This is a genomic window from Helicobacter saguini, assembly GCF_000762875.2.
GTDB classification, from domain to species: Bacteria; Campylobacterota; Campylobacteria; order Campylobacterales; family Helicobacteraceae; genus Helicobacter_A; species Helicobacter_A saguini.
The window spans coordinates 115,344-173,014 of sequence record NZ_JRMP02000001.1 but is presented as its reverse complement, the minus strand read 5'-3'; the positions used below and the strand labels follow the sequence as shown (position 1 = coordinate 173,014).

The window sequence follows — 57,671 nt, the reverse complement described above, 5'->3', positions numbered from 1 at the left end:
TAAGAAATCGCTAGATTTTTTTAAAAAAGAGCTAGGGGCGTCTAAGCGTGAGTTTAAAAAGGCGTTAGAAAAGGCTTATGCTTTTAGAGAATCTTGGCTAGATTCTATCGCAGCTGAAGGAGAGCGGATTTTAGATTATATTAAAACGCATAATTTAAAGGCAATAGTGCTAAGTGGTCGCCCATATCACATTGATCCTGAGATAAATCATGGCATTGATAAGCTTATTACATCTTTAGGGCTAGTCGTGTTAAGCGAAGATAGCGTGTCGCATTTGGCAGTGGCGAAAAATTTGCAGATTCTAAATCAGTGGAGCTATCATTCGCGTTTGTATAATGCAGCGCAATTTGTTTTGGAACACGATAATATCGAGCTAGTGCAGCTTGTAAGCTTTGGATGTGGTATAGATTCTATCACAACTGATGAAGTGCGTGAAATCTTAGAATCTAGGGGTAGATTCTATACGCAGCTAAAAATTGATGAGATTAGCAATCTTGGTGCGGTTAAAATTCGCATTCGCTCTCTTTTAGGTGCGATGGAGGAGAAACTAGCCGCCAAAGGCTATATTAGTAATGCTTTAAAGCCTTTAGATTCTAAAGAAACTATGGGCTTTCAATCAAATAATACCGCCACCGCGCAAAAAAGCAAAAGCGTTTTATTCCATAATAAAGCCCTAAATGAAATGCGCCGCCTATTCGCCTTCACAAACTCGGTATGAAATAGACGTTTGATTTATGAGAATAAAAAATGGCGAATATTTTTAATCTTAAGTTTATTATTTCAATATTACTAATTTTTATAATAATTTATTATTATTTTTATAATGATGATTCTAATATTGTTGACGATAAAAATGACTTGGCGTTTTTAAAAGAAAGTAAGAATATAGAACAAAAAGACTTTGTTGCACTTTTAGAATCTATTATGCCAAAAAGGGAACACAAAATAGAATCTGTATCTAAAAATATAGAATCTAAAACATCTAATTCTAAAAAAAACATACAAGAAGATATTAAACAAGAAGAAAAACCTTTGAAGCTTTTGGCAATCTTAAACAATTCAGCGTATATAACTAATGGTTGGTACGAGGTAAATGACACTATTTTACACAATAATACAAAATATAAAGTAGCAAAAATAGAGGGTTTTGAAACCGTGCTAATAGATTCTAAAAATCCTAGAAATCGTATAGTATTAGAAATGTTTGTATTAAGCGATGACATATTTTTTAAAAAAATAAAGTAGCGTTGTATTTACTTTTCTATTGCATTTATATAGAAATTATTGTAATATTGCAGTAGTGAAAAACTGCATCATAGATATTTTAAGGAGTTAGTCTTATGGAAAATACAAGACATTCAGTAGAAACACAAGATATAAACAAGAGCACGTTCAATAGACGTGATATGCTAAAAGCTGGTTCGCTTGCTTTAGGTGGGCTTGCTTTAGGTGGGCTTTTAACCCCTGCGAATGCGGCTAGTAAGCCTTTCAAACTGCCTAGTAGGAGCAATCCACTTTTGCTTAATTTTAATGAGAGTGCGTATGGGTATTCAAGTTTGGTTACAAGAAATTTGACAAAAGAGTTTGACAATTTATCTCGCTATCCTATCAAGGCCGAGGAAGAATTGAAAGTGGCTGTGGCAAAGTTTTATGGTATCAAAGATGATAGAGTGAATATTACAAATGGTTCATCTGCGGCATTACAAAGTTCTATTTATGCTGTTAATGCGTTCGCACAAGAGCAAAATGTATCTTTACGAGTTATTGTAGCTGACCCTACATTTGAGTTTGTAGAATCTTATGCTAAACCTTTGGGAGCGGAAATTATAAAAGTACCTGTGGATTCTAAGTTTAATATTAATACTGATAGAATGAAAACTTTAGAGCGTGAGTTTGATGGTGTTTCATTGGTGTATATTTGTAATCCAAATAATCCTACAGGTAACATTATTAATCCAAATGAGTTGTATTCATGGATTAAAAGTGCAAAATCTACAACTATTTTCTTGATAGATGAGGCTTATGCAGAATATATCACTAGCACAAGCTTTAAAAGTGCGATTGACACACTTAGAGAAGGTGTCAAAAACGTTATTGTAGCTCGTACGTTCTCAAAAGTGTATGGTTTGGCTGCTCTCCGTATTGGTTACACAATCAGTTCTCCTGAATGGCAAAAGAGAATTGCTGACTTTGTAGAGCTAGTGGGGATTAATTTACTAGGAGCTAGGGCTGCGGCTATTTCATTGAGCGACTTTGCGTTTAGACAATATGTTGTAAATACAAATAATAAGTCAAGACAAATTCTAACTAAGGCTTTAGATTCGCTTGAGTTAAAATACTCTCCTTCTTATGGTAACTTTGTTTTCCATGAAATCACAGGCGACTTTGATGACTTTAGCAAAAATATGCAAAATCAAAATATCCTTGTAGGTCGTAAATTTGATAAATTTGATAATTTCTGTCGTGTAACACTAGGTACACCAGATGAAATGCAGCATTATGTCAAGGTGCTTAGGAATTTCAGAGCTAAAAGATTAATATAATCTTTTTCTTTCTTGCGTTTCACTTAAGATTCTATCCACATTTAACCCTTTTAGCTTAATGCTAAGTTAGGCTTTACGTGCGAATATTTAGATTTTCCTTGATTGTTTTTTTTATTTCCTTGCAACTAAAGGCGGCGGATATTATCGTGCCACTGCATGATGAAGCCTTTGATAATGAGAATAATGTCCTTGATAGCGAAGACTTAGATTCTATATTTAATGCGATAAAAAATCTTTTTGGTGGGGATAAAAAGGATTCTATAGAATCTAATGTTAAAGATTCTAAAAATATAGAATCTACGCCTTTAAAAGATTCTATAGAATCTAAGTCGCAAGATTCTAAAATAGATTCTAAAAATATAGAATCTAAAATGCCCTTAAAAGACACAAACATAGAATCTAAAACGCAAAAAAAAGATTCTATAGAATCTAAATTGCAAGATTCCCACACGCAAACGCAAGATAAAACTAAACAAGATTCTATAGAATCTAAAACACATTTAGAAGATTCCAAAGATTCTATAGAATCTAAAAGTCCAAAAGAAAAAGATTCTAGAAAGAAAGATTCCAAAAAACCACATCATATAGAATCTAAACCCCACAAAAAAGATTCCAAAAAACACCACGAAATAGAATCTAAAAAGAAAGACTCCAACAAAACAGAATCCAAAAACGACCAAAACGACCGCGACCGCTCCATTTCGCTCCACTACATAAACGGCTATATGCGACACTCGCACTTTAATATCCTGCTAAATGGCGCGGCACTAGAATATAATAGCCTGCTGCTAAATAAGCCGCACCTTGACATCGTGCTAACTTATCAGCTAAATTTCTCGCACGCTAGCCTAAATCCAGACCGACTAAGCTCGAATAACTGGGCAGATTCTAACAACGGCACGAATAATGGCAGTGAGAGTATCGGCGGCTTAAATACTGAATCTACGCTTAATAAGAGCCTAATTTTTGGCACTTTCGCCACGCTTGATGTGCTTTTTAATCAAAGCCAAAAGGGCTTCCATGCGGCTAGTTTTGATTTTGGCTACTCAGTGGGCTTTGGCGGGCGTAGCAGCGGGGCAAATGGCACGTTAATTGAGTCGCGGGGCGCAAGTCAGTTTGATGAGCACTCACTGCTGCTGAACGCCGAGTATGGCTATGGTTTTGTGTATGGAATCTACACGATTTTGCCCTATATTCGCGTGGAAAGCTACATTTTTTTTCCAAATTTGCGCGCAAGAAGCAATTTCAAACGCCACACGGATGGCGGTATGAATGCGATTTTGGGTGTGAAAAATGTGTGGGATAGCAAGTGGGCGGAGTTTGGCTTGGAGTTTGGCGTGTTAAGCGATTTAAATTTGAGCGGCGATAGCATCGGCATTTTGGGCAACGGGGCGTTGGTGTATGATAGCGATGGGATGAGTAATGGCGTGTTTGGGCAGCTAAGTCTAGGCATTTTACGCTACAAGCACTTTCACCTACTAGCCAGCACAAACATCGGCTATATGCTATCCTATTTTGAACTCAACATCCAAAGCGACCTCTCCCTCATGTGGCGTTTTTGAGAATGCTAGAGCATTACCTAACCACAACAAACCTAAAGCACTCAAGGTAGCTTTGTGAGTTAAGGTTAGAATCTTTCTTGTATGCGATGTCATATCCTGTGCCGTGGTCTGGGCTTACGCGTAAAATGGGCAGATTCAAACTCACATTTATACTATTATCAAAATACAATGCCTTAAGTGGCGCTAGTCCGCTATCATGATACATCGCTACAAATATTTTATACTTCTTGCGATTAGCAGGGATAAAGGCACAATCAGGTGGCAAAGGTCCTACAAATAAGTCAAATTTAAGCCTTGCATTCATAATATCAATGCAATCTTTTATGATAAAATCTTGCGTTCCTAAAACGCCATTATCCCCCGCGTGCGGGTTTAAGCCTAAAATAGCGACTTGCCTAAAATGCGTTTTAGATTCTATATTCACATCCTTTTTAGATTCTATAAAGTCGCTATCAAGTAGCCTGCTTACCATTTTTGGATTTAGTGCGGCTTTTTTTAGCACATTATCACTTTTCTCTTTAGATTCTAAGTGTGATTTTATAGAATCTATATTTGGGTTTTCTTTAGATTCTATGATTTTTATGGGCGTTTCTTGCTTTATATCTTTATAGAATCTAGATAGATAGCACTCATAAAATGTCTGTAAAAAGTCGCTTAGCTTTTCTAAGGTTATCATTTTTGGGACAGATTCTAATGGCACGTGGTCGGTAAATAACGCCACTTGCATATTTTCATTTCCAAGTAGCATTATGGCTTCTTTTTTGAATCTATCACGCAAATATTCCGTGTGTCCGGCGTATTTTATCCCGGCTAGATTCCAAGCGTATTTGTTTATAGGGAGCGTTACTAATGGAGCGTTGTGTTTTTGGCTTAGTGTAGTGGCTAACTCAAAGGATTTGAAACTATACTCGCCACTCTCCTTACTCGCCACACCGGGCGTAATGTCAATGCCTTTAGAATCTAACTCTTCTAAGTGCATATTTGGTATAGGTAGATTGAGTAGTTTTGCAGCCTTATTTAGTATCTCATAGCTTAGACAATATATGGGCTTGCACCATTTTGAGATTTTATCGTGATTTCGCAAGATTAGCTCTAAACTTATGCCATTTATGTCGCCACAAGATATATACACATCTTTTTTATTTTCCACATAAAACTTAGAATCTTTAAAGCTATCAAGCTGCTTTTTACTAGGCGTTTTATGCTTTATTGTTGAAATGCTTTTAGGTGTTATATTTGTGGATTCTATGTTAGATTCTATAGAATCTTTTGTTTCTTTTGTGGAGTTTTTAGAATCTAGATTCTGTGAAATACTTGAAATCTTTTGCAACTTTTCAATATTTTTAATGTGGTTTAGTTTCATTTTTATTTGTCCTGTATTTTAGATTCTATGATTATATAGAAATATTAAAGATTTATAGAATCTAGCTTCTATAAATGATAGAATCTTGTTTTAAAAATATCTAGAATTTGGGCTAATTCTCCCATTCTAAATTTTTTGGCACACCATTTGCTTTAATAGTTTTCAAATGCAAGGTTTGCATATTTTCACAATAAGGATATTACATGAAAACAAAGTTTTTGATTGCGTCAGCCCTTTCGGCTTTATTTTTTACTGCTTGCAGTTTTGATTCTGGTTCTAACTCAGCTCAAAATTCTCAGTTAGTCCCACCAGCAGCAGGCGGTCCAGCTCTAGCTCCATTGTCAGTGCCTACTTACCCACCTGTAGGTTATAATGCTAATCCTAGCCTAGCGGCTTCCGCTCCTGTTGGCAATACAGGCATTATTTCTCAACCTACAGCGCCCGTGCAAGGCACTCCTGTAGCAGGTGGTATGCCTATGGCAGCAGGTCCTATGGTCCCAGCGTCTCAGTATGATTACAATCCTACTCCACGCTATGACAGAGGTGACTATTCGCGTAACCAAAGAAGTGGCAGTGGCGGCTATGAGCAAGGTTTTGAGCGAAATGCGGCTAATAATTTCGATGATATGCGCCGAAATGTAGCAGCAAGTGAAAGCGATGTATCAGTAGGTATTCAAAACTCTCCGCTTTTAACTCCTAATAATGTGATTGAGATTCAAGCGGTAGGTATGGGTGTAGCACCTGAATCTACGATTTCTCCAGCGCAAGCTTTAGCGTTGGCGAAACGAGCGGCGATTGTGGATGCTTACAGGCAAATCGGTGAAAAAATGTATGGTATTAGAATTAACGCGAACGATACAATTAGAGATGCGATAGCGCAAAACTCAACTATTAAAGGTCGCGTCCAAGCGTTGATTAAGAATGCTGAAATCACTGAGACAGCATACAAAGATGGTTTGTGCCAAGTGAATATGGAAGTAAAACTTGATGGTAGAATTTGGCATCGTGTTTTAAATAATGCTTAATTTTATGATAAGATTTTAAGTTTTATTCACTCCTTTTAATAAGGGGTGGTTGGGCGAACATCCATTACTTTAAAAGGGTGGTGGGTGGGCGATTAGGATATTAGAATCTAGATTCTATAACTTTTAACTATTTTATAGAAAATATAGAATCTAGGTTTTATCCATCGCTTTAAATAATGGGCGTTTAGGTTTTAAAATATAGAATCTAGATTCTATGAAATTTCACATTAAAGTGGATAGCTTAGAATAAAAGATTCTATACTTTTTAGCTATTTTATAGAAAATATAAAGTTTAGATTCTATAAATTGTTAGAATCTAGATTCTATCCTATCGCCCACCCACCACCCTATTTTTAGGAATCTTAGAATCTATTAAGCAAGGAAAAGGTCAAAAATGCGTAGAGTGTTTGTTAAAAGTGTTTTAAGTGTATCGCTAGGAATGATTATCGCGGCTTGCTCGTGGAAAAATGACGCGGAATTATCCCATCCGGGCAACCTAGATTCTATCCATTATGGTAATAATGGCATAAATCAGCCGATACCAAATAGTGGCTTAGTAGGGCAGAATGATGACTCTGTCTTTACGCCCGGAGAGCAGGATGCGCAAAATATCATTACTAGCGATTTAAAGCTGCTTTATATCAACACCGCGCCTTTTAAGTTTTATGACTACGCAAGGCTAAATACTTATCAAAGCGGACTTGTAAAAGTCGAGCTATTTAAATACGCGCAAACAATGGGTAGCATTCGCATTAAAAAAGGGCGAATGTGCGTGCTAACTGAGTGTAGCTATAAATGGCCTATTTCTAAAAAGTTCTTTGGTGCGGTAAGCTATGGCGATTTGTTTGAGGATATTTTGTTTGGTCGCGATATTTTCGGTGGCAAGGGCAAACAAATACTTGGTCCAAATGAAGTCGTGCAAAGATTCCAGCAAAGTGGTGAAATGATATATTATGAACGAAAGAAAGGGCATACTTTGTTTAAAAATATGACCACAGGCGTGACAATCGGTGTAGATGACTACGAGCCACTGCAGCCAGATAATGGCATAGTAAATAACCCCGCCATCCCGCAATAACCTTTTGCAATAACCTTTTGCAATAACTTTTTCACAATCTCCTTTTTATAATCTTAGTCTTATTTTTTATTTGATAGAATCTAGATTCTTATGTTTAAATGGAAGTATGTGTGTGTTATGAAAAATGTGTTTTTTATTTTGGCGTTTGTTGTTGTTTTGGTTTCGACGTTTGTAAGGTTAAAATGGCAGGAGTTTGACAAAAATAATTCTGGTTTTGTGTTGGCACAAAATAATATTTTAGATTCTAACTTTGATAGTAAAAAAGTTATTGAATCTGTAACTTTAGATTCTATGAAATCTAATATGTTATCATCCACTCGCAATGTTAAGGAAATGGATTCTATGGAATCTGGTGAGTTGCAAAGGCTTTTAAAATCTAGGGTTTTAAATAATCCGCCTAATTATTCACTTGATTCTAAAGGTGAGATTATTTTACCAGATAGTGAGTTTAAAATCATTCCAAATCTCGAGCTGCAGGTGCATGCAAGTGCAATTGTGGGCTTAAATTCTAAGCTTATGGTTTTGTTTTATGCGGGGACTAGGGAAGGAGATGCTGACGTAAAAATTTATCAAAGTTTTCTACCTTTAGATTATAAACAAAATACTGAATCTACTAATTTAGATTCTAAAAAATTAGCAAATATAGAATTTATAGATTCTAAAATCAATGAAAATTTTCAAACTACTAATAATATAGAATCTAATTTTGAAGATTCTATAAAAAATACAAAATCTACTAATTTAGATTCTAAAAAGTTAGTAAATATAGAATCTAACATTACGCAAAATTCGCATTTGCATTTTTTGTGTCAATCTATTCCCACCCTACCACCCTTTTGTAAGATTAATACAAAAAATGCGAATGCGAATTTTGCTAACATACAAGAATCTAGATTCTATAAAAACACTGAATCTAATAATAAAAATCTAATAAAGTTAGCAAATATAGAATTTATAGATTCTAAAATCAATGAAAATCTGCCCTTTGAATCTGCCCTAGTTTCAAAGTCCCGCCAGCACCCACCCATTGAAAAATTAGGACAGATTCAAAGGGCAAATTTTTCAACAAAACAAGATTCTATCCCAACGATAAATAAAACATGGAGTAAGCCGCGTGCCATACTTACTAAGCAGGACTTAGAAAGGCTGACAGGCAAGTATTTTAGAAAGCTTGGAAATCCTATTGTGTTTAAGGATAAAAGCGGCAAGCTGCACTGCTTTGTAGTCGGCGTAAGTCTTGGCGGCTGGGCGACTAGCAAGGTGTATCAGTTTGAGTTTGACGCATCTTACAATCTTGTCTTTAAGGGCGAGTTGCACCTTAGTCCTTTGGGAAATATGTCCTATCTTGTGCGAACTCCTGCGATAAATCTGCAAAATGGCGGATTTATGCTGCCCTTAGCGCACGAAATGTTTATCAAATATCCGCTTGTTGCCTACTTTGATTCTAATGCAAGGCTAAGATTTACGCAGAAAATCAATGATTTAAAATTCCACTTGCAACCTAGCATTATGCCGCTTAGTAATACCGAGTGTATCGGCATTTTCCGCTCTTATCTCTACGAGGAAAATCCGCCGATGATGACGCAAATTTGCAGTGATTTTGGCAATATTTGGCACAGCCCAAAGGCTAGTAATCTTACAAATCACGATGCTTCTTCTGTGCTGATTGCCTTTGAAAATAATGGACGCCAAGAGATTTTACTCGCACACAACGATACTTCGCGTAAGAATTTGAGCCTTTATTATTTGGTAGATTCTAACTTGCAAGATTCTAAAAATTTACAGAATCTAGATTCTAAAAATTTTACCACGCAAAATATGGAATCTAACCCAACGTTTAAAAAGCTATTTTTAATCGACTTACAAGATGGTGAAATAAGCTACCCAGCGATGTTTGTGGATAATGAGTATCTGCATATCACCTACACTTTTTATCGTAAAAATATTGCATATAAACGCATTAAACTAAGCACGATTGCAAAATTAATTGAATTAGATTCTAAAAATCACAAATAAATATTAAAATTAAGGATTTATTTTGGAAAAATTACAAAACGGCTAGGGTTAAAGTGGCGATAAAAGTTTTATAGAATCTAAATTTGTTTTCCTATCGCCCACCACCACCCTATTAAAGTGGAAGTCGCCCACCATCAAAAAAGCGAGTGAGTATCGCCCACCCTACTAAAATTAAGGAGAAAAAATGAAAAAAATTTGCGTGATTTTTTTGTGTGTTTTTGCGTTATTTACGCAGATTCAAGGCTTTGATTCTAAAGATGGCAAGCCTAGCTTTGATTGCTCTAAGGCTAAAAGCGTGGTCGAGCATTTGGTGTGCAATGATGTAGAGTTGGCGAATTTAGATTCTAAAATGGCAGCGATTTATAGACAAAAAAGCTCACAGCTTAATGCAGATTCTAAGAAAGAATTGCTAATGACACAACGCGAGTGGATAAAATCCTATAATAATTGCAAGACGCGTGAATGTGTAAAACGAGCTTTAGAAAATAGAATTTTTGTCATAGAGCGTTTCGGGATTCCTGTTATTTTTGATGATAGTGGGAATGCGAAGCCTAGCTTTGATTGTAAAAAGGCTACGAGTGTCGTTGAGAGCTTGATTTGCGCGGATTCTAACTTGGCTCAAATGGATTCTAAAATGGCGACTTTGTATAAGCAAAAACGCTCAAACGCAGACGAAGATTCTAAGCAAGAATTGCTAAAAACGCAGCGTGAATATATTAAAAAATCGCAAAATTGCAAGACTAAGAAATGTATAGAGCAACTTCTAGAATCTAGAATTTATTATCTACAAAACTATCAAGATTTGCAACTTTACACAACCCAAAATTATAACAAAGATTTCAACACAACGCCAAAAAATATAGAATCTAAACCCAAAAATATAGAATCTAAACCAACATTTACCCCTAAAAATAGCACCCTAAATATCGAGTATGAGGATACGCAGGATGTGCGGTATAGGCAGGATTCTAAGAGCAATTATAAGTGGAATGAAAGCCAAGAGCTTGAAACTAAAACCACGCAAAAGCTCGATGGATTCTATCTTTTGCGGCAGGATAGCCCGAATAAATATCGCGGTGAAATCAGCATTTCAAACTGCAAAAATGATGTGTGTGCTATTGAGTTTAGCGGGCAGGATAGTGAGAGCGTGTGCGTGCTAAAAAGCAAGGATATGTGGGTGAATGCGCGTGAAGGCGTGATTGAGTTTAGCAAGGCGGAGTTTAGCGGCTGCAAGATTTCTGTGACTTTTAGCAAAAATGGCTTGGTGCTAAATAAGCAAGAGTGGGCGCTAAATTGCAATAAAATCTGCCCTAGCATTGCAAGCGGCTTTAGGTTTAAAGAGGCGTATGATAGGAAACAAGCTAGGTAGAATCTAAAATAGATTCTAAAAGGAATTCTAAAAGTGAGAAAATAAATGTTACATAATCTAAAACTTTTCATTCAAAAAAATCTATTTTTTTGTATTATTTGGAGTGTGCTGCCTGTGTTTTTGGGTAGCCTTGCATATAGCATTTTTTTTCATAGCATTCCTACGAACTTGCCTGTGGGCATCATCGATAACGACCGCACCACGCTTAGCAACGACCTTGCCTTTTATATAGAATCTAGCCCCGCTTTGAGTGTGAAAAAGTATTACAATTCGCTTATGGAGGCAAAACGCGACCTTGATGATGGCGTGATTTTTGGTGTGGCGTTAATCCCGCAAAATTTCCAAGCAAATGTGCGAAAGGGCGTTGGCAGCGATGTTGGAATCTACTATAATGCACAGTTTGTGCTAATCGGTAAGTCGATAAATTCAGCCTTTTTGCAGATTCTAACAACCTTTAATGCCGTTAGCTATGTGGGTAAAAATCTCGCAACTGACGCAAATATGAATATCGCAAAAGCCAAAGCAATGCCCATAATCCCTAAGATTCAAGCGCTTTTTAACCCAAAAAATGATTATGCGCAATTTTTGCTAACGATAATTTTGCCTTGTATGTGGCAGATTTTGGTAGCGATTGGTATGCTAAATTTGCTAAATGAGACGCCTAAATCTTTGAGAGAAATAGCGGCGAAATTCGCCCTAAATATCGCACTTGCTGTGGCGTGGGGCTGCGTTATGATGGGCTTTTTTGGCGCACTTCATTATCCGCATGAGGGCAATATGAGCATTGTCATTTTGGCGATGGCGGTTTATGCGGGGGCGATGAGTTCGCTTGTGATTTGCTTTCAGGCGATTTTGCGAGAGAGTGCTAAAAGTATCAGCGTGATTGCCGCGTATAGTGCGCCTGCACTTGCATTTGCGGGGATTACTTATCCGCAAAATAGTATGGAGATTTTCGCGTCATTTTGGAGTCAGATTCTGCCGATTTCATATTTTATGAAGCTATATTTGCAGCAGGCAAACTACGGCTTAGATTCTATTTATAGCCTTAAAATCATCGCAAATTTATTGCCTTTTTACCTATTTTTAGGACTTGGCCTTTGTGTGTATTACTTGAGGATAGGAAAAGATTCTATGATAAGGATATAAATGCTAAAACAAACAATAAAGATACCTTGTAGTTTAAAAGAAATAATTAAGATTATAGAATCTAATGGATTTCAGGGCTTTATTGTGGGTGGGTGTGTACGTGATATTCTTATTGGGATACAACCAAAAGATTGGGATATTGCTACTAATGCACTGCCATGTCAAATTAAGGAAATTTTTAAGGACAATAAACAATTTAATATTTTTGATATTGGTGAAATATATGGCACATTAGGGCTTTTTGACAGGGTTTATAAAGTAATGTTTGAAATAACCACATATCGCATTGATGATAAATATAATGACTTTAGACGACCAAGTAATGTGAAATTTACCACTTCTTTAAAGCAAGATTTAAATAGGCGTGATTTTACTATAAATGCGTTAGCTGCTAAGATTTGTTAGGTTATTAGATTCTATAAAATTTTACAATCTTACACTTTTTCGAAAAAAAAACATTAATTTCGCTTTTTTTATTGAATATTTAAAAAGAATATTTAAAATATAGAATCTATGCAAGAATTTAGAGCAAGAATTTAAACAAGGACACAAAATGCAAAATAATGTTTTAGAAGTGCAAAGCCTTAGTTTTCCCATATTTGCGACATTTGGGCTGTATGCACTCGTTATGATTGCTATTGGATTTTATTTTTATAGAAAGACTAAGAATCCTGAGGAGTTTTTCCTTGGCGGGCGAAATGTTGGACCAACGGTTAGTGCGTTATCCGCGGGGGCTAGTGATATGAGTAGCTGGCTTTTGATGGGCTTGCCAGGGGCGTTATATGTCGCTGGTTTGCTAAATGCTTGGATAGCTATCGGGCTTAGCTGTGGGATGTTTATAAACTGGCTGCTTGTTGCCAAACGCCTTAGAATCTACACTGAAGTCGTGTCAAATTCGCTTACCATTCCTGATTATTTTGAGACGCGATTTAGCGATGATAAGCACATTTTGCGGCTTATTTCGGCGGTGGTGATTTTGGTTTTTTTCGTGTTTTATATCTCATCTGGGCTAATTGCTGGGGCGAAGCTTTTTGAGCAAACTTTTAATATTGACTATAAACTTTCCCTAATTATCGGTGCTGGAATAATCGTGGTTTATACATTTTTTGGCGGATATTTGGCGGTGTGCTGGACTGATTTGCTCCAAGGGCTTCTTATGATGGCAGCCTTAATTGCCGTCCCTGCCGTGCTTTTGTATCATCTAAATGGTCCTATTAACGCTGAAAATGAAGTGCATAAATACGATGCGAGTTACAATGAAATCGTGGAAAAAACGCAGAAATATGTGGATACTGAGTTTGATTCTATAATGCTGCAAACGCGTGAAAGTGTGGCTAGTGGCGATAAAGATTCTATTGTAAATAACCTTGATATGTTGGTTTTGGGCTTAAATGAGCTAGATTCTATAAGCCATCAAAATACAAAGGATACATTTAGCAAACTTTCAAGTGAAGTGGCAAAAGTTAGAGATTCTATAATTAAAAGCGAAAATATTTCTAAAAATGATAAGGATAGCATTTTGAAAATTCTAGATTCTATAGAATCTAGCAAAGCTAAAGCCTTGGAGATTAAAAATCACTTTTCATTTTTCCATGGCGTGACTTGGATACAGGTGATTTCGGCTGTGGCGTGGGGGTTAGGCTACTTTGGGCAGCCGCATATTATCGTGCGATTTATGTCGATTCGCTCTACGCGTGACATTCCAAAGGCTACTGCAATCGGTATGAGCTGGATGATTATAAGCCTTTGTGGTGCGTGCTTTGTGGGTATGCTGGGCTTGGCGTATGTGACAAAAAATAATCTTACGCTAAATGACCCGGAGACAATTTTTATAATTATGTCGCAGATTCTATTCAACCCTTGGATTACAGGGCTACTTTTATCGGCGTTGTTAGCGGCGATTATGAGCACGGCTAGCTCGCAACTCCTTGTATCCGCTAGCACCGTGGCTGAAGATTTTTACAAAAAGATTCTAAAAACGGATGCTACGCCAAAGCAAGTGATGTTTTTTAGCCGTGCAAGTGTCCTTGTGGTTAGCTTTGTGGCGTTTTTCTTAAGCATTGATGAAAACTCGACTATCCTTAGTATCGTGGCGTATGCGTGGGCTGGGTTTGGCGCGAGTTTTGGCTCGGTGATGATTTTTTCGCTATTTTGGCGGCGGATGACTAGGATGGGCGCGATTTGCGGGATGCTAACGGGGGCTATTGTCGTTGTCGTGTGGAAAAATTTTATTTATCAATATATACCGCTTTATGAGATTGTGCCGGGCTTTGTGTGTGCTAGTATTGTGATTGTGTGCGTTAGCCTACTGCAGCCTGTGCGTCCCGGGACAAAAGAAGCCTTTGATAAAATGATGAGCGAAATGAAAGCGGGGAATATATAGAAGCCAAGTTAATGATTGTCACAATAAACACATACCTTTTATAATTTAGATTCTATAGATGTTTTTTGGATGAAAAACTAAACCTGAAATTGTTTTTATAGAATCTTAAACTATTAACAAGACTTAAGTTTGCTTGTCTATAGTATCAGAATCTAAAGTAGGATTAGGTTCTTGATTAGATTCTTTTGGTGGAGTTTGAGATTCTAAGTTTTCTGTATTATCTTCTACTTTTTCTTCTTTTGGCAATTCTATTGTAATTTCAATTCTTTCACTTGGTTTAGATTCTATATTTAGCTTATCTACACTTAGCACGTAATATGTGTAGGTTACGCCAGGTTTAAGCTCTTTATCCACAAACTTCGTATCCTTTACACTAAAGCGATTCGCCTCGCCATAGCTCGCGCCAACTTTTACTACGACATATTTTTCCACACGCGGACTACTTAGCTTTTCCCACTGAAGCGTCAGCACATTATTATCTAGCACATTTCGCACAATTTTAGGCGTGGGCGGCGGCTCTAAAGTATTCCCCCGCACACCATTTTCGCCCATTTTAGATTCTAATCTAAATCTATCCACCGCCGTCACCTTATAGAATCTAACCGCACCATCAGCGTTAATATTATCCTTATAGCTAGTCCCATTCACAAAAGCAATCTTAGTATATCCCACAGCGCCCTTTGGCACAGCATCCACATTAGAATCCAAAGCCCACACATTATACCCTAGCACATCTTTATCTTCACTCTTATCCCAAGTCACATCGATATATTTTGGCTTATCACTGCTTGTTTTAATATTTGCAATCTGCGGCGGTGGCGCTTTTGTCTTGCCCTTTACCACTTGACTTGGCACTGATTTTGCCCCATCATAGCTCTGTGATAAGATTCTATACTCATACTCTTTATCACTTTCCAAATTATTATCAAAATACTCAACTAGCATTCGATTACTTGTCGAGCCGATGGCCACAAAGCCTTTCGCACCCTTGCGTTCAATAATGTAATTTTTCACCACAGGATTAGGGCTAGGCGACCAAAAAATCTTAATTTGCGAAGCCAAATTATTACTCGCATACACGAAGCTAACAGGGTCAATAAAGCTCGTTTTTACCTTCAAAGGCTCACTTTTGCGGCTCACTTTAGAATCTAGCCCCATAGTCGCAATGGCGTATTCATACTCAGTTTGTTGTTTCAATTTGCTATCATAATAATGCGTAGAAAAGGCATTTGGGATAGCCGCCACACGCGCCCACTCGCCCTTTTCACTCTTGCGATAAATCACATAGCCGCTTACATTTTGCGAGTTTTCAGGCATTTTCCACTCAAAGCCTATGCTTGTCACATCAGGCAGGGCGCGAAAAGTGCTCACACGCGGGAGATTTTCATCTATCTCATCTTTGGTAAAGTTTAATTTAGTAAAAGAACAAGCACTAAAATTTAATGTTATCAGTAACATAATTATGGGTGGAATATATCTTATCATTTTCTTCCTTGTTTTAAATCTTTGATGTTATTTTACAATGAATTTGTGGGATTTATAATTTTCCTTGTGTTCTCAAATTGCTAAAGCAATCTACAAATAAAACTGCTTTTTATCGGCACGTATTTTGCTTATTTTTAGATTTATCATATAGAATCTAACACGCAAAAGAAGTGAAAAATGAAAAATAAATATGTTTTGAAATCAAGTATTAATAACGCCCATCGCATTATTTGCAAGGATAATAGCGAGGTTTTTTTGGAGAAAATAGATTCTATTTTTGCGAAATTGCTCTATCAAAATAATGGCGAGAGCTACGAGTCACAGGGCATTTTATCGCATGTTAAGGGGCTAAATTTAATTAGCAAAAAAAGCCTTTTTATGAATTATAGCGATGATGAGGCGATAAAAAAATACAATCAAAAGGCGAGTTTCGAGTTAGATTCTAAACTAGATTCTAATGACACACAAAAGCTAAATGAACTCGTGCGAAACGCGCAAAAAAGCAAGGCAGACATTATGTTTAAGGCACTTCATAATCCGCAAGGCAAAGTCGATGTCGCACCAAATAACATAAATAGCGAGTTTTTTACGCATATAAGTGATGAAAAGGGCGAGTATGCGGGCTTTGGGGCGCGTGATAATGAGCTAAATTTTAGCGGGATTAAGAATGTTTTAAGCGGCGATTCTAAGGATTTGATAGAATCTAATATTGCAGATTCTAAAGAAACCTTGCAAGATTCAAAACCGCAAGAAACAAAAGAAAACATCCTAGCCCTAGTCAATCCCTACAAGCTACGCGAATACTCATTTGTCGTGCCAGAATACATTAGCATCATCCTAAATGTCACGCCAAAAAGCAAGATTTATGTGTATTGCCCGCTTGATTTAAATAGTCCGCTTGAAAACTCCATTGTGAATTATCTTTTCCCCATAATTTTTAACACAGAAACAAAACTCGCCGCCCAAATCCCCCTATCCATAATGGACTACCCTGACTTCAACCCACAAAGTTTAAGGAAATATTTATAGAATCTAAAAAACTTAGGATAAAATTAGCCATAAACTAAGGATAACAAATGCTAAAACAAATGCTAAATTTAGTAAAAGTCGCCAAGCAAAAACTAGATTCTAAAGAGAGAGAGTTACAAAGAAATCAAATAGCAATTTTACGTAAAAACGAACAAATAGATTCTATAAATTTTGCAATTTCAAACACGCAAATGCCAAATGGTGGCAGTTTTAGCACATATCAAATACAACGAGAAGCAATAAACGCGCACTTATATGAAATAGAAGAAATTAAAGGGCAAATCGCACTTTTAAAACAACAACAAGAGCATATAAAAAATGATATAAAAGTCGCACACATTGAGCATGAAAAAATGAAACATATTTATGAAAAAGCACGTGATGAAGCCACTTTGCAAGCCCAAAAGATAGAATCTAAAAATATAGATGAAGTAACAATAATGCTACACACAAGGCAAAAAATAAGCGAAATCTACAAAGGCAAATAAATGTTACAAAATGAATATCCAAAGCTACTTTTTATTAGTGATTGTTACAAATATACACATGCGGCGATGTATAGAGATGATGTGGAGGAAGTGTATTCGCTCCTTTATTGTCGTAAGCCGCGGATGGACTTAAGCCCGTTAAATGGGCATATTGTGGCATTTGGTATGCGTCAAGCAATTGCCAAACTCCAAAATCTTTACAATGAGTTTATAAACACTGATAAAAATATAGTAAAAAAAGCCCTAGATTTCCTATACAGCGACTTTATGAAGCTTGATAAGGCGCAAAAAGTCTATGATTTTTTGCTGCAAAAATGGCTTGATTTACCGCCAAAAATGCCTGTGATTTTCAAAGTCGTGCCAGAAGCTACTTTTATACACAATGACTCGCCGATAATTTCGATAATGTGTGTAGAAAAGAAACATTGTTGGTTTGTGAATTTCATTGAAACTTATCTAAATAGCGAGTTATGGAAAAGCTGCTTTATTGCGACAAAAGCTGCACTTTTTAAAAGAATCGAATTTGACTGCTTAGGATATTACTTAGATTCTAGCTATAATTTTCACGATTTTTCTGCGCGCGGTATGAATGGCATACAAGACTGCTACACAAGTAGCGTTGGGCATTTGCTTTTTTTTAGTGGGACAGATTCTATAATGGGGCTTAAAAATGTGCTTGATAATTATGGTGGAGCGTTACAAAATGTAACGCGTAATCTAGGCTCAATCCCAGCCAGCGAGCATAGCGTAATGTGCCTTGGTGGGCAGAGTAACGAGCTTGAGACTTTTAAATATATTATGCAGGAGTTCCCTACTTCGCCTGTCTCTATCGTGGCGGATACTTGGAATCTGTGGGATATTATTGACAAGCTGCGATTTGACATTGACGCGTATAATATGATAATAAATCGCGAAAAGCCAGTGATTTTGCGACCTGATAGCGGCGACCCATTCTTAATTTTGACAGGAAATGATAGTGCGAATGATTCGCGTGAGAAAAAGGGCGTGATACGGCTTGTGAATGAGTATTTTGGCTTTGATAAGGTTAAAATCATTTATGGTGACGCGATAACGACTGATAGGGCGCGCGAGATTTATAGATGGTGCAAGGATAATGGCTTTAATCCTACGCATTTTTTGTGTCTTGGGGTCGGCAGCTATGCGTATAACTCGGGCATCCGCGATGATGTTGGCTTGGTAACGAAAATGACTTGGGCTAAAATCAATGGTAAATCTACGCATTTAATCAAAAGTCCCATCACAGGCAAGGATAAAATCTCGCTATCTGGCAAGGTTGGCATTAAGAAAAACTCACGTGAAGTCGTGCAGTATATGGACTATGAGCTTGAAAATGACTTGCTAAACACGGATTTAAGTTTGCAAAATCTAGATTCTATAAGGCAGAATGCAAAAGACGAGTTCCTCCGCGCCATTGCATTATAAATTTTCCACAATAAAATAGATTCTATCAATGTTACTTTTTGTAATTTGCTTGATAAAAATTTTACATTTTTTTGAAATTTTCTTGTGTTTGTGTGAAAAAATATTTATAATTCTACAAAATTTTATAAATGATTTAGATTCTTAGAATTTAATATCTTATAAAGTGGGTTCTTATTTTGTGATATTAAATAATAAAGTCTAGATTCTATAATTATATAAGGAGATAGTTATGAAATTTAATAGTTTTGGGCTTTTTGTTTCTTTTAGTGTGGCTAGTATTTTGAATGTTACTCCTGTGTTTGCAAATACTCTTACAAACGGGGGGGGGGGGTAACACCTAGTTTTATGGAATCTGGCAAGAAAGATTCTAAAGAAAATATAGAATCTAGTTTGCAAGATTCTATAAATTTGGCTTTAAATGAAAAGCAAGATTCTAAACAAACTAAAAATATTTTGCTAACGCAAAATGAACCCACCGCTATATTACCCACCCCCCTAACCCCCCTCCGCAAGGGAGGGGGGAACACAACCCCACAAGATTCTAAAGAAAACTTAGAATCTAATACCACAAATTCTAAGATTACAAATAATATAGAATCTAAAAACACAGATTTTATAACTTTAGCTTTTAATGAAAAAGAAGATTCTAAAAATTGTCAAGGTGTGGATTGCTTCGCTAACGCTCGCAATGACGCAACAAACATAGAATCTAACTCGCAAGATTCTATACAAACTCACGCAAACATAGAATCTAACACCAAAGATTCTATAAATTTAGCTTTAAACAACACCAAAGATTCTAAAATCTTAACTCTAGCCGATAACGAAGATTCTAACACAAATATAGAATCTAACACAAGCGAAAATGCCACAAATAGTGACAACACAAACGATACAAGTGATAAAAATATAAAAACCTACATCATTGATAAAGTCGTAACCACAGCCCGAGGCACTGAGCAATTACTAAAAGATGCTCCCGCTAGTATCACGGTTATAAGCCGTGAGGATTTAGAAAATAAGCCACATAGAGATTTAGCCGAAGCTTTAAGTGATATTCCGGGTGTGGATATCGCTAGTGAGCAGGGCAAAGTTGGCGGATTGAAAGTAACGATACGTGGGCTGCCATCTCAATACACTTTGATTCTAATCGATGGTAAAAGGCAAAATCCAGCCGGTGATATGCACACGGATAATCCGGGCTGGGCGCAAACTGACTATGCTTTTATGCCGCCCTTGTCTGCTATTGAGCGAATTGAGGTGATACGCGGACCTGCCTCTACGCTTTATGGTAGCGATGCTATCGGTGGTGTTATCAATATTATCACTAAAAAAAGCATTGATAAATACGGCGTTAGCGTTGGCATTGAAACGATACAAAATGAAAATCGCAAATTTGGCGGCACTTATATCGCCTCTCTTTTTGGCACTATTCCTATTATTAAAAATACGCTAGGTTTGCAGCTACGCGGTCGTGGTTTATATCGTGAGCCAAGCAATGTAACTTATACTTACATAGATTTAAATGGGAATACGCAAGTGGGTGCACCGCGATACACTGGTAGCCCGACAGAGGCTTATACTTATGACTTAGGAGCGCGCATTCTTTATAATCTAGATTCTAAAAATCATATATATTTTGACGTGCAAGGCGGACAGCAGTGGTATGATAATAGCAAAGGGCAACTAGGCGAGATAGAATCTTATGCAAATAACGGCACACATCGCGGTCCTGCGGGGAATATGCCAACTTATGTCGTGTATAGAAATAACTATATTTTAGCACATAAAGGCGATTATGATAAATTTAGCATTGAAAACTCCATTCAATTTAATCAAAGCTGGAATCTTGGTCGCCGCGTCCCTTATACAAACTCTATAAATGTAGGGCAAAATCGCAATATCGAAGGCAAAGACTTTCTTTTAGAATCTAAGGCATTTATGGACTTGCCTTTTGATAATTTTTTAAGCTTTGGTGGGAGCTATTATTATACATGGTTTCAAGATAAGGTCGTGGCTAATCCTTTTGATAATCATATCGTTGCACTTTTTGCAGAGGATGAGTGGAGTATATTAGATAATCTTAAATGGACTTTGGGTGTTAGAGAAGACTGGAGCTATAGATTTGGATTCCATACATCGCCTAAAACGTATTTAATGTATGAGCCTATTGATGATTATTTAGTGCTTAAAACGGGCTTTTCTATGGGGTATAAAAATCCGGGGCTAAATCAGCTAGTAGCAGGAGTGTATGGCTTTAACTCCACAGGCACAGGTGCTAGGTATGGGAATCCTAACTTGCGACCTGAGCAAAGTTGGAATTATGAATTTAGCGTGCTAAGTAGCAATGAATATTATGATGCTGGGGCTACATATTTTTATACATTCTTTTGGGATAAAATCGATGTGAAAGGCTTATCAACGCAAGAAGGCAGTGCGTTATGCGGCGTGACAAGCTGTTCTCAAGCGGTAAATGTAGACCAAAGCTACTTGCAAGGTGTGGAGCTTTTTGCAAGTTTAAAACCGCTTTTTGGCGTTAGTGCTGATATTAGCTATACATTTATAGATTCTAAGCAGATTAAAAATAGCCTTACGCCGACTTTGCAAGGCTATCCGCTAAGTGATGTTTTATCTCATAGAGTAAATGCAAAGCTTGGATATAGTATAAATTTTGGTAAAACACAGAATCTTTATGTATTTATACGCGGCGAGTGGCAAGGACCACGCTTTCGTGGCTGGGACCCTGATAGAAACTGGCGAAGTATCGCTGTGATGGGAAATTATTATAAAAGCTTTTTTCTTATGGACTTAGGTTTAACATATAGATTCAATGAAAAGTGGAAATTTAACTTTGGAATCTATAATCTTTTGGATAAAGACTTCGCCGACTTTAGAGAATATATAAATGTAAATGGACGTGATACAAACCGCCAAAATATGTATGCCGTGCTATATGAAGGTCGCCGCTACTGGTTAAGTGTCAATATGGATTTTTAGATTCTATTTTATATTAACAAACTCACAAAATATAAAATCTAAATTTTATCTAACACACACCTTAAACTATTCTTGCAATAAAAGCACTTTTTAGAATCTAGATTTCTTTACGAAAAGTTGTTTTTATCATATTTCTTACTTAAAAATAAGCCAAGTAATCCCCAAAGGAAAGAAAGAAAAGCGCCAAAAAGCAAAGTAAAGCCTAGTGAAACTCGCATAGCCAAACTCTCCACTTGCGCAGATAACGCGTCTCCACCGCGATAAACCACGGTATCTAAAAAGTTTTTGACTTTATATTTAGAATCTGAATCTAGCGGGACAAAAAGCATTTCGCGTCCAGGCTTCACCAAAGCATATTCGCCCACGCGCCGAATGCTCATCACAATGGCAATAGGCAGCAAACTCACAATGCCCATCTCTTTACAGATAAAAAGCCCTACAAAGCCTAAGCCAACGGCAAATCCTAATAATGACAAAAGCCAACGCAATCCCAAAAATTCCGCAATTTTTGCCGTAAAAAAAATCTGTATTATAAAGCTCAAAGTTTGCACGACTAAGTCAATGTTAGCAAATGCCGCTATGCGCGCTTCTTTTGCCCCTTTCATATCGTGTGGGAAAAGCTCGCTAATTACGCGCGCTTGCTCCATATAAAGAAAAGTTGAAATGCTAGTAAGAAGCAAGATAAAGCCCACGAATGCTAGTAAGAAACGTGATTTTACAATGATTTTAAATCCTGCAAAGGGGTTTTTCGCCCCGATTGTAGCGTTAAATCGGCTCTCAAATTCGCCCTTAGATTCTATAGAATCTAAAAGTGCGTAACTCTCTTTTAACAAAAGCGTTTTTAACACCAAGCAAAAGCCCAAAATCACAAGCGAGACAAGGATAAAATCCTGCGTGCCGATGTGCTTTATTAGCAAACTTATCGCCGCTGCGCCCACAATGCTCCCTAGACTCGCACCAGCCGCGATAATGCCAAAAAGCCGCTTACTACGCTCGCGCGTGAAAATATCAGCTAGCAGGCTCCACGCGCTCGAAATTATAAACACATTAAACACGCTAACCCACACATAAAAAATGCGTGCAAGCCAGATAAAACTCGCACTTTTATGATTAGAATCTATGAAATATAACGCGATATAAAAGCCTAGAAGATTGAGTGAAAAAAAAACAAAAATCGCGGTAATATAAGTCTTTCTAGCTATCACACTAGAAAGCCACATCGCCAAAATACTAGCACACAATGTCGCAATAAATGTCCCTAAAAATAGCCACTTTAGCTCTTCTTTGCCATTTGAAAGCCCAAGTGCATCGCGAATAGGTCGCAATATCGCATAACTCGCAAAAATTAAAAAAATAAAGCTAAGGCTAGTAAGCAAAATCTTAACCTCATCTTTTTTTACGCTAAAGATTTTTTCTAGGAAAGTTTGTTGTGATGTTGCATGTTTTGATAAATCTTTAGAATCTATGTTATTAGATTCTATAAATTTATTAGAATCTTTCATGTCTTACCCTTATATATTTTTAATATTGTAAAACATTTGGGTAATTAGAATCTAAATGTAAAAAATTATTCTAAAATACAAAATAAAATCTCTTATACATCCAGGTTTTTCACATCTCTGGCGTGTTTTTGAATGTATTGACGGCGTGGCTCGACTTCATCGCCCATAAAAATGTTAAACATTTCATTTGCCGCTTCATCATCATCGATTTTAATTTGCACCAACGTGCGATTTTGCGGGCTCATCGTAGTCTCCCACAGCTCCTCCTTATTCATTTCGCCTAAGCCTTTGTAGCGACCGATTTCAGCGCCCTTTTTAGCCGCCTTTTCAATCTCCTCTAAACACTCAATAATATCGCGTCCCTCAAGGAATTCAAGCTCACGCTCCTTAATTTTAGAGAAAATACCCTTGCATTCCCTGAAAACCTTGTCGTGAAATAAATTTTTAGTAATCGCAATCTCGCTTAGCCCCAAATTTGTTTGAATATTAAACTCAATGCTAAACTCGCTAAAATGGCTTTTTAAAATATTTATGCCCTTAGATTCTAAAAAAGATTCTATATTTTTACCTAAAGTCTCAAAATTTTGCGTATCTAAGTCATTTTCAATCAGGTAACGCAGCACATTTTGCACATTGAATCTCCTTTCAATATCATTAATAAGACTTCGATAATACGCAATACTTTTTAGAATCTGCAATAGCTCGTTGTTGCCCACGCCACTAAAAGTGAAACTCTCAATGCCTTTTTCTATCAAATATTCACTTAACGCCCTATCATCTTTAAGATAAATCTTTTCTTTGCCCTTTTTAAAGCTATAAAGCGGGGGTTGCGCGATATAAATATGCCCAGCTTTTATCAAATCCTTAAAATATCGATAAAAAAATGTCATTAAAAGCGTTTGAATATGGCTACCATCCACATCCGCATCTGTCATAATGATAATTTTATGGTAACGCAACTTTTCAATGCTAAACTCTTCACCTATACCACAACCAAAGGCAATTATCATATTTTTAATCTCTTCACTTTTAAGGATAACGCCAAGCCGCGATTTTTCCACATTTAGAATCTTTCCACGCAGTGGCAAAATGGCTTGATTACGTCTGTCGCGTCCATTTTTAGCACTACCACCAGCTGAATCTCCTTCCACCAAATATATTTCGCATTCACTAGGCTCTTTACTTTGGCAATCGGCAAATTTCCCGGGCAGTGTGGATAGGCTTTTTTTATTATTGTCGCGCACGGTCTCACGTGCGTGTTTTGCAGCATCACGCGCATTTGCAGCTAATATTACTTTTTCTATTATGATTTTGGCTTGAGCTGGATTTTCCTCAAAAAATTTGCTTAGTTTTTCATAAGTTAGCTTCTGCACTAAGCCTTTTACAAAGCTAGTGCCTAGTTTGCCCTTTGTTTGCCCTTCAAACTGCGGGTCAATGATTTTAATTGACACGATTGCTATTAAGCCCTCTTTTACATCATCAGGCGTTACTTTTGTTTTTTTAGCGGAATTATTTGCGTTAATATAATTTAATATCGCCTTGCTAAGACCAGCGCGGAATCCTGCCTCATGTGTGCCGCCATCAGGTGTGCGAATGTTATTTACAAAGCTTAAAACTTTCTCTTCATAGCTATCATTATAAGCAAGGGCGATTTCAAACTCGCTATCTTGCTCTTTGCTTTCAAAGGTTAGAATCTGCGTTAAAAGTTGGAATCTATTTACATCTTGTATAAATTGCTTTAAGCCGCCCTCAAAGTGAAATTTCTCATCAATGCCCTCTCTTTCATCTTTGAAATAAATTGTGATTCCATGCGTTAGATACGCCATTTCTTTAAAACGTTTTATTAGAATCTCGCTTTGAAAGTTCGTATCCTCCATTATTTCAGGGTCTGGGTAAAACTCAATTGTAGTGCCATGCTTATCACTTTTACCGATTATTTCTAGCTCGGTAGTTGGTATCCCTTTGGCAAATTCTTGGCGGTAAATATTGCCATTTTTATAGATTGTCATTATAAGTTTGCGGCTTAGGGCATTTACAACGCTCACACCTACGCCATGCAAACCACCGCTAACCTTATATGTATCTTGGTCAAACTTACCACCGGCGTGTAGTATCGTTAAAACCACCGTTGCTGCTGGCATATTTTCAGTTGGGTGCATATCAACAGGGATTCCACGTCCATCATCCTCAATAATCGCACTGCCTTTATCCGTCAAGGTTACGTGGATATGCTTACAAAATCCAGCCATAGCCTCATCGATACTATTATCCACGACCTCATAGACCATGTGATGCAGCCCACCGGTATTCGTATCACCGATATACATACCAGGACGCTTTCGCACCGCCTCTAAGCCCTTTAAAACCTTGATATTCCCAGCGATATATTCTTTGCTTGTGTCTTGTGTTTCCATTTTGTGTTACCTTTAGATTCTGTGTTTAAAAGCGTAATTGTAGCTTTTGTTTGTGGATTTTTGGAATTTATAGATTCTATATAGGTAAGGTTAAAACTCTAGATTCTATGCGTCAAGTTCGATTTGGGCGAGATTAGCGATTTCACTTGCTAAGTCAATAGGGACTACGGATAAATCTAGCATAAGATTTGAGCGGATGTTATCTATTGCTTGAGAGGACATACCATAGCAGTCAAACATTACTATTTCTTCGATAAAGTCGCCATTGTATAAAGTGTTGTGATAAAAATCTTTTATACTTGCTTGTAATAGATTAATTATCCCTGTGCTACGACCTAAATCTTGCAAGCTATCCATACCGCTACCCCCACCACCGCTGCTATCTTCACTACTTGCACTGATATTTTCAGCGTTTCCTGTATCGCCTATTGAGTTAAAATCAAAGCTATCCAAATCGGCTAACTCTTCATCTAATCCGCTTAATTCAGTATTTAAATCATCGACCCCTTTTTCTGTGCTACTAGCTGCTATTAATGTATCGCTACTAGGCGAACTAGCCGCGCTAGAGCCACCGATATTTATCACTTTATCTGCCGCACTAACTAGCAAAAACGCCCCGTATAGAATCTCTTTTCTAGTAGCGATAAATATGGATAAATCTTCCTTTTCTTGCAATACAAAAAGCTTAGGATTATCCCCTATAAAAGTCTTTGCCTTAAAAAATAATAATACAAATGGTGAGAATAAAAAATCTAGCCCCTTTGCCTTGCGAAATAGCTTTTGATAATCTTCAATATCAGGCTTTAGCATACACACATACGCACTAGGGAGTTTTAATACTTTATAGTCTTTTTCATTTACGCCAAAGTCATTAAAGTTTCCCTTTTTTACGCCCGGCACTAGCACTTGCTCCTTTTTGCTAATGATAGAAAGGTAGCTATATGCGTATCGTGATTTTATTTTATTTATAAATTTGATTACTTCTACGCTTGGTTCAGCATTTAGAATCTTAAATTCTTTAGCTTGTTCTTCTACTACGCGACGTCCGCGTTTTTTCACTATTTTTACATTGCAAGTAGTCGCGGTGCAATTAACCCCAATTAGCACTGTGGCAAATAGCGGTCGAAAAAGTGTGCCTAAAATACTCACGCAAAGTCCTTAAATCTTTAAAATTCAAATTATAGCATAGTTCTTTAGATTGTATATTTTAAAGTATAATAGCAACTTTCATTAAACAATAATAGTTCCAAAACTTTTAAGGATGTTTATGAATCTTTTAGAATCTTTAAATGACGCACAACGTAACGCCGCTACACACGTAGATGGTGCATTACTAATACTAGCTGGGGCTGGGAGTGGTAAGACTAAGACTTTGACTACAAGATTAGCATATTTGCTTAGTGATGTGGGTGTGCCACCGCAGAATACGCTGACACTAACTTTTACTAATAAAGCGGCGCGTGAAATGGCTGAACGAGCATTAAAACTAATACAAGATTCTAATATGAGTCTTAATTCAATGCCGCTTCTTTGCACATTTCATAAATTTGGACTATTATTTTTACAGCGATATATGCAGGTTTTAGGACGCAGTAATTTATTTAGTGTAATTGATGAAGATGATAAAAAGCGGATATTAAAGCCTATAAAAAAAGAGCTAGATTCTAATAGTAATGTAAATTTAAAGCTAAGTGATATTTTAAGCTATATTTCAAATTGTAAAAATAATATTTTACTATCAAGTGAAATAAAGGCTAGTAATACTGATGAAGCATTATTGCTAAGTGCATATCAAAAGTATGAAGAATATTTAGAAAAATATAATTTGATTGATTTTGATGATTTGCTTTTATTGCCTTATAAGATTCTAGAATCTAATGCGGCTTTAAGGGAGAAAATAAGCCAAAAATTTCAATATATTATGGTGGATGAATATCAAGATACTAATAACTTGCAAGTGGCATTACTAAAACAACTATGCAGCACGCATAATAATATCTGTGTAGTAGGCGATGATGACCAAAGCATATATGGCTGGCGGGGGGCAAATATCGCAAATATTCTACATTTTGACAAAGATTTCCCAAATCCTAAAGTTATAAAGCTAGAGCAGAACTATCGTAGCACAAAGCAGATTCTAGACATTGCAAATAATTTGATTAGTAAAAATACGGATAGATATAACAAACGATTAGTCACAGAAAAAAGCGGCGTAGATGTAAAAGTCATTGAAAATAAAGATGAGAGAGAAGAGATGGGTAAGATTATAGAATCTATTCGCACTTTAAAGGCAGATTCTAAAACCACATATAGCGACATAGCCATACTTTACCGCACAAATCTGCTTTCACTAAATATCGAAAAAAGCTTTTTAGCAGAAAAGATTCCATACATTGTAGTTGGCGCGATACGTTTTTATGATAGAGCAGAGATAAAAGATGCTTTGGCTTATTTACGATTAACCTTAAATCCACATGATGACTTTTCGCTTTTGCGAATTATAAATCGCCCAAGACGCGGCGTAGGCGATAAAAGCATCGCTGAAATTATTGCTAAGGCAAATAATTTTAAAAGTATTTATGAGTGCTTTGAATCTAAAATCTATAAAGGAGCACGCTACGAAAAGGCTTTGAGCGAAATATATGAGATTATAGAATCTTTAAAGGAGTGCTTAGAAGATACGCCCTTAATGATGTATGATATTTTTAAATATAAAATAAAACTATATGCTGAAGAGGATAAAGAGGATAAACTAGGTATTAGCAATGAGGAGCGGCGAAAGAATATCGAGGAGCTATTTTCACAAATAAATGAGTTTTTTTTAGAATCTAGCGTTATAGCGAATGTAGATTCTATAAATGTAGATTCTATAGAATCTAACACCCCAGATTCTACAAAATCTTTAGAATCTAAACACACACAACTAAGCAACGCAGAAAAATTACAAGAATTTCTAAACAACATAACCCTTTTAACCAACGCAGATTCTAACGCAAATAAAGACGCCATAACCTGCATGAGCATCCATTCAAGCAAGGGCTTAGAATTTAAGCATGTTTTCGTAGTCGGCTTAGAAAATGGAATCTTCCCGCTAAGATATAGCAATGTAGATTTTAACGCCCTAGATTCTACAGAATCTAGCGAAAATAAATGCGATTTAAGCGAAGAGCGGCGGCTAGGTTACGTGGCATTCACACGCGCCAAAGATTCACTAATCCTAAGCTACACAAAATCACGCTACTACATAAACTACCGAATGGATAGAAGCCCATCGCTATTTTTTAAAGAAAGTGGCTTGGAGATAAGTCATGTTGAGCGATACAATAGTCATGTTGAGCAAAGCGAAACATCTAATAAAGATGGTTACGCCCACGCTTATGGAAAAAGGACAGATTCTATAGAATCTAAAAGCGATTTTAAAAAAGGCGATTGCGCCAAACACAAAATCTTTGGCTTTGGCAAGATAGAATCTGTGCAAGGCAAAGGTTTAAATGCTCGCGTAACAATCTCTTTCGCCGGACAAAAACGCATAATCCTAGCCTCCTTCTTAGAAAAAATCTAATATTTAAAGTTGGGTTTAGATTCTATGAGTTTTAGGGGCGTTGTGCCATCGTTGTGATGCGTGCGTAAAAGGGCGTCTAGCTCGTAAATGTAAAGCGTTGTGTATTGCGTTTTTAGGCGATTTGCGTTTGCTTTTAGCACATTGTAGGTTTGAGATTTTGGATGACCGATGGCAATCACATAGCCATTTTTTTGGGCGAATTTCAACGCAGATTCTAACTGCTGGGCGATATATTTCTCATTATTCTCGTTATCTAGGAATACATTTCGGTGCAAGTAAGGCTCTTTTGCTCGCTCTTTAAATAGCGTTGCAGCCGCACTTTTGGCAGTCGTTACAGAATCTACAAAGGTAATTTTGTGGCTATCAAGCACTTTTAGCAGCCGCTTCATATCATTCACACTCGCGCTAAACTTGCTACCGGTGTGATTATTTAGGTATTTTAGCGTAGGAAAATCGCGTTTTATTTCGCTAATAAAGTCGTTTATTTCGCTCTCACTATCGCCGACATTTATCACTTTCACGCCTTTTTGAGAAAAATTTTGCGCTTCAAGTGGCAAATGTATCATAAAAAATGGCAGGGTTTTGGCGATTTTTGGATTGTCCTTGCTAAAGCTGTATTTTGGGAAAAGCGACAAATTTAGCTTTAAATCCAAATCGTGGAATTTTTTGATGTCTTTTGGGTTTGCTAAATCATCGATAATTATAATGACGTAGGGCTTTTGGTGGGTTATTTTGGAATCTTTTGTTTTGGATTCTATGGTTTTTTTGGAATCTTTTTTGGTGGATTCTATATTTTGTGTGCTAGATTCTGGAGTTTTAGATTCTGTATTTTTGTGTTCTGTGTTTTTAGATTCTATATCAATGCCGACATTTTCGCTAAATTCTTTAGAATCTAGGTTGATAATCTGCTCGTTTTGCTTGGCAAGCTCGCGTAAATCAAGCTCGCTTAATGCGTCTTTTGGCTCGTTATTTTCATTAAAAAAAAGAAAAACCGCGATAAATCCGCATAATCCAAATAAACATAAAATTAGAATCTTTCGTAAATCTTGCATTTTTAGCCTTAAAAATTTTTGTTTTTTAGAATCTAGATTCTATATATTCCATCCAAAAGGGTGGTGGGTGGGCGTTTAGGTTTAAAAATATAGAATCTATAAATATTTTTATTTCTATCTATTCCCAACCCTACCACCCTTAAGGTGAAAAAATTTTTAGAATCTAGATTCTATATCGAAATTTTCGCGGATAAAATTAGAAAGTTTTTGCTTTGTTAAGGCGTGATTTTGCAAAAACTGCGAATGAGCGTTTTCACACACAAAATTACTAACGCAAAAAAGCCCAACGCAAGGCAGGTTAAAATACTTTGCCACGTTCAAAATGGCGAAAAACTCCATATTTTCCGCTTTTATCCCTGCTTTCAAAAACGCATTGTTAAACTTGTGCGTGTTTGTAATGTAGTTGCTAGAATTGACAATGACGTGTGGAATGTGCGTTTTTTTTAGCTTTTCAATCGCGTTTGGTTTCAAAATTGTTTCGTGTGAAACATTAGGATTTATCATTTTAGAATCTATTTTGAGATTTTGCGATGTTTCTTGTGAAACATTTTGTTGGTTATATTCTTGGCAAGATTCTATAAAAACGCTATTATCAATGGGCGTGTAAGATAGCGACTGCAGGAAAGATAGCTCAAGCTGCGTGGCGTGCGTGCTGTAAAAAATATCGCCGATATTAAGGCTTTCTTTGGATTCTAATGTGGTTTTAGAATCTAGTTTAGAATCTGGCGTGGTTTTAGAATCTCTTTTAGAATCTCTTTTAGAATCTTGTTTAGAATCTTTTTTGGATTCTATAGAATCTTTGTGAATTTTAGATTCTATATTTTTGCAATCTGTCTTGTTTAAAGGGTAAAAATCATAGCTTCCAGCACTCGCTATAAAAATAATCTCGCTTGGAGCGTGGTGCAAAATAAGCCGCGTTAAGCCCATCGCGCTATCCACAAGCCCCATACCAACGCTTTTAGCAAAGCTAAAATTTTCAGCATTTCCAACGCAAATAAACAACGATTGCTCCAAAATAGAATCTAGATTCTACAAAACGCGGAATTCATCCGGGTGGTCTAGGGCGTAGCGGAATTTCTCCATATCCACGCGTTTATCCCAAATGCTTACGATTACACAGGCAACGGCGTTTCCGCATAAGTTTCCAACACTTCGCATTTCACTTAAGAACTTATCAATACCCAAAATCGCAGCAACGGTAACTGCTGGAATCAAATGTCCGCCATCTGCCGTTGTAAGTGCCGAAAGCGTCCCAGCCAAGACTATAAAGCCACTACCTGTCACGCCCACCGCGCCTTTTGAGCTAATCATTAAGATGATAATCAAAGTAATCGTTTGCTCCAAAGTGATAGGAATATCAAACGCCTGACCTAAGAAAATCACTGCAAGGCTTAGATAAATATTTGTCGCATCAAGGTTAAAGCTATATCCTGTTGGTATCACTAAGCCCACTGACGCCTTTTCAATACCAGCGTGTTCTAGCTTTCGCATCAAAGGCGCTAGGGCGGTCTCACTACTAGACGTAGCAAAAACCACCAGCACTTCGCGGTAGATAAAACGCATAAACTTAAAGATATTGAATCTCGCAATAGCCGCAATAATGCCAAGCACGCCAAAGATAAACACCAGCACGGCTAATGCCATCGTAATCAGTAGCATAAACATACCGCCAATTGAGCTAAAGCCAAACTTCGCAATCAAAAACGCCATCGCCCCAAATGTAGCCAAAGGCGAATACCAAATAAGTATCGTTAAAACCTTGAAAAAAGTCTCCTGCATACTCTCAAAATATTTCAGTGCGGCTTCTTTTATCGCTGGTTTCATAAAGGATAAAATAATCGCAATTGCCACCGCCATAACAAGCACCTGCAAGGTCTTACCCTCCACAAAGGGGCTGATAGGGTCATGCGGTATCGCACTTTGCAAAATATGCCAAATCTCATCGCCCGCGGTCTGTGGCTGTGCCGCACCCTTTTCAATATAGCCCTGCACGGATTTCGTATCAAGACTAGCGGTATCAAGGTGCATTCCAGCCCCAGGCTTTAGAATCTCACCAAACAACACGCCGATAACCAAAGCAAATGTGCTAACAATCTCAAAATATAGCACGGTTTTCACGCCCAAACTACCGAGCGTTTTCAGGTCTTCTAAGCGAATAATGCCTGTGATAATCGTCAAAAAGATAATCGGTCCCATCAAAAGCTTTAAGCCCTTAATGAAAGGGTCAATCGTGTATTCCTTACTGCCGACTGAAAAATTGTAAAAAAAGGCTAGAATCTCGTGATTTTCCGCCCCAGCCTTTGCGTCATAAAAGCTACCTATCGTGCCAAAAACTATACCTAAAAACAGCCCGATAAACACCCAAAACACAAGGCTGCGGCTGACCTTTTTGCCCATTTGCTGCGTTTGCTTATACCCTTGCTCACTACTTGTTATCATTTTAATCCTTATTTTGCGAATTCACGCTAGTTTAAAGAAATGAATCTTTTTAGTGTAATATGATTAGCAATTAAAGTAAATATTATCAATACAACTTTGCAAAAAAAATGGGAAATGTTTAGAAAAGTAGCAAATATCGATTTAAAATACACCTTTATAGAATCTTAGATTCTATAAAAGGGTTAGTTTTTCTTCTTCTCGCCGGCTTGTTGGTCTATCATCATTTGCACTGCGTTAAAGGAGTTATTTGCCTTTGCTATTTGCTCATCAAAACTTGCAAATCTTTGTGCCATAGTCTCATAGCGTGCGTCAAGCATTTTTTTAGACTTTTCCCTTTCTGCGTTATAGTTTTTCAATTCTCGCTCTAAAGTCTGGCTAAATGTCTTAAGCTTTGCATTGCCACCATCAACTAAGTCTCCTAAAACATTGCTAACCTTAGTAAAGATTCCATCATAGCGATTATATTTCCCACTAGAATCTTTTTTCTCCCCACCATAAAATACATCTTTTACTCTCTCAGGGTCAGCACTCACCGCCGAAGCAAGTTTGCCAGAATCTAGGCTCATAAAGCTTTTATCATTAATGCTGATTCCATAATCCATTAAACTTTTCACATCAGTGCCATTTGTAATGCTTTGCGTTATGGCTTGATTAAGTGCAGGGCGGATATTCCTTATAATAGATTCTGTGCTAAATACACCGCCACGCTTCGTGTCTGCATCAAATTTTGTTACCGCATCTAGCTTTGGCACAGCCTCGTTATACGCCTTTACAAACTCAGCCACTTCTTTTACCAAATCATCGGTATTTTGCGATACCGTAATCACATCAGGTTTGCCCTCTTCGCTTACCTTTTGAAGATTAATCGTTAAGCCGCCCACGACATCATCAAGTGTATTTGTTGGACGTTTGATACTAGCGCCATTATATAGCACCTCGCTATCTTGTGCAGATTGCACATTTTTAAGCTTGAAAAGGTTTTGCTGCACAGTTGCAAAGTCTTTATACTTGCCACTTTTGATACCTGTTAAGTCAAGCAAATTCTTTTCATTCGTGCTAGTGATATTTACTTCTTTACCATTTGCGTTAAAGGAAATCTTATTATTTTCCACACTAGCAGTTAGCCCATCGACTTTATTCATCGCCTCTACTATTGCAGCGGCGTTTTGCTCTGCGGTATTTTCCTTTTTAGTAATAGCGGCAAGGTCAATAGTGGTATCATTGATATTAAATGTCCCACTTAACGCTCCCGCTTTTACTTCGCTTCCCGCGTCAAACAAGTTCTTAACTTCAGCTTCTTTATTCACAAAGCCTAGCATTCCAGCCTTTTCTCCGCCCACACTTATTTTATATCCGCGTTTATCATTAAAAATAAGGCTTTGACCCTCATTTACAAGTCCTACGCTAATATCGCCAGAATCTACTAGCCCTTTTGTAGCTTCATTATTATTTATCGCTTCTTTTATCGCCGAACGCAAGGCTTCCGCTCTATCACTTGCATTTGATAAATCAGTGGTTATTCCTATTTTTTGTGTAGCACCATTTTTATCTTTTACCTCGATAAAAAAGTCTTTTTCGCCCTCTAGCTTAATGTCGCTGCTGCTAATTCGCTCTCCACGCAAGATAGGACCAAAATAGATTCTATTATTTTCGCCTGTCTCTTTTGAGTTTATCATTAGCTGGTAGGGCTTTTCACCACCTGTTTTCATCACTACGCCCATAATCTTACCATCGGTTGCATCAGTGATTGCTTGGGCTACTTCAGCGACATTCATCCCGCCTTTTATATCTACGCTATAGTTTTTACCATTTGAGTAAAAGTCTAGCTTTGTGTCTTCGTTAGTAAAAGCGTCCTCTTTACTTGCAAACTTAGTGCCGATTTCATTTATATCGCTTTTGGCAAGGTTTTTAACCTCGATATTCACACTTTGCACAGGGATACCATCAGCAGCAGTTGCCTTTACCGCATCGCCTGATACGCTTACATTTCGGCTTAGGAAAGTTGAGTAGTCCGCTAACTTTTTCGCACTAGCGCGAAGTGCGCCCACAGCGGTTTCAATTTCTACAAGCTGCTTTTGCTTTTCTAAATTCATTTCCATCTTTTTATCGATGGGCTTTACCATGTTGTCTTCGTCAGCTTTTTTTAATTTATCAATTACGTCAGAGTTAAGCACCGAGCTACCAAGACCTAGTGATGTAATCTTACCTGCCATAATATTCTCCTAATGTTTTAATGTATAAGAAATTTGTATTCCATTTATTGCTTTAGATTCTATATTTTATCCTTAAAATGTTTTGTTTCCTTTATCTTTCATTATAAAAGGGTGGCTTTAGGATTTATATCTTTTTTGTTCCACTACCCTTTAAGGTGAAAGCCTTTTACTTTTAGAATCTAGATTCTATAATCGGCAAGTTTTGTTAAAAGTTTAGAATAATTTTGTAGATTCTATATCCAATCAAGGAAAATATTCTTTATATTATTTTTCTGTATTTTTTCTTTCAGATTCGCTATCTTGAAATCACCATCCATATAATAACGTTCGTGCGTTTCACAGGCGATGTGGTCGATTTTTTCATACAATTTTTTATCGATAAGTTTATCCATTATTTCAAATTCCGCGCCCTCAATATCAAGCTTTAAAAAATAGATTTTGTCATGTGCCTTTAGAATTTGCCCTTCGATAATCTCGCACAAATCCACCACTTCCACATCATAAAAATTCGCATTAGATTCTATATCATTTCTAGAATCTATTGTGATTGTATTGCCTTGAGAAAGTGTATTAAACTCGCTAAATTTCGTGTGAAAATTGCCCACACCCACAGCCTTTTGATAGAAAATCACATCCGCATTTTCCGCATATTTTTTCCGCAAAAGTGGCGCAAGATACTTATTTGGCTCAAAGGCATACACTTTCGCACCCACGTGAAGCCCCAAATCAACGACCTGCCCAGCCCACACGCCGCAATCGATAAAGACTAGATTTTGCGTATTTTCGCGTGCATAATATGCCTTGTAAAAAATGTCGTAATACTGCGGTGGAACATGCGTTGTGTGTAGCATAAGATTTAGCATTCCTAAGCCGTGCTTGTCGGCGAGTGCGTTACTTAAAAGAGCGAAATTAGATTCAGTATTTAGCCTAAATTCATTGATAAAAGCCCCAGAGCGAGTAAGTCTTACCCCCCCCCCGTATGTTATCATCGTATTTTGCACGCAGCTCATGCCGCTTTTGCCTATCAAACACAAATAAACTAGCAAGTCTATTAAAAAGCCTTGAAAGTGAGAATCTATACATCATTTTTCACCCTTTTGATATTTTCATAAAATCTTTTTTGAAGTCATTTTATGTAGAATCTTTTTTATAGAATCTAACTTATAGCATAAAACAAGATTCTATCCCTAATAAGCAGTGAACATATAAAATAAATTCTATTTTTTTGCATTATTTTGCGTAGAATCTGCCGCAATTACCGAGACTTTTTTACGCAGTTTATTTTTCTGCTTAAACTCCACGATACCATCGATTAGTGCGTAAATCGTGTGGTCTTTTCCCATACCGACATTTTCGCCCAAATGCACCTTTGTGCCACGTTGCCGCACGATAATGTTACCAGCGCGAACAAACTGCGAACCAAACTTCTTAACCCCAAGCCTACGACCCGCTGAATCGCGGTTATTTTGTGTGCTACCTTGACCTTTCTTGTGTGCCATAATTTTCTCCTTATAAAAGTTATGAAATTTAGAACTTAGATTCTAACTTCATCCTGCCAAAAAGTTATGAATTTTAGAACTTTAACTAATCCCAACGACCTTCACGCGCGTAAAATCGCGTCTAAAACCACGTTTTGTCTTACTATCCTTACGTCGCCGCTTTTTAAAGGTAATCACCTTGCGACCACGACCCTCATTTATCACCTCTAAAGCGACCTTTTTCCCGCTAAGATAAGGCGTCCCAACCTCGATATTATCGCCATCCACGATAGCTAGCACATTTTCAACATCTAGCTTAGACTTTGGCTCAAGGCTTAGTTTATCAAGCAGCAAAATATCGCCGACTTGCGCCCTGTATTGCTTGCCTCCGTTCTCAAAAATAGCCTGCATTTCGCATCCTTAATTTCAAATTTAAAAAGCTGACATTATACAATAAATTTTGTGAAAATTGATTAAATACTTTATAAAATATGGTTATTATGTAAATTAGATTCTATATTTTAAGGATTTAAGTTTTATGTTTAATCCAAAAGTGGCGATTATTGTGCCGATATTTAATGTTGAAAAGTTTCTTACGCCGTGTTTGGAGTCGTGTCAAAAGCAAAGTTATAAGAATATTGAAGTGATAATGATTGATGATGGTAGTAGTGATTCTTGCTTTGATATTGCCCTAGATTTTGTGCGACGTGATTCTCGTTTTGTGCTTATAAAAAAGCCAAATGGTGGGCAGGGAAGTGCGCGAAATGTGGGGTTAGATTATTTGTTTAATGAGTTAGAACTATGCGATTTAGATTCTAAAAATTATAATATTTTAGATAAAAAATTAGGAAATATAGAATCTAACTTGCAAGATTCTATCAAAATGCAAAAGGGTTTTTACACTTATAGGGGAGCGTTTGCTGAGGCAAGGCAGAGAAGCGAAGCGGTTACACTTAACGCAAAGCAGGAAGTTTTTGTTTTTTTTAATGCGGATTCTAAGGATTTGATAGAATCTAAGTCGCAAGATTCTATCAATTTAGAATCTAAATGCGAATATGTGCATTTTTTAGATTCCGATGATGAGCTGACTTTGGATTGCATTGAAGTGTGCGTTAAGACGTTGAATGAATTTATAGAATCTAACTTGCAAGATTCTAAAATTAGTAATTTAGATTCTAAAAAATTAGGAAATATAGAATCTAATGCTAAAGATTCTATGAATTTACAGAATCAAGATTCTATGGAATCTAAAAACGTTTTGTTGAAAAATAGTGAAACGCAAAAAATAGATTCTATAGAATCTAATATGCAAAATTCGCAGTTGCAAGATTTGTCTCAATCTATTCCCACCCGACCACCCATTTGTAAGATTAAAACAAATCCTGCAACTGCGAATTTTGCCAACGCACAAGAAAATATAGAATCTAAGTTGGAAGATTCTAAAAAGTTAGAAAATATAGAATCTAAGTTGCAAGATTCTATGAAATCACAAAATCTAGATTCTAAAAACCTATCGTCCACCCACCGCCCTATTAAAGAAAACGTTGCCCAGCACCATAATTTGAAAGGCGTGGCGGTGTGGCATGATTTTTGCAACATTAACGAAAATGGCGAGAGATTCGATGGCGGGATAATCAAGCGAAGTAGTGAATTTAAGGACGGGCAAATATTACAAAATACGCAACTTTTAGACTATAAAGCTAGGAGTTTAATAGCTATGTGTTGGAGTATGTTATTCCCCTTAGAATCTTTCCGTAAAAATCGCATTAGATTCCTAGATTTTGTCCATAGTGAAGACCAGCTATTCTCATTTATGATTCTAACTAATTTGCAAAATGTGATATTTATGGGAAATGAGCTTTACAAATACCGCATAAGAGCGGGTTCTACGATGAATTTTAATGCGAAAACGCACACGCCGCCGCCTTTTAAAGCCCCACTACTAAACGCTTTTAAGGACGCAAAAGTTGGGAGTGAGTATTATCTTAGCTATTCGTTTTTAGCGATGGGTGCGAGTTTGCTTGACTTTAGCGAGCTAGATTCTAATAGCGAATATAAAGAAAGACTGCAAAATGGCGTAAAATTTATGCTGCGACATCGCTGCAGCGCCCTGCGGTGCGTAGCGATTAGCAAAAGCGATCCGCAAGATTGCTTAAGTCTTTTTAAAAAAGTAAAGCAAAGATTACCAAAAGGCTACTTTAAATTCTCCACGCTTTTTGCGTTTTATTTCCCATTTTTACAAAAAGTTTTTTATTTTTTATTGCAAAAATTTAAGAAATAATATTTCACATTCATTATTTTTTTGCATATAAAATTATAGATTCTAAAATATTTAAGGACCTTGATTTGACTGAGAAATTTACCCTACATAATATCGCTAGGAATTTCTATTTAAATTATATAAAAAAGTATATTCAGGCTTATGACCCGGGGTATTTTACCTTTTTTTATGCTTTAAAAGCGATGTTTGCAATTGCCATTAGTGTTACGTTGCACTATCTTATTTTTGGGCAGGGCGTGCTTATTTGGGCGATTATGACGCCTATGCAGGTTTTTTTCTTAAATGCGACCTTAAGCCAGCAAGCCGACAGAAAGCTTCACATGCTAGGCTTTACGTGTTTTAGCACGATTGCCGTTGGGCTTTTTTCCTTCCTTGCTAAAAAGGCGTTAGTTGATGATACCACACCGCTTGATGCGTTATATCTTTCGCTTCCTGTGCTATGTCTTACATTTTTTGTAGGGATGGTTCGGGCGTATCATCTTGATACTTATCGTATGTTTGTGCCTGTCGTGGTTAATTCGCTCGTAGCTGCTGTGTATGTAGATTCTGGCATTATGCTACCCATTTGGCAGGTGATGTTTGTGGTTTTTACAAGTGCGCTAATTGGCACAACTATTGGCTTTTTACTACTAAATAACCCCGGAAATTACGGCAAATACACACAGGTGTATTATCCGCTCGTGCTAAAATATCTCTCAAATATGCTAAAAAATGTGGATAATCCACACGAATTTACCCGCTACAAAAGCCTAACCTTTAATCTTATGCACAATATTAAGCAAACCTTGCATACAAAATCAAGCGTGTATAATGATAATTATATGATTAAAAACATTAAACGTGCGATATTTTACATCTATCGAATTGAAGATATTTATATGCTAGTAACGCTCTTGCCAGAATACAAAATCGCACGTGATTATCCATCCTTGCAAAGTGAGATTCTATATAATTTGAATGAACTAAGTCGCATTTTTGCAGGGAAGATTCCAAAGCTGCAAAGGAAGATTGCAGATTCTATAATTTTCTTAGAATTTAACTCGCAAAAACAAGACGCCCTTGCAAATATCATTAAGATTCTATACTCAAAGTTAGAATCTTTCTCACGCGTTGGTAGCAATATCGATACGACCTTTAATCCCCCCGCACAAAAAAGTTTCAAAAACATTATAAAGTCCTTTAAAACAAAGGACGCCACATTCAAATTTAGCGTAAAATACTCCCTTGCTATCGGGCTTTCACTGCTTATTGCAATGCTACTTGATATAAATCGTGGAATCTGGATAAGTATGGGTATCGTAAGCGTGGTGCGACCAAGTGTCGGCGGTATGCAAAAGATAGGCAAGGAATATGTGATAGCGACATTTTTTGGCATTATGGTTGGGATTTTCCTAGCGGTTTTTGCAAATGCGATTGTGTTTTATAGCTTGTTTGCGGTGCTGCTTTTTTTTGTGGTGTATTTGCGTGGTTTTCCGTTTTGGCTGTGGAGTGGCTTTATGATGTGCGTTTTTGTGATGATGTATAGCGCGCTTTATGATGATTTTTTGGTGTATGTGTTTGATAGGCTCATTGATATAGGGCTTGGCGTGATTTTTGGTGTGCTTATCTTTACAAAAATTTGGCCCCGCTTTTCGCATGATAATTTAAAGCCTTTGATTAGCAAGGAATTAAAGGGCTTGAGTGGCATTTTAGGCATTTTGCTAGATTTTATAGAATCTAAACGCATTTTAAGAACGCAAGAAATACAAGCTAGTCACGCCGAGCTTTTGCATAGCATAGAAGAGCTAAAAAACACCCTGCGAGATTCTAAGGCGGAGAAAAAGGGAGCGCAAAATCAAATCGTAGTCTATGGCTTTGAGCTAATCGATATTATGCAAAGCGTGATTATAAAGGTAAATGAGCTTAGTTTGCTATTTGGCACTTCTTTTAAGTCGCAAGATTCTATAAATAGCTTAGATTCTAAAGATTCTAGTAAAGATTGTATAGAATCTAAAACGCAAGATTCTAAAGATTCTGTTTTTTTAGAATCTAAATCGCAAGATTCTATAAATAGCTTAGATTCTAAAGATTCTAGTAAAGATTGTATAGAATCTAAGTTGCAAGATTCTAAAGATTCTGTTTTTATAGAATCTAAATTGCAAGATTCTATCCCCCCTTTAGATTCTAAAAAAGATTCTATAGAATCTAACGCCGAGCTAGAAATAAATGACTTAAAACTTTTGCAAGTTAGATTCAACGCTATAAACGACTTAATAAACGACACGACACATTATTTTAGATTTAACAAAGACGCCCTTTTGAGCGATAAAAATACATATTTTTACAAGCTAATTAGCGAAATTTTCACCAAGCAAAACACCCTTTACAACCTACTAAACGAAAACCACATCACCGCTTTAAGCGAGTAAATTAATTTTATACTTTTTATATAACTATAAAGCGATATTAAATTTCTTAAAAATTTTTATGTATCATTAAAGTTTTTGCGAATTTATTTGTAAGGTTAGATTTTGGAAATATTAAGTAATGCCGTGGTAGTCTCTGTTTTAGTAATGTCGCTGCTTTGCCTTTGTCGGCTAAATGTGCTATTATCAATCATTATCGCCGCACTTTTGGCTGGGATGATGTCGCCGAATTTAACGCTAAATCACACGGAAAATATAGAATCTAATACAACGCAAAGTGTGGAAAATCCGCAAGATTCTATGGAATCTACAATACAAAATAGCCAAGATTCTAAACTAGATTCTAATTTAGATTCTAAAAATTCTATAGAATCTAACGCAACGCAAAGTGTGGAAATTAGCCAAGATTCTATAGAATCTAACTCGCAAAATAGCCAAGATTCTAACTTAGATTCTAACTTAGATTCTAAAAATTCTATAGAATCTAACTCGCAAGAAACTACGCAAATAACGCAAGATTCTATAGAATCTAAAACGCAAGATTCTAAAGAAAACATAGAATCTAGCAAAAAAAGCGACATTTCATTGTTACAAAAATTCACACTCGTAGGGCAGATTCTAATAAATGGAATGGCTGGAAACCTAGACATCGCCCTTAGCTACATATTGCTCGGTGCAATCGCCGTGGCAATCTCAAAAACGCACCTTATGACCTTTCTACTCGCATTTATCGCACGCACCATAAGCGATAAAAAATTCATTTTTATCCTTAGCATCGCGCTAATCTCGTGCTTTTCACAGAATCTAATCCCCATTCACATCGCATTTATCCCTATTTTAATCCCGCCGCTTTTAAGCCTAATGAATCGCCTAAAAATCGACAGACGCGCGGTTGCGTGCGCGCTCACTTTTGGCTTGCAAGCGCCGTATGTGACCTTTGGCGTGGGCTTTGGGCTAATTTTCCACAGCACAATACGCAATCAAATGGACGCAAACGCCCTGCCCGTAAGCCTTTCGCAAATCTCAAGCGTTATGTGGATAGGAGGGCTGGCAATGCTTCTCGGGCTATTAATCGCCGTTTTTATGCTATATGCCAAACCACGCAGCTACCGCGACATCGACTTGCACGAAAAAATAGAAAACGCCAAAATGGGACACGCCGAATATGCCACGCTGCTAGGCATAATCGTGCTTTTTGTCGTGCAGATTTTAACTAGCTCTTTGGCGCTCGGGGCGTTTGTAGGGCTAGTGGTGATGATAGTTTTTGGCGGGGTGAAATGGCGTGAAATAGACGCAATTATGGAGGGCGGCTTAAAAATGATGGCATTTATCGCGTTTGTAATGCTTGTGGCGGCTGGATATGGCGAAATCTTGCGGCAAAGCGGCGAGGTAAATGCGCTAATTCAGGGCGTTTCAGGGGTTTTTGGCTCGGCTTCTGGCGACGTAGATTCTAATTTGGCTTTTGGCTTAGCTTCTAACTCGGCTTCTAGTTTGACTTTTGACTCGGTTTATAACTCGGCTTCTAGTTTGGCTTTCGGCGGTGCAAATTCTAGCGTAGATTCTATAAAAATAGTTACAGATTCTATAACTTTTTCACCTTTAAGTTCTACTCAATTTATAGAATCTAGCCATAGTTTTTTGCAAGATTCTATAATTTTAACGCAAGATAATAGCGGAGTTTTTCTCCCTTTAGAATCTAATTTTTATAATACAAATGTTAGAGATTTTATAACTTTTGCGAATGCAGATTCTATAAATCTAGGGCAGAATCTAAGCAAAGATTCTATAAAAATAGTTACAGATTCTATAACTTTATCAAATGCAGATTCTACACACACGATGAGTTTTAATAATATAGAATCTAGCTTTACAAATCGCCTTGTGGGCGCGACTTTAATGCTTGTTATAGGGCTGCTTATCACGATGGGCATAGGCACGAGTTTTGGGACTATTCCTATAATTGCGGCGATTTATGTGCCTTTTGGTTTGTCGCTTGGCTTTAGCACGGAGGCAATTATCCTACTTATTGGCATTGCAGGCGCACTTGGCGATGCGGGCAGCCCGGCTAGTGATAGCACTCTAGGTCCCACTTCAGGGCTAAATGCGGATGGGCAACACAATCACATTTATGATACCTGCATCCCCACATTTATCGCATTTAACATCCCCCTTTTAATCGCTGGCATCATCGGCAGCATGATTTTGTAAAGGAATATTATGAATTTCATAACTTTTTGTAAGAAAAATAAGGGCTTTGTGGTCGCTACGCTTTGCGTTTTTTTGCTATGTCTTGGGATTAGAATCTATTATGCGAACCAAAAGGTGGATATGCACTTAGATGAGGTCTTAAGCATAACGCTTAGTGAGTATAATGAAATGGGCTGGAGCAGGGGCTTTGAGAGCGATAGAATCTATAGTAGTGATGAGCTAAAAAAGGGGATTTTGTGGAATGATTCTAGCGTTTTGGGGGCGATAAATGATGTGGGAAATCTGTGGAAAAATAATCGCGATAGTCCGCATACAAATCTTTATTATTCGCTTTTGCGGCTTTGGCATATAGGGTTTGAAAGCCCGTATAGCACGGATTTAAGCGATGTTTATATGCGTTCAATTAGCCTTAATCTTGTCTTTTTTTCTCTTAGTTTTTTGATGGCTTTTTTGCTTGTTAGAATCTTGTTTAAAGATTCTATAGATACAAACGGGGGGGGGGGGGAATCATTATTTAGAATCTAATAACTTTTATTCAAATAAAATTACTAATTTTATAATTATATCTTACTTATTAATAACGTTTTTAAATCCAGCAAGTATCACAAACACTTTATTTATGCGACCTTATGCCTTGCAAGAGTTAGCTTTTTTAGTATTTATGTATTGTATAGTTAGGATATTTATTATTTTTAGATTAGATTCTAAAGAAATCATAGAATCTAGTTTTTTAGATTCTTTGCGTTTCAAAACTATTATAGATTATATAAGTTTTATATTAAAAAGTAAGGTTTTTAAGATTTTTTTACTTTTTTGGAGTCTTGCTATTATGCTTTTTTTAAGTTTTATTTTTTATATTGATAAGGTTAAAAGTGATGATTTTCATATCGCTTCTTTGCGAGTGGATGGCATTTTGCTAAGTGATGAAATTGCAATTAATGAGTATAAAATGCTAAAAGATTTTATGGAATCTAAAGATGCTTCACTTTCGCTTAACATGACAACCAAGATAGATTCTATAGAATCTAGCGAGTTAAAAAAGTTAGAAAATATGCAACAAAATCTCAAAATAAAAACAAAAATACTATATCCTAGCCTTATTTTTAGGGCACAAAGTCCATTAGTAAATTTGAAATATTTTGAGATAAAAATACTAGATTCTATAACTAATATAGATTTAGATTTTATTAATAGCAAAAATTATACTTTTGAAAAAAATAGACAAAAATATATCATTTTTGAGAGTTTAAAGCCATTTAATATTATAGATTCTATAACTTTGCAAGAAAATTTGCAAGGTAAAATCATAGGAAATATTAAATATAATATTAAAATAGAATCTTTATTATATATCGCGGTGTTTGGATTATATTTTGCAGTTATATTATTATTTATAGTATTTTTTAGCTTTTTAGTTATATTATTTAGAATCTATAAAAATGCAAAGTTATATGATAAAGCATTATTTTTACTAGCAATCTCTAGCTCATTTTTAATGCTAACAGGATATTTTGCCTTAATTTTTGTATTGCTAATTTTTTCAATTTTAACATTTTATATGTTTATTAAAAGTTATAATTTTAGGATAAAAATATTTTATTTTATTGCGTTTTTTATAAGTTTGGTGTTTAATAAGATTCTATATAAAAGCTATTTTAACGCATTTTTTGACTATCGTGGTAGCGAGGCTACATCTAAGATTAGTATAGAATATTTTAGAGAAAATATTATAAATATCATAAGTATTTTATATAGAATCTTAGTTGATAATCTAGGTTTTGTGATAATTTTTATGTTTCTATCAATTATTATTTTGCTAATTTTTTATAGAAAATATTATAAATTTTATAGTGTTGCTTTTATTATAAGTTCTACTTCTTTGCTTTGGTGCTTTTTGGTTATGATTGTTGCGCCATACAAGACGTTGCGATATATTATGGCGATTTTCCCTTTGCTGCTTTTAGCCCTGCCTTTTATTTTTAGAATCTATTATGCTAAATCCCGCATTTTAGGGCATTTTAGCACTTTATTTTGTGTTATAAATATTGCGATTTTGGGAGCACAAAAAGAAAGAATTGAAAATCTAAATTTTGATTATAAAGATTCACTGCAAAGCTTTGAAAACGCCCTAAATCACGCACAAAATACGCATATTACATTCATCATTCCACTTTATATCCAAACGATTATTCCATATTTGCAAGGGCAAAATTACAAGATTTTAAGCCTTAATAATCTTTCTTGCGACAGGCTAGATTCTATACTTCAAAGTGCCTTAAATGCGAGAAATGCGAACTTTATCATTGATAAAAATCTCACTTGCAAGCCTAAAGATTCTATCAATTTAAAAAATATCATAACGCAACATAAAAAATCTTATCATATTGTAGAATCTAAAAACTTCTATTTTTTAGAATCTAATTCGAAAATCTAGTGAAATACAAAAATTGTATTCTTATTTACTTTTTGTTTTTTTTTTTTTTTGTATCTTATGATTTATTTGAATAAATCAGAGGGTAAAAATGAGCAATAATATTGATGTATATATTATAAATCTTAGCACATCACTTGATAGAAAATCTAAAATGCAAGAAAATATTGCCACCTGGCAAAGGTGCAATCCACACAATAAAGATAAGATAAACTTTAAATTTTTTAAAGCTAAAACACCGCAGGATGTTAAGACATCAGGTTTTATCAATCGCTATAATAGATTTATGGCGTGGATTTGGAAAGCTCGCGATGTAAGACTTACAGAAATGGCTTGCTTTTATTCGCACTTTACATTATGGGAAAAATGTGTAGAGATAAATAAAGCATTTTTTATTTTAGAAGATGATGTTGATTTTACACCAATATTTTTTGATGGATTGCAAGATATTATTAAACAATCTTATGAATATGTGCGAATTAGCTTTAGAACATTTCATAAGATGATTTTAGTAAAAGAAAATTTTGCTTTTGGACATGCTTTAATACTTGGTGCTAGCGGATATTATATTACACCTAATGCTGCTAAAAAGCTTATAAAACATTCAAATAAAATATATATTGCGGTTGATTATTATATATCTTCTTCGTATATTCATAATGTGGTGGAAATGGTATATTCTTACCCACTTGTTAAAATAAACGAGCTAGATGCTAACTCAACGATAGGTAAACCAGAACATCAAGTAAAATCTAAAGCGGATAAAAAAAGATATAAAAAATTTGTAATATTTCGTGAAATACATAGAATCTACAGACAAATACGCACAATATTATTTGCTATTACACGTTTTTATTATATAAAATAGATTCTACAAATATCTATTATAGAATCTAATTTATTTAACGGAGTGCTAATGCAACAGATTGCCTTGCAGATTAAAAACATACAACAAGCAAAACAATTTGATAAAAGTTATTATATATTCGATGAATTTGGTGGTAGTATAGGTAGCGGCAATGATTGTAGCTTTATAGTGCAAGATTCTAATAATAGTATTAACGAAAAACATGCTGAAATAACTTTTGATGAAGGAGAATTTCTTATTACTTGTATCGGTGATAGTGAAATATTTTATAATGGCTCTTTTTCAAAACTACTCGCAGGATATGAAATGGCTATTAACTATGGTGATAGCCTTAAAATAGGTGATATAGACTTTATATGTATATCTCCTAGCAAAATAGATACAAGCTTAGATAAAGAAAATATTAGTGATATACAATCTTATAATAAATTAGATTCTATAAATTTAGAACCAAGAGGCAAGGTAAATGGACTAAATATAGAATCTAATGATGAATTATTAGACAATAATACCCTGCAAGATATAGATTCTAAACTAGGCTTAAGTAATATAACACAAGAAAATATAGAATCTAAATCTTTAACAAAAATAAATATACTAAATTTAATAAAACAGGATTTAAATACTTTGGAAAAATCAATACAAATAGACAATAAATACAATACATTAGATATTGAAAATATTTCTACTATAATTAATAACATTTTACTTTTAGATTCTAATAAAGTTATTAATTTAGCAATATTAAGCATAATCATAAAAGAATTAGATACGCCTATATTTAAAGATATTAGTGGTGTAAGTTTTATAGACTTTATAGCAAATGCTATAGATTCTAGTCTTAATAACAATAAAGAATTGATAGAGCAACTACTTATAAAGGCATTACAAAAATATATTAATAATTAGTGCATAGATTCTATAGAATCCTTAAAATAATTATATAATCACATTTATTAAAACTAAAAGGGTAAATATGGCAGAGAGTATAGCTCCAAAAGAGCGTATCAACATAACATACAAAACAAAAACAAATGGACAGAATGCAGATGTAGAGCTACCATTAAAACTAATGGTTATGGCAGATTTAACGGGCGATAATAAAAAAATGCCATTAGAAAATAGGGAAGTAGTATCCATAAATAAAATTAACTTTAACCAAGTAATGAAACAAATGGGTATAAATGTTAATTTCAGTGTAAAAAACAAACTTAATGGCAATGAAAATGATGAGTTGAATGTGAATCTCAATATTGAAAGCATGAGAGACTTTTCTCCAGATGGTATAGTAGAAAAAATCCCAGAACTAAAAAAGCTAATGCAACTAAGAGAAGCACTATTAGCTTTAAAAGGACCTATGGGAAATATACCGGAATTTAGAAAGGCAGTATTAGAAGCCTTGCAAGATGATAGCAAAAAAGAAAAGCTATTACTTGAAATATCAGGCAAAGATAATATATAAATAGAATTTTAGATTCTATAAAATACAAACAAAGGATAAGTATGGAAACAAAAGAAGATGTTAAGATTAAGGTTGATGATACTGAATCTAAACAAGATTCAGTAATTGAATACATTATGGAAAAGAGTAAGTATTCAAAAGACGACGAAAGCTATAGCATTGCAAAAAAAGGCGTGGCAGAATTTATAAGTCAAATTGTAAAATCTCCTAATGCGGAGGATAAAATCAATAAATTTGCCTTAGATGAAATGGTTGGACATATTGATGAGTTGATTTCACAACAAATGGATGAAATTCTACATAACGAGGAATTTCAAAAACTAGAATCTACTTGGCGTGGATTACATTTTTTAGTCGAGCGAACTAACTTTAATGAAAATATAAAGGTAGATTTGCTTGATGTTACGAAACAAGAAGCATTAGAAGATTTTGAAAATAATCCTGATATAACACAATCTGTGCTTTATAAAAATATCTACTCAAGCGAATACGGGCAATTTGGCGGTGAGCCTGTAGGGGCTATTATAGGTGATTATGAAATTAGCACTTCAAATCCTGATATGAACTTTTTAAATAAAATGTCTTCTATTGCAGCTATGAGCCATGCTCCATTTTTGACATCTGTAGGCTCAAAATTCTTTGGACTTGACAATTATGCAGAATTGGCAAACATACAAGACTTACAAGGATTATTGCAAGGACCGCAATATACGCGTTGGAGAACATTTAGGGAAAGCGAAGATTCTAAGTATACGGGACTTATGGTTACTAGATTTTTAACTCGCTCTCCTTATGATACAGAAAATAATCCTATAAAGTCATTTAATTATACAGAAGACGTAAGCAAGAATCATAATCATTTGTTATGGGGAAACTCAGCCTACGCATTTGCTACTCGCTTAGCTGAAAGTTTTGAGCATTATAGATGGTGTGGAAATATTATAGGTCCTAGAAGTGGTGGAGCAGTAAAAGATTTACCTATGTATTTTTATGAGAATTTTGGTAGTATTCAATCTAAAATTCCAACTGAAGTGCTAATCACAGATAGAAGAGAATATGAACTATCAGAGCAAGGTTTCATAGCACTAACGCTTAGGCGAGATACTAATAATGCAGTGTTTTTCTCTGCTAATTCATCTTTGAAACCAAAAATATTTCCAAATACCAAAGAAGGTAAAGAAGCTGAAACAAATTATAGATTAGGCACACAACTACCTTATGTATTTCTCATTTCACGTCTAGCACATTACTTAAAAGTATTACAGAGAGAAGAAATAGGTAGTTGGAAGGAACGTCAAGATGTAGAAAAAGGATTAAATGAATGGCTAAGACAATATATATCAGACCAAGAAAATCCACCGCCAGAAGTAAGAAGCAGAAGACCATTTAGGTCAGCTAAAATTATAGTAAGTGATGTGGATGGAGAGCCAGGATGGTATAAAATAGAACTGCTAGCAAGACCACATTTTAAATTTATGGGAGCAAATTTCGAATTATCTTTAGTGGGAAAATTAGATAAAGAATAATTAGATTCCATAGAATCTACTTACTCTGCTTCCTATGATAAAGCTTTCTGCAAAGGGCTTGATTTGGATTGCAAGTAATGCTAAAACTCCCATTTGCATTTTCCCTAATATTTAGCCTCAAACGCTCACTACCCACACTCAACAAAAAAGCACTACCACGCACTTCCAAAGTAAAAAAGCGATTATTTCCCGCCGCATTATTTATAAGGTTTAAAATAGCCGCTCTATCCACAGCCCTTTTACTCAAAAAGGCATTGTAAGCGATTTCATTTATATCTTTTTGCAGCTTTTGCAGGTGGAAACTAGCCGCACGAATGCCTAGCATAGCATTAATCTGCGGCTTTAAAATGCTAAGCGATAAAATGCCTAAAATTAAAAGGCACACCAACATCTCAAGCAGTGAAAAGCCACTAGCATATTTGATAGAATCTTTTTTGCACATCATAAATCCATTTTAGATTCTATAAACGCACTTAGAATCTAACTCTCCGCGAAAGCCCCATAACTCATAATCTTATTATAGCGCGTGGTTAAAAAGTTAGAATCAGAGCGGATTTTTTCCACAGATTCTAAAAAGTAGTCTTTGATTTTATTTGCAGCCTCGATTTTATCGCGGTGTGCGCCACCTTGCGGCTCTTTAATTATATCATCAATCAAATTCGCCTTTTTTAGCTCAGTTGGCGTGATTTTGAGTGCCTTTGTGGCGGCTTCAGTCTTGCTAGGGTCATTCCACAAGATAGCCGCACAGCCTTCTGGCGAAATCACGCTAAATATCGAATACTCCAGCATCGCAAGCCTATCAGCCACGCCGATAGCAAGTGCGCCGCCACTGCCGCCCTCGCCTATCACAATGCTAATTGTTGGGATTTTCAGCGCGCTAAATTCCTCCAAATTCTTAGCAATCGCCTCGCTTTGCCCCCTCTCCTCAGCACCTACGCCAGGATACGCGCCCGCAGTATCCACAAGGCACAAAAGCGGAATGTTAAATTTCTCCGCCATTTTCGCCGCACGAAGCGCCTTTCGATAGCCCTCAGGCTGGGGCATACCAAAGTTGCGATATAGCTTATTTTTCGTGCCACGCCCCTTTTCCTCGCCTATCACCATCACCTTTTGCCCATCAATTCGCCCCAAAAAACACACAATCGCCTTATCATCGCTAAAATGCCTATCACCGCTAATCTCATACGCGTCTTTCAGCAGCAGCTCGATGTAGTCCATCGCATAAGGGCGGTCAGGATGGCGCGCAAGCTGGAGTTTTTGATAATCATTTAGGTTGCTATAAATTTTTTTTTTCTCGTTTTTCAGCTCTTGCTTGCGAATGTCCGCCGCACTTTTGTCATTTGACAACAACGCAGAATCTATGTCGTCTTGCAGGGTCTTAAGCCGCTGCTCAAAGTCTAAATAAGTCGCCATTTAATCTCTCTTTTGTCGTTTTAGATTCTGTAATTTTACAATAAATTTGGTGGATTTTTAGAATCTAGAATACTAACACATTTATCTAAAACCTTAAAAGTAACTTAACATTCACTTAATTTTCACTTTTAATTCACGTCTTAATTCACGTAAAAATGTTATAATTGCAAAAATTTAAGTGAAATTAAAGGATTAAAATGAATGGAAATGATGTTTTGGAAATTTTAAGAGAAAATTCAAGTATGTTAGAAAAAACGCAGTATTTAGACAAAATCGCTTATGATTATAATAAATCTAGTGAATCTAAATTCATTTTTATAGCAAAAAATAGCTTTATACTAAACTGGGTTAAGCGAAAATATGAAAGCAAAATGCTAGAAATAGCACAAAACGCACATATCACGCCAAAAATAATATTCATCTTAGAATCTCAACTAAATATAGAAACCATAGATGATGTTAAAACAAGATATTACATAAAAAATAACACGGCTATGACTAATACTGAATGCAGCTTTGAAAACTTTATCGTAGGCGAATGCAATGCCTTTGCTTATGAGAGTGCTAAAAGCGTAGTAGATTCTAAGGCAAGATATAATCCACTACTAATACACGGCAGCACAGGCTTAGGGAAAACGCACCTATTGCACTCAATATGCAATGCCGTGTATAAGAAAAATCCAAACGCATCAGTGATTTATATCGAAGCCGAAACAATGTTTAATGAATATAAACATAGAATCACAAATAAAAGTATGGACCAATTTAGAGAAAGATTCCGTAAATGCGATTATTTGCTAATTGATGATGTGCAGTTTTTGGGCGTTAGTGAGAAATTTCAAGAAGAGTTTTTCAACACTTTTAATAACATCGTGCAAGAAGGCGGACAAATCGTAATGACCAGCGATAAACCACCAAAAAAAATCGAAAAGCTTGAGACAAGGCTAAAGTCTCGTTTTATGGGCGGAATGATGGCAAAGATAGAATCTCCTGAGCTAGAGACTAGAATCAATATCATAAAACAAAAATGTAGGGTTAGAAATATACAATTAGATTCTGAAGTCATCGAATTTATAGCGGTAAAAATCCAAGAAAATATAAGAGATTTAGAAGGGACAATCACCACAATTTATGGAAATATGATGCTTTTAAAAGTGCCTATAACAATCGAATTACTAAAAACAATCCTAGAAGATAGAAGCACGCAAAGCCATGAAATAAACCTAAATGATATAATAAATCTAATGGCATTAGAATATAACATTAAACCAAGCGAAATTAAATCTAAAACGCGTGGCAAAAAAAATGTAGCAAAAGCACGTAAAATCGTAGCATACTTAGCAAAAAATGTAACGAGGACAAGCTTTCCAGATATAGCAATGGAGCTAAATCTAAAAGGACATAGTGCGGTAAGCAAACAAATAAAAACAATAAGTGATGAAATACAAAAAGATTCTAAACTAAAAATGGAAATAGAGAATCTAAAAAACAAACTTATGCAAAAAAATTAATATTTCTTAGATATAATTACAACTTTTCAAAGTAGTTTTAGAATCTAAAACGTGAATAGCAGTGAATGAAAACCACACAAAAATGTGAATTAAAATATAGTCGCAAAATTACCAGCCACAAATATTTTTAAGATTCTATAAAATCTTAATTCACAAATTCACAAACACTACTAATACTACTAAGAATCTAAATAATACACGCAAGGGAAAAAAATGTCACAAAAAAATATTCTAACGATTCAAAAAAATAAATTAGAGCAAGCCATTAGCACGTTAGGAAATGCTTACAACAAAAAAGAGACCTTTGATTTAAGCTCAAGCATTTTATTAGAAACAGATGGAAACGCACTTTATTTGAAAGCTACAAATAATGAAGCAATTAGTATGAAACTAAAAGTAGTGCCAGATTCTATAGAAGGTAAAATCTTTTGTGCGGTTAAAGGTGAATTTATTAGTGAATGTATAAAGCAAGGGCTAGATGATTCTGAAGTGATAATTGAATATGATGATAAAAAAGACATATTGCATATTAAACAAAAAAATTACAATGCTAAAATCCCTGTCTATAAAGTAAGAGATACTAATAGTAAAGATAGAGATGATGATTTAAATGATTTCCCTTTTAAAGATGATTATAAAACAACGCAAGGCTACAAAAAAATAGATATTGACAATAAACTATTAACTGATACATTTAAAAACATTATACACTGCTGTGATGAAAAGAATGCGTCTAGAATCTATACTCAAGGTGTATTATTACAAATAGAAAGCAAGGTTTTAACAATAGTAGCCACCGATACACTAAGACTAGCATATATAGAGACTGAATATCCAAACGATAAGATTGACTTTTCTTGTATTATTCCTAAAAAGGGAATAGTTGAGCTAGTTAAATTCTTTGGGGATAATTTTGACTTTTATATAAAAGAAATTGATATAGAAAAGGCAAATGAAGAAAATGAATACGAAGAAATTGAGACGAATATAGAATCTGTTTGCTTTGTAGCTGAAAATATGGAGATATATGTAAGGACTATTAATTCTAAATTCCCAGAATTTAAAAAGGTTATAGAAAAAGAAAGGGGTATTTCTATAAATGTTAAACGAGATAGTTTGCTAAAAGCACTACAAAGGGTAAATGGCTTATGCAGTGCGTCAAAAATCATTTTTTACAAAGATAAAATCACCATAGAATCTTTACATGGTAGAAACAACTCTGAAGTAAAAGATATTATTGATAATATAGAATTAAACTTACAAGATGAGATAGAAATATCTATGACAAATAAACATATAATAGAATGCCTAGCAAACGCAAAAGTAGAAAACATCGACATTTACATAGAAGAATACGCCCCAATCCTATTTGACGCAAAAGACTTCAAAGAAATCATCGTCCCAGAACGCGAATATAACTATAGATAAACCATTTTATAGTCTAGATTCTCTCATCATAAATATCATAAATCACGCCATAAATCGCGCGCATAATCTCAAGATTGTGCTGAAAAACCTGCCCATTTATCGCGATATAGCTAGTCGGGCTGTCAAATTCGCCAAGCTCAATGGTCTTAAATGGCGCATTTGACACACGCGCATTGCGATAATTTATCACCACACGCACATTGAAAGGCGCCTCAAAACCGCGTGGCATAAGCCGCTCACGCCCCACGCTACTAAGGCTCTCCCAATACTCATAAGGCTGCAGCTCCAAAAGGCTCAAACCCGCATCGCCACGATAGCAGCCAGCCAGCAGTTCCTGCGAGTTCGCATACGCATACTGCGGACGCCCAGTAATCGCACACACCTCCATAATCATAGGCGTTTCAGGCAAAAGCGGACTTGTGGCGACCAGATTTTTCTCCTCATACTGCCCCCAAATATCAGGCACATCGATACCATAAACCTGCGGCAGTGGCGGGGGCTCCATACCTTGAATGACATTTAGGGTAAAATCAGGGGAAAATGGCTCTTTTGCTTGTGTTTGATTCAAACCTATAAACGCAAGAAATATAACAAATAGGCAAAACTTTTTCATTATTTTCTCCAACCTTAGAATCTATAAATCCAAAGGAATATCGGCAAAACACAAAGATTATAGAATCTAGATTTTAAATATTATAAAGATTCTATAGAATCTTACACAAACTTTTTCTTATTCGTATCTGTTATGATTTCTTCTACTATATCATTGACTTTGCCGGCGACTAGGTTTGTTTGGTCGGCTATTTGCGAGTTATTTTGGGCGACATTTTCTAGCTCCATAATGCCATCATTTATGTTACTTAAGCCATGCGTTTGCTCTTTTATAGATTCTGATATATCTACGATATTTTGCACCAGCACACTTATATTAGATTCTATCTCGCTTAGACTTGTTTGTGTGCGTTCGGCGAGTTTCCTTACTTCATCGGCTACGACTGCAAAGCCACGTCCATGTTCCCCAGCCCTAGCCGCTTCGATTGCGGCATTCAAAGCCAACAAGTTTGTTTGATTTGCGATTTCTTTTATCACATCTACGATATTTTTTATGTTTTCTGCTTGTTTTGCAAAGTCGCTTGTCTTGCTATTTACATTTTGCATTGCGTTATTTATCTGCTCTATTGTCGCGGCTTGTTCTACCAACGCCTTTTTTTGCGTATGTGAGCCCTCAGTCAATTTAGACATAGAATCTTTCAAAATCTCGGTTTGACTGCTTAGATTCTCAGCGAAACTTAAAGACTGCTTAAGCATACTGCAAATATCATTTCCCAAGTTATTTGACATTACTTCTAGCTCACCTTTTGCATTCTCAATACGCGCGCTAAAATCATACCCTGCAAAGCTTTTACATAAGCTTTCAATCCTATTTATATCCTTGCCGATTCTAGATTCTAAAATATCTAGCATTGAGTTAAATGTATTTTTTAGCTTTATTAGCTCTGGGTTTATCGCCTTAGATTCCACACGCAAATGCAAGTTCCCCGCTTCTACGTCGCGAGCGATATTTACCGCGTCTGCTACCACGATTTTATCGGCTTGGAGTGTATTTTGCGCTATTTTAATATTTTCATTTATCACACGAGCGGCGATTCCAAACTCATCATTTGTCTTAATATCAATGAGTTTTACAGAATCTTTTTTATGATTTAGATAGTCAAAAAAGTGGATTAGCCCCTCTTGAATGATAGGCAGAGACTTTAGCACATAGCCGACAATAAACCACAGCACAAGCATAATCACCACGACAAATATAATCGTAAAAAGGCTTTGATGGATTAAAATATCGCGAAAAGATTCCTTATAATCATCCATAGAATTTGCACTGCACAGCATCCAGTCGTCATTTTGCATACATACGCCTACGCGGTCATCATCTTTAATCTTGTAGCGGATAATATCAGTTGGCTCATTTTTATTTTTATTTGCGGCTAGTTCACGGGCAAAGCCTATTACGGCTTGTTTTAAATCATTATCAGGACTCATTTGCCAGTTTGCATTTGAATGCAGTATCATATTATTATTTTCATCCGCGACAAATACCGAGCTAGTCTCAGTTGTCTTTAGCTTTTGAAACTCTACTTGCATCTCATGTAAAAAAATATTGCCGCCGATAACGCCTATAAGCTTGCCATCTTTAATAAGCGGGACATAAGCGGTTAGCGTGTAATTATCCGTTGTTATATCCTTAAAAACGCTAGATAACCCGGGCTTCATATCACGCTTTGCACTTTTATACCAAAGCCGCTCTCTAGCATCATAGCCCTTGCTTCTATCTAGCACATAAGCTTGACTTACCTCATTTGTCTTAAAATCTACATCGACTTTAACTAGCTTTCCATCTTCTTCAAACCCCACAAAAAGTGCGTCAAACACGCTATAATGCGAACTAACCCACAAATGCTTACCCACAGATTCCACACTTAAATCGCTTACCTTTAAAATCTCACGCGATAACGCGGTAATCACTTCCTTTTTAGTCTCGATAAAATAGTCGATAAATGCCACAGCAGTTTTCACACTCTCCTTTTTACCATTTGCAATATCTCTTATTAAGCTTTGCTTTGACATATAATAATTTACCGCGATAAATATGCTAAACCCCACAATCATCACAACTAACGTTGAAAACATAATTTTTTTTGCTACGGATAAATTTACTTGTGTTTTTGTCATTTTTACTCCTTTTTTTAATAATAAATTTTATGTAAAATACGTGTAAAATATTAATAACACTTACTAATATTTTTACAAATGTTTCATATTATATAATAAATTTTAAAAATTTTTCCATATTTTTTTATTGCGAAAATTACAAAATGTTACATTTTCTATTATTCTCATTTTACAAGGCGTAATAATAATGTAATTTTTTTGTTATAAAAATTAGATATTTTTGATTTATAGACTTAAAGTCTATTTAGAATCTTATTAATCTTAATAATATTCTATAAAATCTAAATTCTATAAAAGTTTGATTATTTAGTAGTTTTGTGATTAAATGTTGTATAATTCTTAGAAAATTTTATGGTGATTTTATGCGGTATGTTGGCTATGTAGCGATGTTTTTTTGTGTGGCACTTTTGGTGTATTTTCTTTTTTCTGTGGATAAAAAAGATTCTGCAACTACGCAAGAAAAGGTTGAAAAACACATTTTTATAGAATCTAAAAACATAGATTCTAAAGCGGATTCTAAAAAAGATAATATTTTTGATATTAATATACAAAATTCTAAGCAAGATTCTAAAAAAGTTCTATTTAATATAACTTCTTTAAGTAATAATAACGCTTTTTCTAATAAACCTAAGGTTGTTATGATTTACCCTAAAGATTGCAATTTGTGTAGCGGTATAACACCACACATTAATAATCTTGCAAGAAATCATAAAGATATAGATTTTATAATCTTAAATCAAAAGGATATTATAGAATCTAATATTTTATTAGATAAAAATATCGTTTTTACTAACTTAGTAGAAACACAAAATGATTTAACG

At 35.7% G+C, this 57,671-nt stretch carries 44 protein-coding genes and 3 pseudogenes (2 of these 47 cut by a window edge); 30 read left to right on the top strand and 17 right to left on the bottom strand.

Annotated elements, in window-relative coordinates; all coding sequences use genetic code 11:
• The 4 genes from LS64_RS12890 to LS64_RS00775 form a co-directional block, all read left to right on the top strand.
• On the top strand, positions 1 to 718 hold the 3' portion of the coding sequence (locus LS64_RS12890; protein ID WP_052062373.1) for an acyl-CoA dehydratase activase-related protein. 362 nt of this gene lie to the left of the window's left edge; 718 of the gene's 1,080 nt are visible here — the last part of the coding sequence; its start codon lies off the left edge, out of view; the stop codon is at positions 716 to 718.
• 29 nt (positions 719 to 747) lie between these two features.
• Positions 748 to 1,245: a hypothetical protein gene (locus LS64_RS00785; protein WP_034570738.1), complete on the top strand. Its 498-nt coding sequence runs from the start codon at positions 748 to 750 to the stop codon at positions 1,243 to 1,245.
• A gap of 95 nt (positions 1,246 to 1,340) precedes the next feature.
• Positions 1,341 to 2,543 (top strand): pyridoxal phosphate-dependent aminotransferase, encoded by a 1,203-nt coding sequence (locus LS64_RS00780; protein WP_052062372.1) that lies wholly within the window; start codon positions 1,341 to 1,343, stop codon positions 2,541 to 2,543.
• Positions 2,544 to 2,620: 77 nt separating this feature from the next.
• On the top strand, positions 2,621 to 4,105 hold the full coding sequence (locus tag LS64_RS00775; RefSeq protein WP_034570735.1) for a hypothetical protein: 1,485 nt from the start codon (positions 2,621 to 2,623) through the stop codon (positions 4,103 to 4,105).
• 13 nt (positions 4,106 to 4,118) lie between these two features.
• Here LS64_RS00775 and LS64_RS00770 read toward each other — a convergent pair whose 3' ends face one another.
• Complete coding sequence (locus LS64_RS00770; RefSeq protein ID WP_202391486.1) at positions 4,119 to 5,468, bottom strand: 4-hydroxythreonine-4-phosphate dehydrogenase PdxA; 1,350 nt, start codon at positions 5,466 to 5,468, stop codon at positions 4,119 to 4,121.
• A 203-nt stretch (positions 5,469 to 5,671) separates the two neighbouring features.
• On the opposite strand from LS64_RS00770, the gene LS64_RS00765 reads away from it, so the two are divergent.
• The 7 genes from LS64_RS00765 to LS64_RS00735 all read left to right on the top strand — a co-directional run bounded on the left by LS64_RS00765 (position 5,672) and on the right by LS64_RS00735 (position 14,485).
• Positions 5,672 to 6,493 carry an LPP20 family lipoprotein gene (locus LS64_RS00765; protein ID WP_034570145.1) on the top strand — a complete coding sequence of 274 codons (822 nt, stop codon included), beginning with the start codon at positions 5,672 to 5,674 and terminating at the stop codon, positions 6,491 to 6,493.
• A 394-nt stretch (positions 6,494 to 6,887) separates the two neighbouring features.
• Entirely contained in the window at positions 6,888 to 7,571 is a 684-nt protein-coding gene (locus LS64_RS00760) for an HP0838 family lipoprotein (RefSeq protein ID WP_052062339.1), read from the top strand.
• Between the two features lie 117 nt (positions 7,572 to 7,688).
• On the top strand, positions 7,689 to 9,587 hold the full coding sequence (locus LS64_RS00755; RefSeq protein WP_052062338.1) for an exo-alpha-sialidase: 1,899 nt from the start codon (positions 7,689 to 7,691) through the stop codon (positions 9,585 to 9,587).
• Positions 9,588 to 9,771: 184 nt separating this feature from the next.
• Positions 9,772 to 10,956, top strand: a complete 1,185-nt coding sequence (locus tag LS64_RS00750) for a lysozyme inhibitor LprI family protein (protein WP_052062337.1) — start codon at positions 9,772 to 9,774, stop codon at positions 10,954 to 10,956.
• 45 nt (positions 10,957 to 11,001) lie between these two features.
• Entirely contained in the window at positions 11,002 to 12,102 is a 1,101-nt protein-coding gene (locus LS64_RS00745; protein WP_034570141.1) for an ABC transporter permease, read from the top strand.
• Positions 12,103 to 12,507 carry a tRNA nucleotidyltransferase/poly(A) polymerase family protein gene (locus tag LS64_RS00740; protein WP_034570138.1) on the top strand — a complete coding sequence of 135 codons (405 nt, stop codon included), beginning with the start codon at positions 12,103 to 12,105 and terminating at the stop codon, positions 12,505 to 12,507.
• A gap of 148 nt (positions 12,508 to 12,655) precedes the next feature.
• Positions 12,656 to 14,485: a sodium:solute symporter family transporter gene (locus tag LS64_RS00735; RefSeq protein WP_034570135.1), complete on the top strand. Its 1,830-nt coding sequence runs from the start codon at positions 12,656 to 12,658 to the stop codon at positions 14,483 to 14,485.
• 123 nt (positions 14,486 to 14,608) lie between these two features.
• Here LS64_RS00735 and LS64_RS00730 read toward each other — a convergent pair whose 3' ends face one another.
• Entirely contained in the window at positions 14,609 to 15,970 is a 1,362-nt protein-coding gene (locus tag LS64_RS00730) for a fibronectin type III domain-containing protein (RefSeq protein ID WP_052062336.1), read from the bottom strand.
• 177 nt (positions 15,971 to 16,147) lie between these two features.
• Between LS64_RS00730 and fliW the strand changes: the two genes are divergently transcribed.
• From fliW to LS64_RS00710, 4 genes are all read left to right on the top strand, one after another.
• On the top strand, positions 16,148 to 16,999 hold the full coding sequence (fliW, locus tag LS64_RS00725; RefSeq protein ID WP_052062335.1) for a flagellar assembly protein FliW: 852 nt from the start codon (positions 16,148 to 16,150) through the stop codon (positions 16,997 to 16,999).
• Positions 17,000 to 17,046: 47 nt separating this feature from the next.
• Entirely contained in the window at positions 17,047 to 17,487 is a 441-nt protein-coding gene (locus LS64_RS00720) for a flagellar export protein FliJ (RefSeq protein WP_034570132.1), read from the top strand.
• Complete coding sequence (locus tag LS64_RS00715; protein WP_034570129.1) at positions 17,488 to 18,930, top strand: nicotinamide phosphoribosyltransferase domain-containing protein; 1,443 nt, start codon at positions 17,488 to 17,490, stop codon at positions 18,928 to 18,930. It begins immediately after the preceding gene.
• Between the two features lie 345 nt (positions 18,931 to 19,275).
• Entirely contained in the window at positions 19,276 to 21,927 is a 2,652-nt protein-coding gene (locus LS64_RS00710; RefSeq protein WP_052062363.1) for a TonB-dependent receptor domain-containing protein, read from the top strand.
• A gap of 107 nt (positions 21,928 to 22,034) precedes the next feature.
• On the opposite strand, the gene LS64_RS00705 is transcribed toward LS64_RS00710, so the two are convergent.
• The 3 genes from LS64_RS00705 to LS64_RS00695 all read right to left on the bottom strand — a co-directional run bounded on the left by LS64_RS00705 (position 22,035) and on the right by LS64_RS00695 (position 26,992).
• Positions 22,035 to 23,429 carry an NTP/NDP exchange transporter gene (locus tag LS64_RS00705; protein WP_081948269.1) on the bottom strand — a complete coding sequence of 465 codons (1,395 nt, stop codon included), beginning with the start codon at positions 23,427 to 23,429 and terminating at the stop codon, positions 22,035 to 22,037.
• Positions 23,430 to 23,521: 92 nt separating this feature from the next.
• Positions 23,522 to 25,843 (bottom strand): DNA topoisomerase (ATP-hydrolyzing) subunit B, encoded by a 2,322-nt coding sequence (gene gyrB / locus LS64_RS00700; protein WP_034570591.1) that lies wholly within the window; start codon positions 25,841 to 25,843, stop codon positions 23,522 to 23,524.
• 105 nt (positions 25,844 to 25,948) lie between these two features.
• Complete coding sequence (locus tag LS64_RS00695; protein WP_081948268.1) at positions 25,949 to 26,992, bottom strand: hypothetical protein; 1,044 nt, start codon at positions 26,990 to 26,992, stop codon at positions 25,949 to 25,951.
• Positions 26,993 to 27,110: 118 nt separating this feature from the next.
• On the opposite strand from LS64_RS00695, the gene LS64_RS00690 reads away from it, so the two are divergent.
• Positions 27,111 to 29,405, top strand: a complete 2,295-nt coding sequence (locus tag LS64_RS00690; protein ID WP_034570589.1) for a UvrD-helicase domain-containing protein — start codon at positions 27,111 to 27,113, stop codon at positions 29,403 to 29,405.
• Here LS64_RS00690 and LS64_RS00685 read toward each other — a convergent pair.
• The 8 genes from LS64_RS00685 to rplU all read right to left on the bottom strand — a co-directional run bounded on the left by LS64_RS00685 (position 29,402) and on the right by rplU (position 36,998).
• Positions 29,402 to 30,457: a divergent polysaccharide deacetylase family protein gene (locus LS64_RS00685; RefSeq protein ID WP_052062362.1), complete on the bottom strand. Its 1,056-nt coding sequence runs from the start codon at positions 30,455 to 30,457 to the stop codon at positions 29,402 to 29,404. The genes LS64_RS00690 and LS64_RS00685 overlap by 4 nt on opposite strands.
• Positions 30,458 to 30,613: 156 nt before the next feature.
• Positions 30,614 to 31,471, bottom strand: a complete 858-nt coding sequence (locus tag LS64_RS00680) for a nucleoside phosphorylase-I family protein (protein ID WP_138127222.1) — start codon at positions 31,469 to 31,471, stop codon at positions 30,614 to 30,616.
• A gap of 15 nt (positions 31,472 to 31,486) precedes the next feature.
• Positions 31,487 to 32,896, bottom strand: coding sequence for a cation:dicarboxylate symporter family transporter (locus tag LS64_RS00675; RefSeq protein WP_034570586.1), 1,410 nt, complete (start codon positions 32,894 to 32,896; stop codon positions 31,487 to 31,489).
• 182 nt (positions 32,897 to 33,078) lie between these two features.
• Positions 33,079 to 35,109 carry a flagellar filament capping protein FliD gene (gene fliD, locus LS64_RS00670; protein WP_034570583.1) on the bottom strand — a complete coding sequence of 677 codons (2,031 nt, stop codon included), beginning with the start codon at positions 35,107 to 35,109 and terminating at the stop codon, positions 33,079 to 33,081.
• A gap of 233 nt (positions 35,110 to 35,342) precedes the next feature.
• Entirely contained in the window at positions 35,343 to 36,110 is a 768-nt protein-coding gene (locus tag LS64_RS00665) for an FkbM family methyltransferase (RefSeq protein WP_238699459.1), read from the bottom strand.
• The gene (locus LS64_RS12980) at positions 36,043 to 36,195 is read right to left on the bottom strand and encodes a hypothetical protein (protein WP_237416208.1); all 153 of its coding nucleotides are present in this window, start codon (positions 36,193 to 36,195) and stop codon (positions 36,043 to 36,045) included. The genes LS64_RS00665 and LS64_RS12980 overlap by 68 nt, the downstream gene beginning before the upstream one ends.
• Before the next feature lie 131 nt (positions 36,196 to 36,326).
• Positions 36,327 to 36,608 carry a 50S ribosomal protein L27 gene (gene rpmA / locus LS64_RS00660; RefSeq protein ID WP_034570580.1) on the bottom strand — a complete coding sequence of 94 codons (282 nt, stop codon included), beginning with the start codon at positions 36,606 to 36,608 and terminating at the stop codon, positions 36,327 to 36,329.
• Between the two features lie 81 nt (positions 36,609 to 36,689).
• Positions 36,690 to 36,998 (bottom strand): 50S ribosomal protein L21, encoded by a 309-nt coding sequence (gene rplU / locus LS64_RS00655; RefSeq protein WP_034570577.1) that lies wholly within the window; start codon positions 36,996 to 36,998, stop codon positions 36,690 to 36,692.
• A 127-nt stretch (positions 36,999 to 37,125) separates the two neighbouring features.
• On the opposite strand from rplU, the gene LS64_RS00650 reads away from it, so the two are divergent.
• The 11 genes and pseudogenes from LS64_RS00650 to tssC all read left to right on the top strand — a co-directional run bounded on the left by LS64_RS00650 (position 37,126) and on the right by tssC (position 49,768).
• On the top strand, positions 37,126 to 38,868 hold the full coding sequence (locus LS64_RS00650; RefSeq protein WP_034570574.1) for a glycosyltransferase family 2 protein: 1,743 nt from the start codon (positions 37,126 to 37,128) through the stop codon (positions 38,866 to 38,868).
• 65 nt (positions 38,869 to 38,933) lie between these two features.
• Entirely contained in the window at positions 38,934 to 41,276 is a 2,343-nt protein-coding gene (locus LS64_RS00645; protein WP_237416209.1) for an FUSC family protein, read from the top strand.
• 123 nt (positions 41,277 to 41,399) lie between these two features.
• Positions 41,400 to 41,510 (top strand): annotated as a pseudogene (locus tag LS64_RS13880) (hypothetical protein); the annotation flags it as partial.
• A gap of 318 nt (positions 41,511 to 41,828) precedes the next feature.
• Positions 41,829 to 42,689 (top strand): annotated as a pseudogene (locus LS64_RS00635) (Na+/H+ antiporter NhaC family protein); the annotation flags it as partial.
• 435 nt (positions 42,690 to 43,124) lie between these two features.
• Positions 43,125 to 43,481, top strand: a pseudogene (locus tag LS64_RS00630) (Na+/H+ antiporter NhaC family protein); the annotation flags it as partial.
• A 9-nt stretch (positions 43,482 to 43,490) separates the two neighbouring features.
• A complete protein-coding gene (locus tag LS64_RS00625; RefSeq protein ID WP_118988420.1) occupies positions 43,491 to 44,006 on the top strand; it encodes a hypothetical protein in 516 nt (171 codons plus the stop codon).
• A gap of 94 nt (positions 44,007 to 44,100) precedes the next feature.
• Complete coding sequence (locus LS64_RS00620) at positions 44,101 to 45,915, top strand: hypothetical protein (RefSeq protein ID WP_118962118.1); 1,815 nt, start codon at positions 44,101 to 44,103, stop codon at positions 45,913 to 45,915.
• Between the two features lie 88 nt (positions 45,916 to 46,003).
• A complete protein-coding gene (locus LS64_RS00615) occupies positions 46,004 to 46,780 on the top strand; it encodes a glycosyltransferase family 25 protein (RefSeq protein ID WP_034570718.1) in 777 nt (258 codons plus the stop codon).
• Positions 46,781 to 46,828: 48 nt separating this feature from the next.
• Positions 46,829 to 47,689 carry an FHA domain-containing protein gene (locus LS64_RS00610; protein WP_034570715.1) on the top strand — a complete coding sequence of 287 codons (861 nt, stop codon included), beginning with the start codon at positions 46,829 to 46,831 and terminating at the stop codon, positions 47,687 to 47,689.
• Between the two features lie 67 nt (positions 47,690 to 47,756).
• Positions 47,757 to 48,242 (top strand): type VI secretion system contractile sheath small subunit, encoded by a 486-nt coding sequence (tssB, locus tag LS64_RS00605; protein ID WP_034570712.1) that lies wholly within the window; start codon positions 47,757 to 47,759, stop codon positions 48,240 to 48,242.
• A 41-nt stretch (positions 48,243 to 48,283) separates the two neighbouring features.
• Positions 48,284 to 49,768, top strand: coding sequence for a type VI secretion system contractile sheath large subunit (gene tssC, locus LS64_RS00600; protein WP_052062371.1), 1,485 nt, complete (start codon positions 48,284 to 48,286; stop codon positions 49,766 to 49,768).
• A gap of 16 nt (positions 49,769 to 49,784) precedes the next feature.
• On the opposite strand, the gene LS64_RS00595 is transcribed toward tssC, so the two are convergent.
• Positions 49,785 to 50,213, bottom strand: a complete 429-nt coding sequence (locus LS64_RS00595; protein ID WP_081948272.1) for a prepilin-type N-terminal cleavage/methylation domain-containing protein — start codon at positions 50,211 to 50,213, stop codon at positions 49,785 to 49,787.
• Between the two features lie 35 nt (positions 50,214 to 50,248).
• Positions 50,249 to 51,181, bottom strand: a complete 933-nt coding sequence (gene accA / locus LS64_RS00590) for an acetyl-CoA carboxylase carboxyl transferase subunit alpha (protein ID WP_034570707.1) — start codon at positions 51,179 to 51,181, stop codon at positions 50,249 to 50,251.
• A gap of 197 nt (positions 51,182 to 51,378) precedes the next feature.
• Here accA and dnaA point away from each other — a divergent pair, with 197 nt between their 5' ends.
• A complete protein-coding gene (dnaA, locus tag LS64_RS00585; protein ID WP_034570703.1) occupies positions 51,379 to 52,692 on the top strand; it encodes a chromosomal replication initiator protein DnaA in 1,314 nt (437 codons plus the stop codon).
• A gap of 213 nt (positions 52,693 to 52,905) precedes the next feature.
• Positions 52,906 to 54,120 carry a DNA polymerase III subunit beta gene (locus LS64_RS00580; RefSeq protein WP_034570700.1) on the top strand — a complete coding sequence of 405 codons (1,215 nt, stop codon included), beginning with the start codon at positions 52,906 to 52,908 and terminating at the stop codon, positions 54,118 to 54,120.
• Positions 54,121 to 54,133: 13 nt separating this feature from the next.
• On the opposite strand, the gene LS64_RS00575 is transcribed toward LS64_RS00580, so the two are convergent.
• On the bottom strand, positions 54,134 to 54,733 hold the full coding sequence (locus tag LS64_RS00575; RefSeq protein ID WP_034570697.1) for a hypothetical protein: 600 nt from the start codon (positions 54,731 to 54,733) through the stop codon (positions 54,134 to 54,136).
• A gap of 101 nt (positions 54,734 to 54,834) precedes the next feature.
• Positions 54,835 to 56,850, bottom strand: coding sequence for a methyl-accepting chemotaxis protein (locus LS64_RS00570; RefSeq protein ID WP_052062370.1), 2,016 nt, complete (start codon positions 56,848 to 56,850; stop codon positions 54,835 to 54,837).
• A 362-nt stretch (positions 56,851 to 57,212) separates the two neighbouring features.
• Between LS64_RS00570 and LS64_RS00565 the strand changes: the two genes are divergently transcribed.
• Positions 57,213 to 57,671, top strand: the 5' portion of a protein-coding gene (locus LS64_RS00565) for a TlpA family protein disulfide reductase (protein WP_034570695.1). Its footprint extends 177 nt past the window's final position; the window shows 459 of its 636 coding nt (coding positions 1-459); its start codon is at positions 57,213 to 57,215; its stop codon lies off the right edge, out of view.

Coding starts and splice junctions, on each gene's coding strand:
- LS64_RS00685 (WP_052062362.1), bottom strand. CDS start 30,457: ATGCAAGATTTACGAAAGATTCTAATTTTATGTTTATTTGGATTATGC.
- dnaA (WP_034570703.1), top strand. CDS start 51,379: ATGAATGGAAATGATGTTTTGGAAATTTTAAGAGAAAATTCAAGTATG.
- fliW (WP_052062335.1), top strand. CDS start 16,148: ATGAAAAATAAATATGTTTTGAAATCAAGTATTAATAACGCCCATCGC.
- LS64_RS00580 (WP_034570700.1), top strand. CDS start 52,906: ATGTCACAAAAAAATATTCTAACGATTCAAAAAAATAAATTAGAGCAA.
- rplU (WP_034570577.1), bottom strand. CDS start 36,998: ATGCAGGCTATTTTTGAGAACGGAGGCAAGCAATACAGGGCGCAAGTC.
- LS64_RS00690 (WP_034570589.1), top strand. CDS start 27,111: ATGAATCTTTTAGAATCTTTAAATGACGCACAACGTAACGCCGCTACA.
- LS64_RS00675 (WP_034570586.1), bottom strand. CDS start 32,896: ATGATAACAAGTAGTGAGCAAGGGTATAAGCAAACGCAGCAAATGGGC.
- LS64_RS00785 (WP_034570738.1), top strand. CDS start 748: ATGGCGAATATTTTTAATCTTAAGTTTATTATTTCAATATTACTAATT.
- LS64_RS00620 (WP_118962118.1), top strand. CDS start 44,101: ATGCGACCTTATGCCTTGCAAGAGTTAGCTTTTTTAGTATTTATGTAT.
- LS64_RS00720 (WP_034570132.1), top strand. CDS start 17,047: ATGCTAAAACAAATGCTAAATTTAGTAAAAGTCGCCAAGCAAAAACTA.
- LS64_RS00595 (WP_081948272.1), bottom strand. CDS start 50,213: ATGATGTGCAAAAAAGATTCTATCAAATATGCTAGTGGCTTTTCACTG.
- LS64_RS00750 (WP_052062337.1), top strand. CDS start 9,772: ATGAAAAAAATTTGCGTGATTTTTTTGTGTGTTTTTGCGTTATTTACG.
- LS64_RS00650 (WP_034570574.1), top strand. CDS start 37,126: ATGTTTAATCCAAAAGTGGCGATTATTGTGCCGATATTTAATGTTGAA.
- LS64_RS00740 (WP_034570138.1), top strand. CDS start 12,103: ATGCTAAAACAAACAATAAAGATACCTTGTAGTTTAAAAGAAATAATT.
- LS64_RS00735 (WP_034570135.1), top strand. CDS start 12,656: ATGCAAAATAATGTTTTAGAAGTGCAAAGCCTTAGTTTTCCCATATTT.
- LS64_RS00765 (WP_034570145.1), top strand. CDS start 5,672: ATGAAAACAAAGTTTTTGATTGCGTCAGCCCTTTCGGCTTTATTTTTT.
- tssB (WP_034570712.1), top strand. CDS start 47,757: ATGGCAGAGAGTATAGCTCCAAAAGAGCGTATCAACATAACATACAAA.
- LS64_RS00610 (WP_034570715.1), top strand. CDS start 46,829: ATGCAACAGATTGCCTTGCAGATTAAAAACATACAACAAGCAAAACAA.
- LS64_RS00715 (WP_034570129.1), top strand. CDS start 17,488: ATGTTACAAAATGAATATCCAAAGCTACTTTTTATTAGTGATTGTTAC.
- LS64_RS00780 (WP_052062372.1), top strand. CDS start 1,341: ATGGAAAATACAAGACATTCAGTAGAAACACAAGATATAAACAAGAGC.
- LS64_RS00705 (WP_081948269.1), bottom strand. CDS start 23,429: ATGAAAGATTCTAATAAATTTATAGAATCTAATAACATAGATTCTAAA.
- LS64_RS00625 (WP_118988420.1), top strand. CDS start 43,491: ATGAATTTCATAACTTTTTGTAAGAAAAATAAGGGCTTTGTGGTCGCT.
- LS64_RS00615 (WP_034570718.1), top strand. CDS start 46,004: ATGAGCAATAATATTGATGTATATATTATAAATCTTAGCACATCACTT.
- rpmA (WP_034570580.1), bottom strand. CDS start 36,608: ATGGCACACAAGAAAGGTCAAGGTAGCACACAAAATAACCGCGATTCA.
- LS64_RS00575 (WP_034570697.1), bottom strand. CDS start 54,733: ATGAAAAAGTTTTGCCTATTTGTTATATTTCTTGCGTTTATAGGTTTG.
- LS64_RS00755 (WP_052062338.1), top strand. CDS start 7,689: ATGAAAAATGTGTTTTTTATTTTGGCGTTTGTTGTTGTTTTGGTTTCG.
- tssC (WP_052062371.1), top strand. CDS start 48,284: ATGGAAACAAAAGAAGATGTTAAGATTAAGGTTGATGATACTGAATCT.
- accA (WP_034570707.1), bottom strand. CDS start 51,181: ATGGCGACTTATTTAGACTTTGAGCAGCGGCTTAAGACCCTGCAAGAC.
- LS64_RS00710 (WP_052062363.1), top strand. CDS start 19,276: ATGGAATCTGGCAAGAAAGATTCTAAAGAAAATATAGAATCTAGTTTG.
- LS64_RS00570 (WP_052062370.1), bottom strand. CDS start 56,850: ATGACAAAAACACAAGTAAATTTATCCGTAGCAAAAAAAATTATGTTT.
- LS64_RS12980 (WP_237416208.1), bottom strand. CDS start 36,195: ATGATGTATAGATTCTCACTTTCAAGGCTTTTTAATAGACTTGCTAGT.
- LS64_RS00770 (WP_202391486.1), bottom strand. CDS start 5,468: ATGAAACTAAACCACATTAAAAATATTGAAAAGTTGCAAAAGATTTCA.
- fliD (WP_034570583.1), bottom strand. CDS start 35,109: ATGGCAGGTAAGATTACATCACTAGGTCTTGGTAGCTCGGTGCTTAAC.
- LS64_RS00760 (WP_052062339.1), top strand. CDS start 6,888: ATGCGTAGAGTGTTTGTTAAAAGTGTTTTAAGTGTATCGCTAGGAATG.
- LS64_RS00745 (WP_034570141.1), top strand. CDS start 11,002: ATGTTACATAATCTAAAACTTTTCATTCAAAAAAATCTATTTTTTTGT.
- LS64_RS00730 (WP_052062336.1), bottom strand. CDS start 15,970: ATGATAAGATATATTCCACCCATAATTATGTTACTGATAACATTAAAT.
- gyrB (WP_034570591.1), bottom strand. CDS start 25,843: ATGGAAACACAAGACACAAGCAAAGAATATATCGCTGGGAATATCAAG.